Source organism: Cupriavidus phytorum (genome assembly GCF_003254285.1).
Classification (GTDB): Bacteria; Pseudomonadota; Gammaproteobacteria; order Burkholderiales; family Burkholderiaceae; genus Cupriavidus; species Cupriavidus phytorum.
Map to the genome: position 1 here is coordinate 55,212 of NZ_QKZN01000012.1, position 57,671 is coordinate 112,882.

A 57,671-nucleotide genomic window follows, 5' to 3' on the forward strand; every position below is an offset into this window, starting at 1 on the left:
CCGCCTGAACCGCTTCCAGCTCGACCTGGTGCTGCACAACCTGCCCGCCGGCAAGTGGGATGCGGGCGAACGCGGCATCGCCTGCCACCCGGACCGCGTCGGCGAGTTCCAGGACGGCGTGGGCGAGGCCATCAAGTACGCCAAGGTGCTGGGCGTGCGCCAGCTGAACTGCCTGGTCGGCATCCTGCCGCAGAACGTCAGGCGCGAGCAGGCGCAGGAAACGCTGGTGGAAAACCTGCGCTTCGCCGCCGGCGCGCTGGCCGCCGAGCATATCGACCTGCTGATCGAGCCGATCAACACCTTCGACATCCCGGGCTTTTTCCTGTCGCGCACGCAACAGGCGCTGGACCTGATCACCCAGGTCAACGCGCCCAACCTGTACGTGCAGTACGACATCTATCACATGCAGCGGATGGAAGGCGAGATCGCCAACACCATCAAGGCCAACCTGCCGAAGATCAGGCACGTCCAGCTGGCCGACAACCCGGGCCGCAACGAGCCGGGCACGGGCGAGCTGAACTACCAGTACCTGTTCAAGTTCCTGGACGAGATCGGCTACACCGGCTGGATCGGCTGCGAGTACAAGCCGAAGACCACCACCGAAGCCGGCCTGGGCTGGCGCGCCGCGCACGGCGTGCAGTAAGCGCTGCGCGCTGCCGTCGTATCCCGCTACTACCTACGCGAACCAAGACACATTTAATCTCAAGCAAGGAGACATCACATGGCAACCACTCGCAACGTCGGCTTCATCGGCCTGGGCATCATGGGCGCACCGATGGCGGGCCACCTGCGCGCCGCCGGCCACACGCTGTTCGTGCATGACGTCAACCCGGCCCCGCAGGCGCTGGTCGATGCAGGCGTGACCGTCTGCACCAGCGCCGAGGAAGTCGCCAAGCGTGCCGACATCATCATCATCATGGTGCCGGACACGCCGCACGTGGAAGCAGTGCTGTTCAGCGAGAAGGGCGTGGCCGCCGCGTTCAAGGCAGCCGGCAAGGAAGCCAGCTACAGCAAGATCGTGGTCGACATGAGCTCGATCTCGCCGATCGCCACCAAGGACTTCGCCGCGCGCATCAACAAGCTGGGCGCTTCGTACCTGGACGCGCCGGTGTCGGGCGGTGAAGTGGGCGCCAAGGCCGCGTCGCTGACGATCATGGTCGGCGGCCCGCAGGAGGCCTTCGACCAGGTCAAGCCGCTGTTCGAGCTGATGGGCAAGAACATCACGCTGGTGGGCGGCAACGGCGACGGCCAGACCACCAAGGTGGCCAACCAGATCATCGTCGCGCTGAACATCCAGGCCGTGTCCGAAGCGCTGCTGTTCGCCTCCAAGGCCGGTGCCGATCCGGCCAAGGTGCGCGAGGCGCTGATGGGCGGCTTCGCCGCGTCGCGCATCCTGGAAGTGCACGGCGACCGCATGGTCAAGCGCACCTTCGATCCGGGCTTCCGCATCGAGCTGCACCAGAAGGACCTAAACCTGGCGCTGCAGGGTGCCAAGGCGCTGGGCGTGGCACTGCCCAACACCGCCACCGCGCAGGAGCTGTTCAATACCTGCTCGGCCAACGGCCTGGGCAAGCAGGACCACTCGGCCCTGTGCCGCGCGATCGAGATCATGTCTAACCACCAGATCGCCAACGCCAAGTAAGCAGCAACCCCGTCGTCCCCGCCCAGCGGGGACGACACGCTTTGCAGTACCCGCTTTGTACCCAGTGCGTACCTGAAGTACCCAGCGCACCCGTCAGCACCCAGGATTCTTCATGCTCGTCACCGAACCCCAAGCCGCCCTGCTGTCGCCCCAGCGCACCGCAGCCAACGCTGAACCGCGCGCGCTGCTGCGCGACCTGTTCGATACCGCGGTCGCCTCCGTCAGCGCCAGCCACTGCCTGCCGCCGCACCTGCCCGCGCCGCCCAAGGGCCGCACCGTGGTGATCGGCGCCGGCAAGGCCGCCGCGGCGATGGCGCAGGCGGTGGAAGCGAACTGGCAAGGCGAGCTGTCGGGCCTGGTGGTGACGCGCTACGGCCATGGCGCCGACTGCCAGCGCATCGAAGTGGTCGAAGCCGCCCACCCGGTTCCCGACGAAGCCGGCGCGCGCGCCGCGCAGCGCATGGTGGAACTGGTGCAGGGCCTCACCGCCGACGACCTGGTGCTGTGCCTGATCTCCGGCGGCGGCTCCGCGCTGCTGGCCGCGCCGGCGCCGGGCCTGACGCTGGCCGACAAGCAAGCCGTGAACAAGGCGCTGCTCAGGAGCGGTGCCAGCATCGGCGAGATGAACTGCGTGCGCAAGCACCTGTCGGCGCTCAAGGGCGGCCGCCTGGCGCTGCACTGCGCGCCGGCACGCGTAGAAACGCTGCTGATTTCCGACATTCCCGGCGATGACCCGACCCTGATCGCGAGCGGCCCGACGCTGCCGGATGCGACCACCTGCGCCGATGCGCTGGCAGTGATCGCCAAGTACGGCATCGACGTTCCCGCCAACGTGCGCGCGCACCTGGAGAGCGGCGCCGGCGAAACCCCCAAGCCCGGCGACGCCCGCTTCAACGGCCATCGCAGCGTGACGCTGGCCACCGCGCAGCAGGCGCTGGAAGCCGCCGCGGCGCGGGCGCGCGAACTGGGTTTCGAGGCCCATATCCTGTCCGACTGCATCGAGGGCGAAGCGCGCGAAGTCGCCGAAGTGCATGCCGCGATCGCGCGCCAGGTGGCGCAGCGCGGCCAGCCCTTCGGCAAGCCGTGCGTGATCCTGTCCGGCGGCGAGACCACCGTGACCGTGCGCGGCAAGGGCCGCGGCGGGCGCAATGCCGAGTTCCTGCTGGCGCTGGCGGTGGCGCTCGACGGCCTGCCCGGCGTGCACGCGCTCGCCGGCGACACCGATGGCATCGACGGCTCCGAAGACAACGCCGGCGCCCTGCTGTCGCCCGACACGCTGACCCGCGCCGGCGCGCGCGGGCTGCAGGCGCGCGCGCACCTGGAGAACAACGACGGCTACGGTTTCTTCGCCGGCCTGGACGACCTGATCGTCACCGGCCCGACCCGCACCAACGTAAACGATTTCCGCGCGATCCTGATCGTCTGACGATCGCCGCCAACGTAGTACCGACTGACTCGCGGCGCCGACGCGCCGCTACCGAGAATGGAAGAGGAGACATCATGAGACGCCAGCGCAAAGCGAAGATCGTGGCCACGCTCGGCCCCGCCAGCACCGACATCGCGGTGATCCGCGCGCTGTTCGAGGCCGGCGCCGACGTGTTCCGGCTGAACTTCAGCCACGGCACGCACGACGACCACCGCGCGCGCTACGACGCGGTGCGCCAGGTCGAGGCCGAGACCGGCCGGCCCATCGCCGTGCTGGCCGACCTGCAGGGCCCCAAGCTGCGCATCGGCACCTTCGCCGCCGGCAAGGTCGCGGTGCGCACCGGCGATGTGTTCGTGCTCGACAGCGACCCGACCCCGGGCGACGGCACCCGCGTCTACCTGCCGCACCCTGAGCTGTTCCAGGCCGCGCAGCCCGGCCAGTCGCTGCTGATCGACGACGGCAAGGTGCGCCTGGCGATCGAGTCGGTCACCACCGGCACCATCACCACGCGCGTGGCCAACAACGGCTCGCTGTCCGACCGCAAGGGCGTGAACGTGCCCGACGCGGTGATCCCCATCCCGGCGCTGACCGAGAAGGACCGCAAGGACCTGGACTTCGCGCTGTCGCTGGGCGCCGACTGGATCGGCCTGTCGTTCGTGCAGCGCCCGTCCGACATCGTCGAGGCGCGCGAGATCGTCGGCACCCGTGCCGGCATCCTGTCCAAGATCGAGAAGCCGGCCGCGCTGCAGCAGCTGGAAGAGATCGTGCGGGTGTCCGATTCGGTGATGGTGGCGCGCGGCGACCTCGGCGTGGAGCTGCCGCCCGAGCGCGTGCCCGGCGTGCAGAAGCGCATCCTGCGCGTGTGCCGCCAGCTGGGCAAGCCGGTGGTGATCGCCACGCAGATGCTGGAATCGATGATCGACTCGCCGGTGCCGACCCGCGCCGAAGCCTCGGACGTGGCCAGCGCCATCTATGAAGGCGCCGATGCGGTGATGCTGTCGGCCGAGTCGGCCAACGGCCGCTACCCGGTGCAGGCGGTGTCGATGATGAACCGCATCGTTACCGAGGTCGAGCGCGACCCGCTGTACCGCAACCTGCTCGACGCCCAGCACGAGACCCCGCTGAACACGCGCCAGGATGCCATTTGCGCCGCGCTGCGCGAAGTCACGCAGATCATCGGCGCGGCGGCCACGGTGACTTACACCTCGTCCGGCTCGACCGCGCTGCGCGCCGCGCGCGAACGGCCGTGCGCACCGATCGTCAGCATCACGCCGAACCTGGAGATCGCGCGCCGGCTGGCGATCGCGTGGGGCATCCACTCCACCGTGAGCCCGGACGTGCAGAGCGTCGATGAAATGGTCGAAGCCGCCACGCGTGCCGCCGTCGCCGAAGGCTACGCCGCGCCGGGTGACCAGATCACCATCGCCGCCGGCATGCCGTTCGGCCAGGGCGGCACCACCAACCTGCTGCGCGTGGCCGAAGTCAGCGCCAGCGCGTTGACCGCCGCGCCGGCCAAACGCGAGGCCGCACTGGCCTGAGCGCACTGCGCGCGTTCCCGCGCGGAACGACCACGCCATGACGGAACCGGGTGCAAACCCGGTTTCTTCGCTTTGCCGCACACCGCCCGCATTGCCCGTCTCCAGGGCGAGTGGGCGGTGTTTTTTTTGGCGTGGCGCGGCACATCCGCCGGCACGGCGCGCTGCTGGGACGAGCGCCAGCGCGAGCGCCCAGGCGCGGATTGCTATACTGAATTCCACTTTCCCTGCCCTCTTCCCCAAGCCCCCGGAGCCCCCATGCGCCTAGATGACGAAGCCGAAAGCCAGCACGTTGAAGACCGCCGCGGGGGCTTCGGCGGCCTTGGCGGCAAGTCGATCGGCATCGGCACGGTCATCATTGCGCTGGCGGCGTCGTATTTCTTCGGCATCGACCCGATGCTGATCATGCAGGGCGCGTCGGTGCTGCAGGGCTCCGGCCCGCAGCAGCAACAGCAGCAGGTCAACCGGCCGCCGGCGACCGACCAGATGACGGTGTTCACGCGCAAGGTGCTGGGCAATACCGAGCGCACCTGGCAACACATCTTCGAAACCCAGCTCAACCGCCGCTATGCGCCGCCCACGCTGGTGCTGTTCTCCGGCGCCACGCCGACGGCGTGCGGCACCGGCCAGTCGGCGATGGGCCCGTTCTACTGCCCCGGCGACCAGAAGGTCTATATCGACCTGGCCTTCTATGACGAACTGCGCCAGCGCTTCGGCGCCGGCGGCGACTTTGCCCAGGCCTATGTGATCGCGCACGAGATCGGCCACCATGTGCAGAACCTGCTGGGCGTCTCGGACAAGGTCGACAACGCGCGCCGGCGCATGGGCGAGGCCCAGGCCAACCAGCTGTCGGTGCGCATGGAACTGCAGGCCGACTGCCTGGCCGGGGTGTGGGCCGCGACCGCGCAGCGCGCCAACCAGCAGCTGCTGGAACCCGGCGATATCGAGGAAGGCCTGAAGGCCGCCGCCGCCATCGGCGATGACCGGCTGCAGCGCCAGTCGCAGGGCTATGTCGTGCCGGAAGCCTTTACCCACGGCTCCAGCGAGCAGCGCGTGCGCTGGCTGCGCCGCGGCATCGAGTCCGGCGACATCCGCAAGTGCGACGCCTTCGCCGCGCGCGACCTGTAGTTCCCGGCCCCGCCCCCAACCTCAGTGGGGGCCGACAATGTGACGTTTGCGTTGTCCGGGCCGCGCTTCCCTGTCTATAATCGCCGCCAAGGCCGCAGTATGACGGCCGGTCGCCGGCGTCGATCCTCACCGATCTTTCCCGCCGCAGCGCCGGGTCCTTCCCCGCCGGACCCCCGTACCCCGTGTACGCGCCAACTTGCCGCAGTCGTTGCGGCGTCTCCGCACCCAAGCCGTTCCGTTCCAACCGCACCGGAGCCACGGCCGATCTTCACTTGCCGTGCGCCCGTGCCAGCCCTGACCTGACATGGCGTCGTTTTTCCTGAAGCGCCCGGCGTTCGCCTGGGTGCTGGCCATCCTGACCGTGGTGGCGGGCCTGCTGGCCCTGAACCGCATCCCCATCGCCCAGTATCCGGCGGTGGCGCCGCCGACGGTGATCATCTATGCCGATTACCCCGGCGCGTCCGCGCGCACGGTGGAGGACCGCGTCACCGCGGTGCTGGAGCAGCAGATGCACGGCATTCCCGGCCTGCTCTACCTCGATTCCAGCAGCGAGGGCGGCACCGCCACGGTGACGCTCGGCTTCCGCCAGGGCACCGACCCGCAGCTGGCGCAGGTCAATGTGCGCAACCGCGTGGCCCAGGCCGAGCCGCTGCTGCCCGAGGCGGTGCGCCGCGGCGGGGTCTATGTCGACCAGGCCAGCAGCAGCGCCTTCATGTATGTGTCGCTGGTGTCGGACAGCGGCCAGCTCGACGAAACCGCGCTGGGCGACTTCGCCGCCGGCTCGGTGCTGCCGCTGCTGCGCCGCCTGCCGGGCATCGGCAAGGCCGAGCCCTACGGCGCCGAATACGCGCTGCGGATATGGTTCGACCCGGACAAGCTGAACGCCTTCAACCTGACCACGGCCGAGGTCGAGGCCGCCATCCGCGCGCGCAACGGCAACGTCACGCCGGGCCAGCTGGGCGGCGCGCCGGCGGTGCCGGGCCAGTCGTTCCAGGCGATCGTGCGCCCGCCCGCGCCGATGAGCGACGCGCAGGCGTTCGGGCGCATCGTGGTACGCGCCGCCACCGATGGCTCGGCGGTGCTGCTGCGCGACGTGGCGCGGGTGGAACTGGCCGCCAGCGACTACCGCTACGGCTCCACGCTGAACACGCGCAACGCCGCGTCGATCGGCCTGAAGCTGGCCGACGGCGCCAACGTGCTGCAGACCTCGCGCACCGTGCGTGCCGCGCTCGATGCCGCCAGCAAGGGCTTCCCGGGCGACGTGCGCTATGAGATCTCGTATGACGGCGCCACCTTCGTGCAGGCGTCGATCTCGCGCGTGGTGCTGACGCTGATCGAGGCCACGGTGCTGGTGTTCCTGATCCTGTACCTGTTCCTCGGCAACCTGCGCGCCACGCTGATCCCGTGCATCGTGGTGCCGGTGTCGCTGCTGGGCACGGTCGCGTGCCTGTACGCGCTGGGCCTGTCGCTGAACGTGATCACGCTGTTCGGCGTGGTGCTGGCGATCGGCATCCTGGTCGACGACGCCATCGTGGTGGTGGAAAACGTCGAGCGCATCATGCGCACCGATGGCGTCGGTGCGATGGAGGCCGCGGCCCGCTCGATGCGCGAAGTCTCCGGCGCGCTGGTCGCGGTAACGCTGGTGCTGTGCGCGGTGTTCGTGCCGATGGCGTTCTTCGGCAGCGCGGTGGGCGTGATCTACCGGCATTTCGCCGTGACCCTGGCGGTGTCGATCGCGTTCTCGCTGTTCTTTGCGCTGACGCTGGCGCCGGCAATGTGCGCCAGCCTGCTGCGTCACAGCGCCGCGCCGGCGCGCGGGCCGCTGGCGTGGTTCGATGCGCGCTTCGCCGCCTTCACCGGACGCTACGCCGGCTGGGTCCAGGCGCTGCAGCGCCGCCGGCTGCGCTGGCTGGCGGTGTACCTGGCGCTGACGCTGGCGTGCGGCTATGCGCTGTGGAAAATGCCGAGCGGCTTCCTGCCGGAAGAGGACACCGGCGAAATCGTGGTCGACGTGGAACTGCCCGCCGGCAGCACGCAGGCCGACACGCGGCGTTTGGTTGCCAGCCTCGAGCAATGGATGCGCGACCAGCGCTACCCGGTGCGCTCCAGCTTTGCCGTGCTGGGCTGGTCCAGCGGCGGCAGCGGCGAGCAGCGCGCCAGCCTGTTCATCGGGCTGACCGACTGGAAGACGCGCGGGCGCGGGCACAGCGCGCAGGCGGTGCTGGAGCGACTTTCGGCCGGCCTGGAAAGCTGGCCAGGCCGCGGCGCGGCGCAATTGTTCGCCTACAACAGCTCGGCGCTGCCGGAACTGGGCAGCATCGGCGGCCTGGACATGCGCCTGGTGGCGCGCCAGCCGGTCGGCCGCGAGGCGCTGTTCGCCGCGCGCGACAAGCTGATCGAGCGCGCCAGGCAGGACCCGGTGCTGGGCGAGGTGCGCGCCACCACCGGCCAGCCCGTGCCGGCGCTGGACCTGAAGATCGACTACCGCAAGGCCGAGGCCTTCGGCGTCGATGCCGAAGCCGTGCACCACACGCTGTCGGCAACGCTGGGCTCGCGCTATATCGACGAAGTCGCGCGCGAAGGCCGGGTGCGGCGCGTGATCCTGCAGGCCGATGCCCCGTTCCGCATGCAGCCGGACCAGCTGGCGCGCGTGCATGTGCGCAACGTCCACGGCGCGATGGTGTCGCTGGCCGCCTTCGCGTCGCTGGAATGGGGGCAAGGCGAGGTCACGCTGGAGCGCTTCGACGGCTTCAGCTCGGTGCGCATCAATGCCGAAGTGGCGCCGGGCTACACCACCGGCGCGGCGATGACGCGGCTGGCGGAACTGGTGCGCGGGCTGGGTCCCGAATTCGACGTGCGCTGGACCGGCCGCGCCTACGAGCAGGAGCAGACCGGCACGCAGGCGCCGTGGCTGTTCGCGCTGTCGCTGCTGTTTATCTTCCTGTGCCTGGTGGCGCTGTATGAAAGCTGGACCCTGCCGCTGGCGGTGATTGCGATCGTGCCGACCGGCCTGATGGGCGCGGCCGCCGCGATCTGGCTGCGCGGCATGCCCAACGACGTCTACTTCAAGGTGGGCGTGGTGGTGATCATGGGCCTGGCGGCAAAGAACGCCATCCTGATCGTCGAATACGCCGAGCAGTTGCGGCGCGGCGCCGCCGGCGCCATGGATGTGGTCGAAGCCGCCACGCGCGCGGCGCGCCAGCGGCTGCGCCCGGTGGTGATGACCTCGCTGGCGTTCGTGCTGGGGGTGGTGCCGCTGGCCATGAGCACCGGCCCGGGCGCGGGCGCGCAGCAGGCGGTCGGCACCGGCGTGCTGGGCGGCATGCTGGGCGCGACCGTGCTGGGCACGCTGGCGGTGCCGCTGCTGTACGCGGCCATCGCGCGACGCTTGCCGCGCGCGCAGCCAGCGCCGGAACAGGCGGCAGCGGCAGCTACGGAATAGAAAAACGCCTGCCAGGCGAAGAGAGAAGGAGGAGGAGGTCGGCCGGGCAGGCGGGAGAGAAAACTTGCGGCCACCGCAGTGGCCGCGCGGGGTCTTGGGGCAGACCCGGGGGATCAGACGCGATAGCCGTACAGCGAACCGTCGCCGGAGCGCGAGTTGTCGAGCGCGCGTTCGGCCACGTCACCGGTGAAGGTGTGCGTGCCTTCGCTGAAGGTATCGAACTTGCCGCGCTTCGAGATCTCGCCGCTGAAGCTGTGCGTCCCTTCGCTGAAGGTGTCGAACTTGCCGTCGCGGCGCGAGCCTTCCGAGTACGGGTCGAAGCGGCCGGTGCGGGCGCCGTCGGTGTAGGTGTCGAACTTGCCTTGCTTGGCGCCGTCCGTATACACATCGTACTTGCCGACCCGCAGCGCGTCGGCATACACATCGAACTTGCCAACCTTGCTGGCAGCGGGGGCAGCCATCGCCGTAGCGGACGCGGCCACTGCCGCGAACACGAGCGCGCCGCCAAGGATACGTCTGGCGATCATTTGGGACTCCTTCAACTGATTTCGTCGTTCTTTCTTGTCGGTCCGGGATGAGACTCCGGCAGCTCTGCAATCTATGTTGCGATGCGAGCACGGACTGAAGATTAGTCACAGCCCGCGCAAGCAGAAATACTGCTGCGACGAATGGTGCGTTGCGAGTCGTGAAACGACTCGCTTGCCGATGAATGGTGTCCGCGGATCGCCGGCGACACGCCCCCACGGGCCATTGCGCGTGGCGGCGGCCGCACCCGCGAGGGCGGGCTCAGAGCGTATATTGGCCGGCGGCTTCAGGCTGGAATGCGATCTCGGCGATGCTTACCTGCTGCTCCCGGCCATCGGGCAGGCGGTAGCTGACGGTCTCGCCGGCGCGCGCGCCCAGCAGTGCCTGGCCCACCGGCGACAGCACCGACAGCCGCCCGGCGTCGAAGTCGGCCGCGTCGGGATACACCAGGGTCCAGTTGCGCGGCGACTGCTCGCCCGGCAGCGTGCACACCACGCGCGTGTTCATGGTGACCACGTCGGTCGGGATCTCTTCGGGCGCGACGATGGTGGCGCGCGCCAGCAGGCTGTCGAGCATGTCCTCGAGCTGGGCCGAGCCGGCGCGGCTGGCGATGCGCTCGAGGCGGGTGACGTCGAGTTCGGTCAGGTACAGGGTGGCGGTCTGGGTCTTGGTGGCCGTCATGGCGGGTCCTCCGGCAGTCTTGGGTGGGCGCGGCCGGCCTGCATGGCGGGCGGCGGCGGTCAGGTCTTGCGGGTTGGCGTGCGCGCAGCGGCGCGCGCATCAACGAATCGGCGAAAGCGTTGCGGCGCTCGCCGGCAACAACGGAAACGCTGGCTCGGGCCCGGTTCGGCCCGGGCCCCGCTATGGGAGACGAATCAGGCTGGGAACCGGGCGGAATCAGGCGGTGCGCTGATCCGGCGGGGAGACATCGCGCGCTTGGCGCGCTGGGGCAGGCTGGGGGACAGGGCGACCGCGGACGCGTGCGCGCCGCCGGTCCGCAGCGGGCGGACAGGCGCATCGGGCATCGGCGTCAGGCGATCGGTCATGGGCATTGCGAAAAGGATAAGCGGCAGCGGATGGCTTGTTGCATTGGCGAGCCCGGAAGTGGTGGCTCACCTGCCTTGCTGCGCCGGCTCATGCACCGTGCTGGTGCGAAACCGGAGCAACCATCGTAGCACAGCGTTGCAGCCAGGGTCGTCACCCGTTGGTGGCATGGCACTCACAGCCCGCCCCCGCCGCCGCCTGCTGCAGGTTCTGCAGGATGCCGCAAGCGCTGGCGGGCTGGTGATGGCGGCAGGTCTCGCGCAGCGCGCGCAGCTGACCCTCGAGCGCCTCCAGCGCCACGCGCTGGGCGTGGATCTGGGCGATCTGGCGATCCAGCAGCGTGTTGATGTCGTCGCAGTCCTGCGACGGGTTGCGTTCGAACTCGCGCAGCCGCCTGACGTCCGACAGGCTCATGCCGAGCGAACGGCAATGGCGCACGAAATTCAGCTGCACCACATGGCCCTCGTCATAGCGGCGGTAGCCATTGGCCTCGCGCCGGGGCGCGTCGAGCAGCCCTTCGCGCTCGTAATAACGGATGGTCTCGACATCGCAGCCGCTGGACCGGGACAGTTCGCCGATACGCATGTGCCTCTTCCTTGCCATACCCTGTAACGACTACAGGGTTGACGATAGTGTAGGCCAGCCTGCTGCATCCTGCAGAGGGTGGCGAAGCGTCCGCAACCATCCGTGTCGTCCGTGTGATAGCGCCGCCACGGCGGCGCCAGCGCCTTGCGGCATCCTGTAGAATTCCTTCCACTTCCACCGATAAGCCGTTCCCTGTTCGTGCGCGCCCTGCGGCTGCTCCTGCTGGTCATGATGCTGGCGTTCCTGCCCCTGCCCCTGCCGGGCTGGGCGGCCGCATTCGCGCACGCGGTGGTGTCCACCGCCGAAGCCGCGGCCGTACCTGCCGCTGCGCCCGGCGCTGAGAATGCCGCCGAAGCGGAGCCAGCCGCCGTCACAGGCGACCCGGCCGGCGATCCCCTGCCGCTTCCCGAAGCCGCCGAGCCGCAATGGCAGCCCGGCGCCGACCTGGCCGAGCAACTGCTGCCCGCCACCCCGTTGCGGCTGGCCCCATGGGCCGGCCGTGCCGGGCCGCCGCGCTATGCCGGCGCCCTGCTGCCCGAACCCGACCTGCCGCGGCTGCCACGACCGCCGCGCGCCTGATCTAACTGGCGCGGCTTGGCCGTGCCCGCTCGAACCCGCGTGCCGCACACGAATGCGGCGCGCGCCTGCGGTCCCACCGCACCCTTGCGCCGCATGGCGCGACCTACCACTGCTCCACACACACATGAAACGCGTACTGCTTTTCCTGGCGACCAACCTCGCCGTCATGCTTGTCCTCAGCATCACCGCCAGCGTGCTCGGGGTGAACCGCTTCCTGACCGCCAACGGGCTCAACCTGGGCACGCTGCTGGCATTTGCCGCGCTGATGGGCTTCGGCGGCGCCTTTATCTCGCTGCTGATGTCCAAGACCATCGCCAAGTGGTCGACCGGCGCGCAGGTCATCACCCACCCCAGCACCAGCACCGAGCTGTGGCTGGTGCAGACCGTCGAAAAGCTGGCGCAGCGCGCCGGCCTGCCGATGCCGGAAGTCGCCATCTACGAGGGCGAGCCCAATGCCTTCGCCACCGGCGCCACCAAGAACAGCTCGCTGGTGGCGGTGTCCACCGGCCTGCTGCAATCGATGTCGCATGAGGAGGTCGAGGCCGTGCTCGCGCACGAGGTGGCACACGTCGCCAACGGCGACATGGTCACGCTGACGCTGATCCAGGGCGTGGTCAACACCTTCGTGATCTTCCTGGCGCGCGTGGTCGGCTACTTCGTCGATTCGATGCTGCGCAAGAACGACGAGGAATCGAGCGGACCCGGCATCGGCTACATGGTCACGGTGATCGTGTGCGAGATCGTGTTCGGCATCCTGGCCAGCATCATCGTCGCCTGGTTCTCGCGCCGGCGCGAGTTCCGCGCCGATGCCGGCGCCGCCGGCCTGATGGGCACGCCCACGCCGATGGTCGCGGCCCTGCGCCGCCTGGGCGGGCTGGATCCGGACGGTCTGCCGCAGAACATGCAGGCGATGGGGATCGCCGGCGGCAAGTCGTGGATGGCGCTGTTCTCAAGCCACCCGCCGATCGAGCAGCGCATCGCCGCGCTGCAGGCGGCGCGCTGACGCAACGGCTCAGTCGAACACCCGGCCGCGCAGCGCCTTGACCTGGCTGCGCTGGCTCTTGCCCTCCAGCCGGCGCTGGCGCGATGCCAGCGTCGGCCGCGTCGCCCGGCGCACGCGCGGCGGCGTGGCCACGCTGCGCACCAGCTCGTGCAGGCGCCGCACCGCCTCGTCGCGGTTCTGGTCCAGGCTACGGAACTGCTGCGCCTTGATCACCACCACGCCGTCGCGCGTGATGCGGTGGTCATGCAATGCCAGAAGGCGTTCCTTATGGTCGGGCGGCAGCGAAGATGCCCGTACGTCGTAACGCAGGTGCACGGCGTTGGATACCTTGTTGATGTTCTGCCCGCCCGCGCCTTGCGCGCGGATCGCGGTAATCAGGTATTCGTGGTGGGGAATGACCAGCTCGTCGACCATGGCTGCATCATAGCAAGCCGGCCCCGCGCCGGACCGCGCTAGCGCCACGAATAAGCCAGGCCGATGCCATAGGTAATCTGGTTGCGCGTGCCGCGCTGCGTGACGATGGGGCTGTCGGCCGCGTCACCGGCCAGGCGCTGCGCGTAGACCATTGCGCCGCCATACCAGTGCTTGTCGAACTGGTAAATCATCGCCAGCCAGCCCGTAAACTGCTCCAGGCCGCCGCCGGGGCTGTAAGCGGGCAGGCCGCTCGCTGCCGAGTCCTCCGGAGTCACGCCGAAGTAGGTACGGTTGAAGCTGCCGCTGACCCAGGTCGCGCCCAGGCCCATGCCCGCGTAGATGCGCGGGTGCAGCGGCATCCAGAAGGTGCCGGTGGCGGTGACGCGGCTGCCGCCGTAGACGATGCCGGCATTGGTCATCACGTTGATGCCGCCGCGCAGCCGCCATGGGACACGTCCGGGGTTCAGGTATTCATAGCCGATGTACCCGCCGGCCTCCACCGTGGTGTCGATCTCGTGCACCTGCGCCACGACCGGATCATCGACGTTGTTGCGGCCGAGGCGCAGCCCGACCGCGGGCCCCCACTGGAAACCCGTCAGTGCGCCGAAATTGAACTGCGCATACGGCCCGTACCATTCCAGCAGCCGCCCGCCCGGCGTGACATAGCGCAGGCCGGGCACCGCGCCGACCATGCGGTCCTTGCCGCCGGCAAACTCGGTGGTGGAGCCGATGCCCAGCCCGGCCATGTTGGGCAAGGCACCAGGCAAGCTCATCGGCGTGGCAACGGCTGTGGCACTTGCACCGGCCACTGCCAGCGTAGCCAGCCAGCGAATGCGGTTGGTCGGAATAGCCATGGCTGTCTGAAGATCGGCGCCATCGGCGCGCCCCGGTTCGGTGGAGTGTGTGAATCTAGCAGCACGGGCGCGCGCCACTGCCCGATCGCGTGCTGAAAGTTTTCGTTGCGCGAGTTAAAGCATGCCCCGACGGGAGGCGGACACTGCATGGCACAGCTGAGGAAAATTGGCGCGCCCGGCTGGGATCGAACCAGCAACCCCTGCCTTCGGAGGGCAGTACTCTATCCATTGAGCTACGGGCGCACAGGACGGTTTTGCAACCGGTTTTGCGGGTACAGCGGTTGCGGCGGGCGAATGCCGCCGCAGGAAAGTCGCATAGGATACCGCTTTTGCCCGGCGCCGTCCATGCGCGGCCGATACGGGCATCCGGGAACGTCTCGCAACCGCCGCTTTTTGGCACTGGCAGGGGGGCTTTGGCGCTATAATCGCCAGCTATTTGCGTCAAATCGTGCCCGTCGCGCCATCGGCGCAACGAGTCGACCGGGGTCAAATCCGGGCGGCTGGTTGTCGGCGACAATCGGGCCCCGGTCCGGGAGACAGTCCGAGGTACGCAAATGGCAACAGACCCAAGTCAGGCAAGGGCCGCAGGGCAGCGCGGGCGGTCCGGATGGGGCCGGATAGTGGTCAGCGAAGGGCCACACCAGGGCCAGAAAAAGCAAGCCGAGCGTAAGCGGCCAGAAGGTTTCCTGCAAAACTGAGAGTTCTGTATGAGCGACGTCCACAACGAACACCCCGAGCACGAGTCTCCCATCAAAACCCCGAAGCAGTTGATCGCAGTCGTGATCGCGGCGTTCCTGGTGCCGATCATCGTGATCATCCTGCTGGTCAACTTCGTCGGACACGGCTCGACCGAAAGCGCCGGCGCGAGTACCGCCGCCGAAGCCGTCAACGATCGCATCAAGCCGGTCGCCTCGCTCGAAATCAAGGATCCCAACGCGCCGCGCGTGTTCAAGACCGGCGAACAGGTCTACAAGGAAATCTGCGCCGCCTGCCACGCCACCGGCGCGGCGGGTGCGCCCAAGCACGGTGCTGCCGGCGACTGGACCGCGCGTATCGGCCAGGGCTTCGACGGCCTGATGAAGTCGGTACTCAACGGCAAGGGCGCGATGCCGCCGCGTGCCGGCAGCACGCCTGACGACTACACCGATTACGAACTGGCCCGCGCCGTGGTCTACCTGGCCGACGCCGGCGGCGCCAAGTTCCCCGAGCCGCCGGCCCCGGCCGCTGCGGCACCTGCAACGGCCGCAGCCCCTGAAGCCGCCGCCCCGGCTGCCGCGGCAGCGCCGGCTCCCGCCGCCCCGGCAGCTGCGGCAGCCGCTGCCGCACCCGCTCCGGCGGCCGCTGCTGCCGCGCCGGCCGCTGCCTCGGCCGAAGTGGGCAAGAAGGTCTACGAGCAGGTCTGCGCCGCCTGCCACGCCGCCGGTGTTGCCGGTGCGCCGAAGTTCGGCGACAAGGCCGCCTGGGCCCCGCGCCTGAAGGAAGGCATGGATGCGGTCCACAACTTCGCGCTCAAGGGCAAGGGCGTGATGCCGCCCAAGGGCGGCTATGCCGGCCCGGACGCCGACGTGATCGCCGCGTCGGACTACATGGCCAACGCCGCCAAGTAAGCCGGTCTGACACCCACAAAAAACCCGCGCATTTCGCGCGGGTTTTTTTTCGCCCAGCGGCCAGGATCGATATTTCGGGTTACACCACACGCGAGTAGCGCGGCACGATGCGGACCGGCTGGGCGCCGTCGTTGGCGGCGCGTGTGCCGCTGTCGAAGGGCCGGGCTGCGTCGTCGCGCAGGTAGCGGTCGAACACCATCGCCACGCGGCGCACCAGCAGCCGGCCCAGCGGCGTCACCGTGATGCGGCCGGGCTCGCGGCACACCAGTCCGTCGGTGGCCAGGCGCTCCAGTTCGGCCAGTTCCGCGGCAAATGCCTCGTCGAAATCGATGCCATGGCGCGCCTCGATGGCAGGGAGATCGAGCACGCCATTGCACATCAGGTCGCCAATGAGCTCGCGCCGCAGGTGGTCGTCCGCCGTCATCGCCACGCCCCGCGTCAGCGGCAGACGGCCCTGGTCGAGCGCGCCGTAGTAGTCGTCGAGCGTGCGCGCGTTCTGCACGTAGCGCCCCGCGATCGCGCCGATCGCCGAGATGCCGAGGCCGACCTGATCATGGCCGGCGTGCGTCGAATAGCCCTGGAAGTTGCGCTGCAGCCGGCCCTCGCGCTGGGCCACGGCGAGGTCGTCGTCGGGCAGCGCGAAATGGTCCATGCCGATATAGACATAGCCCTCGGCGGTCAGCCGCTCGATGGTCGAGACCAGGATGTCGAGCTTCTCGCCGGCCGGCGGCAAGGCGTTTTCGTCGATGCGGCGCTGCGGCTTGAACACGTGCGGCAGGTGGGCATAGCTGTAGACCGAGAGCCGGTCCGGACGCAGCGCCAGCACCTGGTCGATGGTGCGGCCGAAGCGCGCCGCGGTCTGGTGCGGCAGGCCGTAGATCAGGTCCAGGCTGACCGAGCGGAAGCCCAGCGCGCGCGCGGCATCGACCACGGCGCGGGTCTCCGCGAACGGCTGGATGCGGTGGATGGCCTGCTGCACCTCGGGGTCGAAATCCTGCACGCCCAGGCTGACGCGGTTGAAGCCCAGCTCGGCCAGCAGCGCCATGCGGTCCTGGTCGACGCGGCGCGGATCGATCTCGATCGAGTGCTCGCCGTCGGCCGCCAGCGCGAAATGCGTGTTCAGCAGCGCCATCACGCGACGCATTTCCTCCGGGTTGAGGAAGGTCGGCGTGCCGCCGCCCCAATGCGACTGGATCACCTGCCGGCGCTCGCCCAGCCGCCCGGCGACCAGCGCCATCTCGCGCCCCAGGTAGCTGACGTAGCGCGCACTGCGGCCGTGGTCGCGGGTGATGATTTTGTTGCAGCCGCAGTAGTAGCAGATGTTCTCGCAGAACGGGATATGCAGGTATAGCGACAGCGGTGCCGGCGCGGCGGCGCGGCAAGCGTCGAGCGCATCGTGGTACAGCGACAGGTCGGGGCCGTTGTGGAAGCGGTCGGCGGTCGGATACGAGGTATAGCGCGGGCCGTTGCCGTCGATACGCCCGGCCAGCGCGCGGAAATCAGAGAGTGCGCGACGGTCGAGCGCGTGGGAAGTCATGGCAGACGGGTTCATGGGGGCGCGGGGGAATGGGTGTGCGACACGTCATCGTAGGACCGGGCCGGCGCCCGCAGCTTGACCGCCGTCAAGCGCGGGCGTGAGCCCAGCGACACCGCTGCCGCCAGGCTGCCCGCGCACGTCACATTGGCGTCATGGGTGCCGGGTACGCTGCGCGCCACCGCGCCCGCGTGCGATCCGTCACCGTGCCAGCCATGCCCAGTTCCCGCCGACCGTACCCGCCCACGCCGTACCCACCGCTGCGCTGTCACCCGCCGGCACATGCCGGCCGGCGCCGGATGCTTGCCGCGACCGGCATGGCGCTGGCGCTGCCTGCGTTGGCTCAACTGGCCCAGGCGCCGCGTACGGTGGTGGTCGGGCATCTGGTCGACCGCAACGGCGCGCAGTCCGACCTGGCGCGCGACTACCTGGCCGGCGCCAAGGTCCTGTTCGACGCCGTCAACGCCGCCGGCGGGCCGGTGCGGATCCAGCATGTGGTGCGCGATGCGGACCCGGATCCGCGCCGCGCGCTGGCGCAGGCAGTGTCGCTGGCCGATACCGAACATGCGGGGCTGCTGTTCGGCCCCGGCGACCGGCTGCTGCCCGTGCTGGCGTCATCGACCGAACTGGCGCGGCGCGGCATGCAGATCGTCGCACCGCTGTCGGGGCTGGCGCTGGCCGCCGACAATGTCTGGTACACGCGGGCCGACTACCAGGCCGAACTCGACGCCGCCGCGCAACAGTTGCGCGGCTACGGTCTGACGCAGATCGCGCTGGCGGTGGCGCCGGATTTCGCGCTGTCGTCGCTGGCCCGGCTGGAGGCGCAGGCCGGCACCCGCGCGGTGCTGCTGGAAGGCAGCGGCGAAGCCGCGGCGCGGCGCATCGCGGCAACGCGTCCGGGCGCGGTGATCGTCGCCGGCGACACCCTGGCCTATGCCGAGCTGGGCCGCGCGCTGGCGGTGCAGGGGTGGTACGGCTTCCTGGTCGGGCTGTCCGCGGTCAGTGCCAATGCCGCGCGCGAGATCCTGGGTCGCGGCTACGCCGGCGGGATGGTGCTGACCCAGGTCGCGCCGGGCCCGCAGCAGGCAACGTTGCGGGTGGTGAAGGAGCATGTGGCGCGCATGAAGCAGTACCTGGACGAGCCGCCGTCGCCGGCGACACTGGCCGGTTATATCGGCGCCGCCTGGCTGGCGCGCGCGTTGCAAGGGATGCGCGCGGGCGGCGCGGCGGAACTGCGGCGCGCGCTGCAGTGCCGCGTCGACGTGGGCGACTTCACGCTCGACTTCACGCGCGGACAGCGCGGCTCGCAGTACGTCACGCTGGCGGTGTCGGGCGCGCGCTAGGGCTTCGATCGCGCGCGTGCGGCTCAGCCGGCGGCCGCCTTGCCGCCGCTGCTCCCGCTGCCCCCGTTCCCGAGCAGCGCCTTGAGCGCGCCCAGTCGGTCCTTGGGGCTCATCGCCGGGGTCGCGTCGACCGGCGCGGGCGCCTCTTCCAGCTTCATCTCGCCGATAAAGCGCGACGGCTGGCACGAGTAGGTCTCGCGCGCGCGCTTGCGCTTCTTGCACCAGCTGACATGCAGGCTGCGCTGCGCGCGCGTGATGCCCACGTACATCAGGCGCCGTTCTTCCTCGATCTTCTCGTCGCTCATGTCCTCGTCCTCGCGGCAATGGGGCAGGATGCCCTCCTCCACGCCGACCAGGAACACATGCGGATATTCCAGCCCCTTGGACGCATGCAGCGTGGACAGCCGCACCGCGTCGGGGTCTTCCTCGCGGCCCTCGAGCATGCTCATCAGCGCCACGGTCTGGGTCAGTTCCAGCAGGTTCTTGCCATCGCTGCCGAAGCCGTCGGCGGTGTCGAAGCCGGTCGCTTCGTCGCCGTCCGCGCCCTCGGGCTTGGTCCCCTTGCGCTTCAGCCAGTCGAGGAATTCCAGCGTATTGGTCCAGCGCGACTGCGCCTGCCGTTCGTCGAAGCTGTCGTACAGGTAGGCCTCGTAGTGGATGCCTGCCATCAGGTCGTCGAGCACCTCGGTGGCCGGGTCCTTCGCCGCGCGCTCGGCCAGCCGCACCATCGATTCGCAGAACACCCGCAGCGGCTCCAGCTGGCGCGGCTGCAGCTTGCCCTCGATGCCGCCCATCATCGCCGCCTCGAACAGCGACACCTTGGCCTGGCCGGCGAAGGTGCCCAGCACCTCGAGCGTGGTGTTGCCGACGCCGCGCCGCGGTGTGGTGATGGCGCGGATAAAGGCGGGATCGTCGTCGGGATTGGCGATCAGGCGCAGGTAGGCGCAGATGTCCTTGATCTCGGCCTTGTCGAAGAAGCTCTGGCCGCCCGACAGCACGTAGGGGATGCGCTCGCGCCGCAGGATCTGCTCGAACAGCCGCGCCTGGTGGTTGCCGCGGTACAGGATGGCGTAGTCGCGGAATTGCGCGCGGCGCTCGAACTTGTGCGCCGACAGGCGGAACACCACCGACTCGGCCTCGTGCTCCTCGTCGTTCATCGGGTGGATGGCGATGGGGTCGCCCATGCCGTGCTCGCTCCACAGCTTCTTGTCGAACAGCTTGGGATTGTTGGCGATGACGGCGTTGGCGGCTTCCAGGATGCGCACGGTGGAGCGGTAGTTCTGCTCCAGCTTGATCACCTTCAGGTCCGGGAAGTCGGTCTGCAGCCCGCGCAGGTTGTCCAGCGTGGCGCCGCGCCAGCCATAGATGGCCTGGTCGTCGTCGCCCACCGCGGTGAAGGCCGGCGCGCGCAAGTGGGAGCCGCCCGCCAGCAGCTTGAGCAGCTGGTACTGGCAGGCGTTGGTGTCCTGGTATTCGTCGACCAGGAAGTAGCGCAGGCGGTTCTGCCACTTGAGCCGGACCGCTTCGTCGCGCGCGAACAGTTCCGCCGGCAGGCGGATCAGGTCGTCGAAATCCACCGCCTGGTAAGCGTTCAGCGTGGCGACGTAGTTGCGGTAGACCAGCGCGGCCTGGTGCTCGTCGGCATTGGCGGCCTGCGCGATCGCGGCCTCGGGATCGACCATGCCGTTCTTCCACAGCGAGATCGTGCTCTGCACGCCGCGGATCAGCTTCTTGTCGGTGGTGCCGAGCTGCTCCTGGATCAGGCCGAAGCAGTCGTCCGAATCCATGATCGAGAACTGCGGCTTCAGGCCGACGTGCTCGGCTTCCATGCGCAGGATCTGCACGCCCAGCGAGTGGAAGGTGCAGACCGTCAGCTGCTTCAGCGGAATGCGTTTGCCCTCGCGCGTGGTCTTGCCCTCCATCAGCTTGCCGATGCGCTCCTGCATTTCCTTGGCCGCCTTGTTCGTAAACGTGACGGCGGCGATATGGCGCGGCTCGAAGCCCTTGTCCTCGATCAGATGCGCAATCTTCTGCGTGATCACCCGGGTCTTGCCGGAGCCCGCGCCGGCCAGCACCAGGCAAGGCCCGTCCAGGTAGCGGACGGCTTCGGATTGGGCGGGGTTCAGGCCATGGGTCATGCGGGGCAGGCGTTTGGGGGCAGCGGCGGAATCGACGGAGAACGGCGGCAAGCGGCGTAATTTGCCGGCATCCCGGCAAGGGCGTGCGGCAAAGCTGCCGATGTTAACACGCTCGCCGCGACGGGTCAGTCAGCGCAAGCCGCGCGCGCGGGCCCGGCTGTGTCACGGGCGTAACACTTCGTAAAGCGCGGAGCGAATGGCATAGCGCGACACTCTAATCAGTGTGTCCCCCGGTCCGCCGGATCGCTTGGGCATGCACAAATCATCACATCGGAGCCAACAATGAAAACCCTGCAAACTTTGACCAAGGTGACCCTGATCGGCATGACGGTCGCGGCCTTTGCCGGTTGCGCGGACATGACCCCGAAACAACGTAACACTGCCATCGGCGCCGGTGCCGGCGCGGTGGGCGGCGCCGTCCTGACCGACGGCAGCGCGCTGGGTACGCTGGGTGGCGCGGCCGTGGGCGGCGTGATCGGTAACGTCGTCACCGACGACAAGAAGAAGTAAAGCCGTGGCGCGCAGTGGCGGGTACGGGCCCCTTGCCGTGGTTTGACAAAGGCCGGGCCCTCCCGTACATTGCGCGCATCCGACCGGGAGAGCGCGCATCGCCTGCGCCGCCGAAGGGGTATCACCCGAAAACTCTCAGGCACCACGGACCGGTCGGATCGGCATGCAACATGCACACGATGCATGCCGCACTCTGGAGAGCGGCACCCGCCATTCGTGGCGAGCGTGCCCACCGAAGGGGCGCGCGAGGATGGGATCCACCGGATCCGCCTCGTAATCTCTCAGGTATCGAGGACAGAGGGGTCATCCGCCGCAGCGGATCGCTTGTCATATTGGCGTAGCGAAGGTTGCGGCGGATGGCCCTTTTTTGTTTTCGCCAACCGAGACTGCCCCCGAGGATTCCATGACGCTCCAGGCCACGCCCCTCAACGCTATCCACCGCGCCCTGGGCGCCCGCATGGTTGACTTCGGCGGCTGGGACATGCCGGTCAACTATGGCTCCCAGATCGAAGAGCACCATGCGGTGCGCAACGATGCCGGCATGTTCGACGTCTCGCACATGTGCGTGGTCGATCTCGCCGGCGCCAATACCCGCAGCTTCCTGCGCGGCCTGCTGGCCAACAACGTCGACAAGCTGCAGACGCCCGGCAAGGCGCTCTATTCCTGCATGCTCGACGAGAACGGCGGCGTCATCGACGACCTGATCGTCTATTTCTTCGCCGAGGACCGTTTCCGCCTGGTGGTCAACGCCGGCACCGCGGTGGGCGATATCGACTGGATCCGCGCCCGCAACGACGCCACCGGCAGCGGCGTGACCATCACGCCGCGCCGCGAGGACGTTGCGCCCGCCGGCGTGGAGCCGCTGGCGATCGTCGCGGTGCAGGGGCCCAACGCCCGCGCCAAGGTGTGGAGCACCTTCCCGTCGACCCAGCCTTCCGATGCGCTCAAGCCGTTCAACGCCGTGGTGGTGCAGGACCCCGCCCTCGGCGAAGTGATGGTGGCGCGCACCGGCTACACCGGCGAAGACGGCTTCGAGCTGGTGGTGCCGGCCGCCAGTGTCGCCGGCCTGTGGGAAAAACTGAATGCCGCGGGCGTGCGCCCGGCCGGCCTGGGTGCGCGCGACACGCTGCGCCTGGAAGCCGGCATGAACCTGTACGGCCAGGACATGGATATCAAGGTCTCGCCGCTGGATGCAGGCCTGGCGTGGACGGTCGACCTGCAGAGCGAGCGCGACTTCACCGGCAAGGCTGCGCTGGCCGCGGCCGGTTCGCGCCAGCAGTTCCTCGGCCTGATCCTGCGCGACAAAGGTGGTGTGCTGCGTGCTCACCAGAAAGTCATCACCCCCGCCGGTGATGGCGAAATCACCAGCGGCACCTTCAGCCCCTCGCTGTCGCAATCGATCGCCTTCGCGCGCCTGCCCCAGGGCGTGAACGTGGGCGACACCGTGCAGGTGGAGATCCGCGACCGCAAACTCAGCGCGACTGTGGTTAAACTGCCGTTTGTGCGTCATGGCAAGGCACTCGTGAGCTAAGGGAAAGCCCCGCTCACCCAACGGTCGCCCTCGCCTGCCGGCAGCGTTGCCGGGCAGGCATCACCCAAACAAGAAACAGATCTGAATCCGGAGAACCTTCATGAATTTCCCCGCTGACCTCAAGTACACCGAGTCGCATGAGTGGGTGCGCGTCGAAGCCGACGGCACGCTCACCATCGGCATCACCGACCACGCACAGGATGCGCTCGGCGACATCGTCTTCCTGGAGTTGCCCGAAGTGGGCAAGTCGGTCGGTGCCGGCGACGCGCTGGCGGTGGTGGAGTCGGTGAAGGCCGCTTCCGACATCTACGCACCCGTGGCCGGTGAAGTGATCGCCGTCAACGAGGCCGCCACCGCGGCGCCCGAAAGCGTCAACGCCAACGCCTTCGATGCGTGGCTGTTCAAGCTCAAGCCGGCCAATGGCGACGACGTCAACGGCCTGATGTCGGCCGACGCCTACAAGGCCAGCGTCGGCGCCTGATCGCCCGCCGGTCCCGCGCCAGGGACCGGCACACCGCATTCGCGGCGCCGCGGCACGGCTGACCACCTGCCGCCGCGCCCCCCACGAGGTTCTTGCCCATGAACGCCCCGCTGCCCATGAACGCCGCCCACGCAACCCGGCCCACGCTGGCCGAACTGGAGGCGCGCGACGCCTTCGCCGCCCGCCATATCGGCCCCGATACCCCCGAGCAGCAGCACATGCTGAAGACGCTCGGCTATGACAGCCGCGCCGCGCTGATCGACGCCGTCATCCCCGCCGCCATCCGCCGCCGCGACGGCATGCCGATGGGCGAGTTCACCGAGCCGCTGAGCGAAGAAGCCGCGCTGGCAAAGCTGCGCGCGCTGGCCGGCAAGAACAAGGTGCTGAAGAGCTTTATCGGCCAGGGCTACTTCAATACCATCACGCCCGGCGTCATCCTGCGCAATATCTTCGAGAACCCGGCCTGGTACACCGCCTACACGCCCTACCAGCCCGAGATCTCGCAGGGCCGGCTGGAAGCGATGCTGAATTTCCAGCAGATGGTCACCGACCTGACCGGGCTCGACATCGCCAATGCGTCGATGCTCGACGAAGGCACCGCCGCGGCCGAGGCGATGACGCTGCTGCAGCGCGTGAACAAGCACGATTCCAATATCTTCTTCGTCGCCGACGACGTGCTGCCGCAGACGCTGGAAGTGGTGCGCACGCGCGCGCTGCCGCTGGGCATCGAGGTCAAGGTCGGCCCCGCCGCCGACGCTGCCGCGGCGGGCGCGTTCGGCGTGTTGCTGCAGTACCCGGGTGTCAACGGCGACATCAATGACTACCGCGCCATCGCCGACGCGGTGCACGCCGCCGGCGGCCTGGTGGTCGCCGCCGCCGACCTGCTGGCGCTGACGCTGATCGCCGCGCCGGGCGAATGGGGCGCCGACGTGGCGGTGGGCAACTCGCAGCGCTTCGGCGTGCCGCTGGGCTTTGGCGGCCCGCACGCCGGCTACATGGCGGTGAAGGATGCGTTCAAGCGCTCGATGCCTGGCCGCCTGGTCGGCGTGACCATCGACGCGCAGGGCAACCAGGCCTACCGCCTGGCACTGCAGACGCGCGAGCAGCATATCCGCCGCGAGAAGGCCACCTCCAACATCTGTACCGCGCAGGTGCTGCTGGCGGTGATGGCGTCGATGTACGCGGTCTACCATGGCCCGCAGGGCCTGAAGCGCATCGCGCAGCGCGTGCATCGCCTGACCGCGACGCTGGCCGCCGGCCTGCAGGCACTGGGCTTCGCACGTACCAACGCCAGCTTCTTCGACACGCTGACGCTGGAGACCGGCTTCAACACCGATGCGATCCACGCCGCCGCCACCGCGCGCGGCATCAACCTGCGCCATGCCGGCGCCACGCGCGTCGGCATCTCGCTGGACGAGACCGCCACCCGCGCCGACGTGATCGCGCTGTGGGAGATCTTTACCCAAGGCAAGCCGCTGCCCGCCGAGGTCGACTTCGACCAGCTCGAGGCCGCCGCGCAGGATGCCTTCCCGCCCGCGCTGGCGCGCACCAGCGCCTACCTGACGCACCCGGTGTTCAACACCCACCACGCCGAGCACGAGATGCTGCGCTACCTGCGCATGCTGGCCGACAAGGACCTGGCGCTCGACCGCACCATGATCCCCCTGGGCTCGTGCACGATGAAGCTGAATGCCACCAGCGAGATGATCCCGGTGACCTGGCCCGAGTTCAGCCAGATCCACCCGTTCGCGCCGCTGGACCAGACCGTCGGCTACCGCGAGATGATCGACCAGCTCGAGGCCATGCTGTGCGCCGCCACCGGCTACGCCGCGGTCAGCCTGCAGCCCAACGCCGGCTCGCAGGGCGAGTACGCCGGCCTGCTGATCATCCACGCCTACCACGCCAGCCGCGGCGAGAGCCATCGCGACATCTGCCTGATCCCGTCGTCGGCGCACGGCACCAACCCGGCGTCGGCGCAGATGGCCGGCATGAAGGTGGTGGTGGTGGCCTGCGACGAGAACGGCAACGTCGACCTGGAAGACCTGGCGAAGAAGGCCGAGCAGCACAGCAACAACCTGGCTGCGATCATGATCACCTACCCGTCCACGCACGGCGTGTTCGAGCAAGGTGTGCAGCAGATCTGCGAGATCGTGCACAAGCACGGCGGCCAGGTCTATGTCGACGGCGCCAACATGAACGCGATGGTCGGCACCGCCGCGCCGGGCCAGTTCGGCGGCGACGTGTCGCACCTGAACCTGCACAAGACCTTCTGCATCCCGCACGGCGGCGGCGGCCCGGGCGTGGGCCCCGTTGCGGTCGGCGCGCACCTGGCGGACTTCCTGCCCAACCAGGACAGCGTCGGCTATCGCCGCGACGAGCGCGGCATCGGTGGCGTGTCGGCGGCACCGTTCGGCTCGGCCAGCATCCTGCCGATCTCGTGGATGTATATCGCGATGATGGGCTCGGCCGGCCTGACCGCGGCGACCGAGAACGCGATCCTGGCCGCCAACTATGTCGCCAAGCGCCTGGCGCCGTACTACCCGGTGCTCTACACCGGGCAGCACGACCTGGTCGCGCACGAGTGCATCCTGGACCTGCGCCCGCTGCAGAAGGAAACCGGCATCAGCAATGAGGACGTGGCGAAGCGCCTGATGGACTACGGCTTCCACGCGCCGACCATGAGCTTCCCGGTGCCGGGCACGCTGATGATCGAGCCGACCGAGTCTGAAGCGCTGCATGAGCTGGACCGCTTCGTCGACGCCATGATCGCGATCCGCCAGGAAATCGGCCGCGTTGCCGACGGCACTTTCGACCGCGACGACAACCCGCTCAAGCACGCCCCGCACACCGCCGCGGTGGTGACCGCCAACGAGTGGACCCACCAGTACACGCGCGAGGAAGCCGCGTATCCGGTCGCCTCGCTGCGCACGCAGAAGTACTGGCCGCCGGTCGGCCGCGCTGACAACGTGTACGGTGACCGCAACCTGTTCTGCGCCTGCGTGCCGGTCAGCGACTACGTGGTGGACTGAGCCGGCACCCCGGCCAGAAGCTAAGCTGTACTCAGGGCGCCGCGCAACGCGGCGCCCGCCGGCCTGGTCCGGCGTCAATCTGGAGGCCGTCCGTGGCAGTCAGCGTATTCGATCTGTTCAAGGTGGGCATCGGCCCGTCGAGCTCGCACACCGTAGGCCCGATGCGCGCAGCGCTGATGTTCGCGCAGGGGCTGGAGCGCGACGGGCTGCTGCCGCAAGTCGCCAGCGTGCGGGTGGAGCTGTACGGCTCGCTCGGCGCCACCGGCAAGGGCCACGGCACCGACAAGGGCGTGATCCTGGGCCTGATGGGCGAGGCCCCCGACACCATCGATCCGGATTCCATCGACACGCGTTTGGCTGCCTTGCGCAAGACGCGCGAGCTGTCGCTGCTCGGCCGCCACCTGGTGCCCTTCGTCGAGAAGGAGCACATCGTCTTCTACCGGCGCGAAGCCATGGCCGAGCATCCCAACGGCATGAAGTTCCACGCCTTCGATGGCGCCGGCGCCACGCTGCGCGAGGCGCGCTACCTGTCGGTCGGCGGCGGCTTCGTGGTCACCGCGGGCGCGCCCAATACGCAGGTGCTCAACGCCGCGCAGCAGTTGCCGCATCCGTTCCGCAGCGGCAAGGAGCTGCTCGAAATGGCCAGCGCCAGCGGCAAGAGCATTGCCCGGCTGATGCTGGAAAACGAGCTGACCTGGCGCAGCGAGGCCGACGTGGTCAACGGCCTGCTGCATATCTGGGACGTGATGCAGGCCTGCGTGGCGCGCGGCTGCCGCACCGACGGCGAACTGCCGGGCCCGTTCAAGGTGAAGCGGCGCGCGCCCGAGCTGTACCGCAGCCTGACCGAGCGCGCCGAGCGCACGCTGTCCGATCCGCTCTCGGTGATGGACTGGGTCAACCTGTACGCCATCGCCGTCAATGAGGAGAACGCCGCCGGCGGGCGCGTGGTCACGGCGCCGACCAACGGTGCGGCCGGCATCATCCCGGCGGTGCTGCACTACTACGATCGCTTCGTGCCTGGCGCCAACCGCGAGGGCGTGGTCGATTTCCTGTTGACCGCGGGTGCGATCGGGCTGCTGTACAAGCTCAACGCGTCGATCTCCGGCGCCGAGGTCGGCTGCCAGGGCGAAGTCGGCGTGGCCTGCTCGATGGCGGCCGGCGCACTCGCCGCGGTCACCGGCGGCAGCCCGGCGCAGGTGGAGAACGCCGCCGAGATCGGCATGGAGCACAACCTCGGCCTGACCTGCGACCCGGTCGGCGGGCTGGTGCAGATCCCGTGCATCGAGCGCAACGCGATGGCGTCGGTCAAGGCAGTCAACGCGGCGCGCATGGCGCTGCGCGGCGACGGCACGCACTACGTGTCGCTCGATTCGGTGATCAAGACCATGCGCGAAACCGGCGCCGACATGAAGACCAAGTACAAGGAAACGGCGCGCGGCGGCCTGGCGGTGAATATCGTGGAGTGCTAGCGCCGGCGCGGCGTATCATGGCGGCGTTCCCCGGCCAAACAACAAGAGGACGGCCATGCAGACCTTCCACCAGCTGTTCGACGAGACCTCGTCCACCTTCACCTACCTGCTGATCGACGCCGCCACCGGGGACGCGCTGCTGATCGATCCGGTCGACCACCAGCTCGAGCGCGACCTGAGGCTGCTGCACGAAACCGGCGCGCGCCTGGCCTGGGTGATCGAGACCCATGCCCATGCCGACCACATCACCTCGGCCGGCCACCTCGCCATGCAGACCGGCGCGCATACCGCGGCGCCGTCCGGCTGCGACATCAAGCCCGCACAGAAACAACTGATCGATGGCGATACCGTCGCCTTCGGCAAGCAACTGCTGCGTGCCATCCATACCCCCGGGCACACCGCCGGCAGCATGAGCTACCTGTGGGAAGAAGCCACCGCCGACGGCATCGTGCGCCGCGTCTTCACCGGCGATGCGCTGCTGATCGACGGCTGCGGCCGCACCGATTTCCAGTCCGGCGACGCCGGCACGCTGTACGACAGCCTGACTCGCAAGCTGTTCGCGCTGCCCGACGACACGCTGGTCTATCCGGCCCATGACTACAAGGGCCGCACCGTGTCCACCATCGGCCATGAGCGCGCGCACAACAGCCGCGTCGCCGGCCGCACGCGCGAGCAGTTCGTCGAGATGATGCGCAACCTGAATCTGCCGCGCCCCAGGCTGATCGATGTCGCCGTGCCGGCCAACCAGCGCCTGGGCCTGCGCGATGGCGAGAGCGTGCCGCACGGCGCCTGAATTCCTTACCAACCCCTGGAGTCCCTGCATGTCCACCTACACCGCTGAAGTCCTGTGGCAACGCGACGGACAGGATTTTGCCGGCAATCGCTACAGCCGCCGGCATCTGCTGCGCTTCGACGGCGGCGCCGAAGTGCCGGGCTCGTCATCACCCCATGTGGTGCCGCTGCCGATGTCCGACGCCAGCGCGGTCGATCCGGAAGAGATGTTCATCGCCTCGCTGTCGAGCTGCCACATGCTGTGGTTCCTGTCGCTCGCGGCCAAGCAGCGCCTGGTGGTCGACCGCTACCTGGACGCGGCCACCGGTGTGATGGAGAAGAACGCCGACGGGCACATGGCGATGACCGTGGTGACGCTGCGCCCGCAGGTCACGTTCGGCGGCGAGCACGAACCAACGCGCGACCAGCTCGACGCCCTGCACCACGCCGCGCACGAGGCCTGCTTTATCGCCAACTCGGTCCGGACCGAGGTGCGCTGCGAGCCGGTGTACGCCGGCGCCTGACCTCACCAGCCACACGGCCATGCCTGCCAGCGTGCTGCCCGCCGCAACGGCACCCGCGGCGCCGCCACGGACGGCGCGGCCACGCTTGTGGCGCTGGCTGGCCGCGGCGCTGGCGGGGCTTGCCGCGATCGCCATGCTGCAGGACCACTTTCTCTATTTCCCCGAACGCGCTTCGGTCGACGACATGGTCTCGCCCGGGCTGCGCGCGTGGCCGGGTCCGGACGACTTCCGCGGACTGGTGGCCGAGCCGCGCGGGCCGGTGCGCGCCACCGCCATGGTGTTCCACGGCAACGCCGGACATGCCGGGCATCGCGACTACTACGCCAGCGCGCTGGCGCCGCTGGGCGTGCGCGTGATCCTGGCGGAGTACCCGGGATACGGGCCGCGCCCAGGCACGCTGGGCGAGCGCAGCTTCGTCGCCGACGCGGAACAGTCGATCGCGCTGGCGCGGCGCCAGTTCGACGGGCCGCTGCTGCTGATCGGCGAATCGCTGGGAGCTGGCGTAGTGGCGGCCGCGGCGGCGCGCCAGCGCGACAGCATTGCCGGCGTACTGCTGATCACGCCGTGGGACAAGCTGGCGCACCTGGCCTCGCATCACTATCCCTGGCTGCCGGCCGGCTGGGTGCTGCGCGACCGCTACGACAGCGTGGCCAACCTCGCGGGCTTTGGCCGGCCGGTGATGGTGGCGGTGGCGCAACGCGACACCATCGTGCCGGCGCGCTTCGGCGAGGCGCTCTATGCGTCGCTGGGCGAACCGCGACGGATGGCGGTGATCGACGGCGCCGGTCACAACGACTGGACCGGGCATGTCGACCTGGCCTGGTGGCAGGCGGCCATCGCGTTCCTGCTGGCGCCGCCAGCCACCACAAACAAATAACATCACGCCGCCAAAACACTGATTTGACTTAGCCCTGCGGGCTGCAAATACTGGCCTTCACAGAACACGGAACGGCTTGCCGCTCGCGCACACGGCGGCGCGTCCAGTATTGCGTAGCCAACAACTGCGGGGGAACACGATCATGAAGCAACGCCAGCATCGCAAGCCGTATCTCGCCCTCGGCGCGCTGGCCGCGGCCCTCGCGCTGGTGCCGCTCCAGGCCACTGCGCAGAACAAGCCCATCGCCTATCCTGCCAAGGGCCAGAGCCAGCAGCAGCAGGCCAGCGACGACGGCGCGTGCTACAGCTGGGCCAAGCAGCAGACCGGCGTTGATCCGGCCCAGGCCGCCAACGCGCCGCCGCCGGCCCAGGCGCAAAGCGGCCAGCGCGTACGGGGTGCGGCAGGCGGCGCTGCCGCCGGGGCCGTGGCGGGCGCGATTGCGGGCGACGCCGGCAAGGGCGCGGCAATCGGCGCTGCAACGGGTACGGTCGCCGGCGGCATGGCGCACCGCCAGTCACGCCGCCAGGCGAATGCGGCCAACCAGCAGGCGGCGGCCAATACCAGCCAGGCGATGGGCTCGTACTACCAGGCCTGGGGCGCCTGCATGCAGGGGCGCGGCTACAGCGTCCAGTAAGGCAACGGCGCGTTCAACGCGCGCTCAGATTGCCCGATCAGGCCTGCTCAGGCAGCCACGCAGCCCTCTCAGGCAGCCCACTGGTCACACGCCTTGCGCACCGTCTCGCGCTGGCTGCGCGCCTCCGCGTCGACCTGGCGCAGCCAATGCGCGTCGCCGTCGCGGCGCTCGGCCAGGGCGCGGATATTGGCCAGCGCCTGGAGCGAGCCGAGCGCCTCGGCATGCGGCACCAGCGCGTCGCACATCGACAGAATATGGTCCGCGATCGGCATGCGGGTCAGTTCGTTGGGGTGCACGTATTCGCCCTCCAGCCCGAAGCGGCAGGCCTGGAAGCGGTTGAAGGTGTACACCAGGTAGTCGTCTTCCTGCGGCATGAACGGGCGCGACAGCAGCAGGTAGCGCGCCAGCATCTGGATATACGCGGCGATATCGCAGGCGCGCTGCACCGTCAGCGGCGTGTCCATCACGCGGACCTCGATGGTGCCGAACTCCGGCTTGGGGCGGATATCCCAGTAGAAGTCCTTCATGCTTTCGATCACGCCGGTGTTGCGCATCTTCTCGAAGTACGCGGTGAAGGCATCCCACGTCAGCAGGAACGGCGCGCGCCCGCTCATCGGGAAGGCCGCGACCGAGTTCAGCCGCGCCGAGGCAAAGCCGGTATCGACGCCCTGCACATAGGGCGAGGACGCCGCCAGCGCGACGAAGTGCGGCACATAGCGGCCGATGGCGTGCAGCAGGAACAGCGATTCGTCGGCGCTGGGGCAACCGATATGCACGTGCTGGCCGAACACGGTGAACTGCTTGGCCAGGTAGCCGTACAGCTCGGAGATGTACTGGTAGCGCGGCGAATCGGAGATGGTACGGTCGGACCATTGCTGGAACGGATGCGTGCCGCCGCCGGCAATGCCGAGGTTCAGCGAACGCGAGGCCGCCACCATCAGGTCGCGCATGACCGTCAGCTCCTGCAGCGCCTGCTGGTAGCTGTGGCAGATGCCGGTGCTGATCTCGATCATCGACGGGCTGATCTCGGGCTTGATGTCGCCCGCATGCTCGGCGCCCTTGAGCGCGCGCAGCAGGTCGGGTGCGAACGGCGCCAGGTCATAGTCATGCCGGTTGACCAGCTGCAGCTCCAGCTCGACGCCGAAGGTCAGCGCCTCGGATTGCTTGAACGGTTCGAGCGACATCAGCGCCCTCCTCCATTGGCCCGGATATCGACGCGGACTTCGCCCGCGTAGCGCAGCGCCCAGGCCGCAATCACCGGACCGAAAAGTTGTTCGATGGCCAGCGCGCACAGGATGATGGCCGCCAGCGGTTGCCCGGTGCCCGGATACAGGCGCGCGACGTCATGCATCAGCAGGTAGGCCAGCCCCGACATCGGCGCCAGCGCCAGCCCGAGCGCCATGCACTGGCGCAGGCTCAGGCCCGAGAACGAACCCAGCGACACCACCCCGGCCAGCTTGGCAACGTGGCGCAGCACCACCAGCGCGATGGCGTAAACGCCGCCCACGGCCCAGTCCTGCGCCGTCAGCGGCAGGCCCAGCGACACCACCATGACGATGATCAGCAGGCTGCCGGCGCTGCCGAAATGCGGCGGCCAGACGTGCGGCTGGTCGTCCTGGTGCTTGAACACCACCCCGGCCAGCATCAGCGTCAGCGGCATCGACAATTTTAGTACCCGGGTCAGCGCCAGCGTGAACAGCACCAGGCCCACCAGCACCAGGAAGCTGTAGTGATCGTCGGCCGACATGCGGCCGTAAATGGCATGGCCGAGCTTGCCCACCACCCAGGCCAGCAGACACGAGCCCAGCAGCAGGTACAGCGGATGCAGCAGCGCCGCGCCCAGGTTGCCGTATTCCGAATGCAGCCAGCCGGTGGCGACCTGCACGATGGCGGCGGCATAGATGCTGTTGAGCGCGGCCATGGCCAGCAGCCGCTCGGTGACCTGGCCGTCGGCGCGCAGCTCGTTCTTGAGCTGCAGCACGATGGTGGGCGAGGTGCTGACCGCGATGCCGCCGGCGAGGATGGCCACGCCGGGCGAGGCGCCGATCCACTGCAGCACCGCCGCCACCAGGCCCCAGGTCAGCAGGCTTTCGAAGGCGCTGGTCAGCAGCAGCCAGCGGTTGGCGCGCAGCCAGGTCAGAGAGAGGCGGTGCCCGAGTTCGAACAGGGCCAGCGCCAGCGCCATATCGATCAGGATACGGGTCTGGTTGATCATGTTCTCGTCGACGATGCCGCGGCCCAGCATGCCGGCGCACAGCCCCGCCGCGGCGTAGCCGACGATGCGCGGGCAGCGCAGCCAGCGCCGGCTCAGCTCGCCCGCCAGGCCGGCGCCGACCAGGGCCAGTCCGACCCAGAACAGGCCGCCGGGCGCGAGCGGGAGGCTAGGAAAAAGTTGGCTCAGTCCATTCATGGCGACATGGTAATGTAAGCACTTCACAATCCATGTCAGTGATTGTCCGACACCGCACCAAACGCGCGCCTTATTTCGGTCATCTTCACGTAAAAAACGCCATCTGCGGACGGCGTTTTTTACATACCTTACATTTTCAGCCGCTTCGCTGGCCGCGAGAGACGTTTCAGACGCCCCACATCTTCCACACCGGGCGGGTGGCCTTCAACGCCGCCTCGACCTGGCCGTACAGCGTGCGCGTGGCGCCCTGCGCGGCCCCGCGGGTACGGGCCCGGTCGAAGTAGCCGAGCGCGGCTTCGCGCTGGCCCTGCCCGAGTGCGGACTGGACCGCGCGCAGGTACACCTCGGCGTCCCAGTCGTCACGCGCGGCGAAAGCCGCGACGAAGTCGGCCAGCGCGGCATCGTGGCGGCGGGCGGCATTGTGCACCAGGCCGCGCTGCACGCGCGCGCCGGCCTGGTCCTGCGGATCGCCCTCGGTCAGCGCCACCGCCTGCTCGAACAACGGCAGCGCGCGCTCGGGTTCGCCCAGGTCGCGCCAGACCTGGCCGAAACGGTTGTACAGCCACGCATCTTCCACCAGCAGCGCGCGCCGCTGCTGGGACTCGATCTCGGCCAGCGCATCGGTGCGGTCATGCTCGTCCATGCCGGCCATGCGCGCCTGCAGCAGCGCGGCATAGTAGGCACGCGCATGCGCCATCGGGTGCGCGGCCTCGCTGCGGGCTTCCACCGGCAGCGCGTCCAGGCGCGCATCCATGTGCGCCATCGCGGCGCGCGCGGCTTCGGTCGGCTCGGTGCCGCCCAGCGCCTTCCAGGCGGCGATCATGCGGCTGAAGGCCCAGGTCACGTCGGCCGGATTGTGCTCGAGCGGGTAGCGGTTGAGCACCTCGCCCGCCAGTTCCGCCACCTTCTGGTGCTGGCCCGCGTCGGTGTGGCAATCGAGCAGGTCGATCCAGTGCTCGATGAACTCGCTCGCGGCCATGCCCTGGCGGTGCAGGGCGATGCGCTCGTCGGCATGCGCGGCGTCGGCCGGCAGGCTGCGCGCCAGCAGCCGGCACAGCAACGAATAGATATGGGGGTCGGCATTGCCGCCATGGCCGGCGGCATCGCCCTGACCGGTGGCAAAGTACTGGTCGAAGCGCGCTACGCCGGCGCGCCCGGCCTGCACCAGCAGCGGACGCAGCGCGGCCTCGGCAGCCGGCACGTCGTCGATGAACTCGCCCAGCGCCATCGCGGCGCGGTAGTAGCCGGCGCCGTCGTCGGACTGGTCGGTCAGCGTAAAGCGCAGCCACGGCTCGCGCTCGGCCGGCGCGGTGCCGCCGGTGCCACCGGTACTGATCTCGCGCTGCGCCAGCTGGTAGCGCCAGGCCAGCTCGCGTACCTGGCTCTGCGGGTCGGGCACCTGGCGCAGGTAGACACCGAGGTCGTCGAGCGCGCCTTGCAGGTCGCCGACGCCATGGCGCAGCGGCGCCCGCAACCGGCGCGCCTCGGGGTGGTCGGGGTGCTCGGCCAGCACGCGCGCGGCCTGGTCGGCGGCGACGGCATCGCCGGCCGCGGCATCGAGCTCCAGCAGATGCGGGTTGTCCAGCGCGACCCGGCCCAGGCAGACGCGCATCAGCGGCTCCGCCGGCACGCCGGCAGCCTCGGTGCGGGCAATGTAGTCCGACACCAGCGGCGCGATGTCGTCGGCCCCCAGGTCGGGGTTGCGCACCATCAGGTCGTACCAGTAGCGCGCGGCGCCGGCCATGTCGCCCAGCCGCAGCGCCGCCAGGCCGGCGTGGAAATGCGCGGCCCATTCGCCGGTCAGCAGGCCGCTGCGCTGCGCCGCCTCATGCAGCCACGGACGGGCCTCGGCATCGCGGCCCAGGCTCATCAGCATGGCGCCGTAGCGGTGCGCGATCACCCCGCGCGAGACCCAGCGGTGCGGCGGCTGCAGCGGCAGCGTGTCGAGCCGCGCCAGCGCCTCGTCCAGCACCGCCAGCGCGGCGCCGGCATCGCCGTTGTCAAAGTGCAGCCGCGCCCGCAGCGTGACGAAATCCACCACCTCGGGGCGCGCCAGCGACAGCTGGTCGGCAATCTGCAGCGCTTCGGCGAAGCGCCCCTGGTTGGCAAGCCCGATGGCGTGGTCGTAGCTGGCTTCCTGCTCGGACACGTACTGCTCCTATGGATGAAAAAAGTGCGAGTGCGGGATTATGCGCCAATGGCGGGGATAGGGATGTTGTCTCGCCCGGCACCGGCCCCCTGAAAAGAAAAACGCCGCCCGCAGGCAGCGTTCTTCCGTGCGCCAAGCGCGGCCTGCGGCTTACTTCCCGCCCACCGTCTCCAGCACCGTCCACTTGCCGCCAACGACTTTGTAGACGGTGATGCCGCCGTCCTTCAGGTCGCCGCGCGCGTCGTACGCCAGGGTCTTGGTGGTCACGCCCTGCATGTTGGTCGCGGCCAGCACCGGCAGGTAGCGCGCCGGGTCGGTCGAGCCGGCCTTGACCATGGCCGTCATCATCGCGGTGGCGCCGTCATAGGCGTACGGCGAGTAGGTCTGGACCTTCGAGCCGAAGCGCTTCTCGTACTTCTTCTCGTACGCGGCGCCGCCGGGCATCTGGTCCAGCGGCAGGCCGGCCAGCGACACCACGGTGCCTTCGGCGGCCGGGCCGGCGAGCTTGAGGAAGTTGTCGGTCTTGGACATTTCGCCCGACACCAGCGGGGCCTTGATGCCCAGTTCCTTGACCTGCTTGGCCATCGGCGCGGACTGGGTCTCGGCGCCGCCGTAGAAGATGATGTCCGGGTTGCTGCGCTTGATGTTGGTCAGCACGGCCTTGAAGTCCACCGCCTTGTCGTTGGTGAACTCGCGGCGCACGATCTTGCCGCCGGCGGCCTTGGCGGCCTTTTCGAACTCGTCGGCCAGGCCCTGGCCGTAGGCGGTGCGGTCATCGACGATGGCGATGTTCTTCGCGCCCAGCTTCTTCACCACGAAGGCGCCGATCACCGAACCCTGCTGGGTGTCGGAGGTCATCATGCGGAAGGTGGTCTTGAAGCCCTGCTTGGTGTATTCCGGCGCGGTCGCCATGGCGATCTGCGGAATGCCGGCGCGGTTGTAGACCATCGACGCCGGGATGGTGGTGCCCGAGTTGAAGTGGCCCAGCATGCCCTGGATGCCGTTATCGACCAGCTTCTGCGCGACCACCGAGCCGGTCTTGGGATCGGCCTGGTCGTCTTCGGAAACCAGCACGAACTTGACTTCCTTGCCGCCGATCTTGGGCTTGGTGGCGTTCATGTCCTCGATCGCGAGGACGATGCCGTTCTGCATGTCCTTGCCGTACTGGGCCTGGCCGCCGGTCATCGGGCCGGCGTAGCCCAGCTTGATTTCCTGCGCCTGCGCGAACGCGGCGGAGGCGGCGGTCAGGCCGGCCAGGGTCAGGGCAACGGTCATTGCCGTCTTGTGGAAGGTCGAGCTCATCAGATCTCCTTGGGTCCCAAATGGTGCCGATGTGGTGCCGATGTGGTGTCGTTACCGGCAGTTGTATTGCGGCGCGGCCTGGCAGTGCCGCGCCGTGCTTTCTCCGCGCGGCGGGGCGGGATCGCCGCCATCGCCGCGCGCTTCGACATGACGCCGTCCGAGGGTTGCCTCAGCCGATCGTCATCAAACTGGCATTGCCGCCCGCGGCCGCGGTGTTGACCGAGAGCGAGCGCTCGATCAGCAGGCGGTCGAGCGCAATGTTCCGTTCACCCTGCGCCAGGCCCTGCACGCCGATGATCGGACCAGGACGCGCCGCGACCTGCTCGCACACCGTGCGCAGCTGGTCCGAATCGCCGTGGTGCAGCACCGCATCGATTGCCGTGTCCGCCGCGGTCCAGTCGGCCACCATGCGGACGCGCGATTGTACGCCCTTAGGCAGACGCGCAAACAGCCCCCGGCCGACAGGGTTGTCCAGCCATACCGCCTCGGCGCCGACGGTCAGCACTGCGGCCAGCTGCAGCGCCAGGTCGGCCTCCTGCGCGGCCAGGCACAGCACCCGCTCGCGCGCCAGCAGGGTGTAGGTGTTGCGCTCGCCAGTGGGCCCGGCGAGTGTCACTGCGAGCCCCGAGGCCGAGGCCTCGGCGAAGCGCTCGCACGCGGCCGCCACCTCGGGCAGTTCGCGGCGCGCCCACTCGCGGAAGGCCTCGGTGGCGCGCACGGCTTCGTCGTCCGGCCCCACGGTCTGGGCGCCGCCGGCGCCGGCATTGACGTCGGCCGCGCGCACGCTGCGTGCCACCGCGTCCTGCGGGCAGACCGACAGCAGCCGGTGCAGGTAGAGCGGGCCGCCGGCCTTGGGACCGGTGCCCGACAGCGCCTCGCCGCCGAACGGCTGCACCCCCACCACCGCGCCGACGATATTGCGGTTCACATACAGGTTGCCTACCTGCGCCCGGCTGACGATGAACGAGATGGTCTCGTCGATGCGGGTATGGATGCCCAGCGTCAGGCCATAGCCGGTGCCGTTGATCTGGCTGACCATGGTATCCAGCGCCGCGCGCGGGAACCGCACCACGTGCAGCACCGGGCCGAAGACCTCGCGCTTGAGTTCCTCGATGCTGTCCAGCTCGATCAGCGTCGGCGGCACGAAGGTGCCATGGCGGCAGCTGGCGCCCTGCGCCGCGTTGGGATCGGCCTGGTGGACGCGGCGGCCCTTGGCGCGCATCGCATCGATATGACGCACGATGCCGGCGCGCGCTTCTTCGTCGATCACCGGGCCGACGTCGGTCGACAGGCGGTCCGGGTTGCCCATGTTCAGTTCCTGCATCGCGCCCTTGAGCATTTCCAGCACGCGCTCGGCCACGTCCTCCTGCAGGCACAGCACGCGCAGCGCCGAGCAGCGCTGGCCGGCCGAGTCGAAGGCGGAGTTGACCACGTCGCCGACCACCTGCTCGGCCAGCGCCGACGAGTCGACGATCATCGCGTTCTGGCCGCCGGTTTCGGCAATCAGCGGAATCGGGCGGCCGGCGGCGTCCAGGCGCCCGGCGACATTGCGTTGCAGGATGCGCGCGACCTCGGTCGAGCCGGTGAACATCACCCCCTTGACGCGGGCGTCGCCCACCAGCGCGGCGCCGACGGTCTCGCCGCGGCCCGGCAGCAGCTGCACCGCGCCGGCCGGCACGCCGGCCTCGCGCAGCAGCTTCACCGCGGCGGCGGCGATCAGCGGAGTCTGCTCGGCGGGCTTGGCCAGCACCGGGTTGCCCGCCGCCAGCGCGGCGGCCACCTGGCCGGTGAAGATCGCCAGCGGGAAGTTCCACGGGCTGATGCAGACCACCGGACCGAGCGGGCGATGGGTCTCGTTGTCGAAGCCGCGGCGCACCTCGGCGGCGTAATAGCGCAGGAAGTCCACCGCCTCGCGCACTTCGGCGATGGCATTGGAGAAGGTCTTGCCGGCCTCGCGCATGATGATGCCCATCAGCGACTGCATCTGGGCTTCCATCAGGTCGGCGGCGCGTTCCAGCGCGGCCGCGCGCACGTCCGGCGGCGTCGCCTGCCAGATCGGCGCGGCATTGATCGCGGCCTGCAGCGCGGCGTCGACGTCGGCCTTGCCGGCTTCGGTGACATGGCCGACCACGTCGCGGTGATCGGCCGGATTCAGTACCGGCGTGGTGATGGCATCGGCGGCGCGCGCCACCTCGGCGCCCAGCATCGGCTCGGCCACCAGGCGCTCGCCGGTGCCGGCCAGCAGCGCCGACGACAGCGACGCCAGCCGATGCTCGTTGGCCAGGTCGATGCCGGCCGAGTTGGGCCGGCTCTTGCCATACAGCGTGCGCGGCGACGGAATGCGCGGGTGCGGCAGGCCGAGCACGCCTTCGTCGCGATGCATGGCCTCGACCACGGCCACCGGATCGGCAACCAGTTCATCCAGCGAGATGGTGTCGTCGGCAATGCGGTTGACGAACGAGGTGTTGGCGCCGTTCTCCAGCAGCCGGCGCACCAGGTAGGCCAGCAGCGTTTCATGGGTGCCGACCGGCGCGTAGATGCGGCACGGCCGGTTGTATTTGCCGTCGGCAGTGGGGCCTACCACCTGGTCGTACAGCGGCTCGCCCATGCCGTGCAGGCACTGGAACTCATACTGGCCCGGGTAGTAGCTGTGGCCGGCAATCTGGTAGATGGCCGACAGCGTGTGCGCGTTGTGCGTGGCGAACTGCGGGTAGATCGCGTCCGGCACCGACAGCAGCTTGCGCGCGCAGGCGATGTACGACACATCGGTGTAGACCTTGCGCGTATAGACCGGATAGCCTTCCAGCCCTTCCACCTGGGCGCGCTTGATCTCGCTGTCCCAGTAGGCGCCCTTGACCAGGCGGATCATCAGGCGGTGGCGGCTGCGGCGGGCCAGGTCGATCAGGTAGTCGATCACGAACGGGCAGCGCTTCTGGTAACCCTGCACCACAAAGCCGATGCCGTTCCAGCCGGCCAGCTCGGGTTCGAAGCACAGGCGCTCGAGCAGGTCCAGCGAGATCTCGAGGCGGTCGGCCTCTTCGGCGTCGATATTGATGCCGATGTCGTACTGGCGCGCCAGCAGCGTCAGCGACTTCAGGCGCTCGTACAGTTCGCCCACCACGCGCTCGTGCTGCGCCCGGCTGTAGCGCGGGTGCAGCGCCGACAGCTTGATCGAAATGCCCGGGCCTTCATAGATGCCGCGGCCGCGCGAGGCCTGACCGATGGCGTGGATGGCCTGCTCGTACGAGGCCAGGTAGCGCGCGGCATCGGCCTCGGTCATGGCCGCTTCGCCCAGCATGTCGTAGGAGTAGCGGAAGCCCTCGGCCTCGTAGCGGCGCGCGTTGGCCAGCGCCTCGGAAATGGTCTCGCCGGTCACGAACTGCTCGCCCATCAGGCGCATCGCCATGTCCACGCCCTTGCGGATCAGCGGCTCGCCGCCCTTGCCGATGATGCGCGTGAGCGCCTTGGTCAGGCCCGATTCGGTATGGGTGGCGACCAGCTTGCCGGTCAGCAGCAGGCCCCAGGTGGCGGCGTTGACGAACAGCGACGGGCTCTGGCCCAGGTGCGACTGCCAGTTGGCGCCGCTGATCTTGTCGCGGATCAGCGCGTCGCGCGTGGCCTTGTCGGGAATGCGCAGCAGCGCCTCGGCCAGGCACATCAGCGCCACGCCCTCCTGCGACGACAGCGAGAATTCCTGGATCAGCCCCTGCACCAGGCCTTCGCGCCCGGTGCCGACCTTCTGCTCGCGCAAGCGCGTCGCCAGGGCCTTGGCCATCTTGATGGCGGCCTCGGCCTGCTGCTGCGGCAGGCGCGCCTGCTCCAGCAGCACCGGCACGCAATCGGTCTCCGGGCGGCGATAGGCCGAGGTGATGGCGGCGCGCAGCACCGACTGCGGCTGGATGCTTTGTGCAAATTCCAGGAACGGCTGCGGCGCGCCGTCGCCATGGAGCGCATCCGCGCCGTCGCTGGCCTCGCCCTCGGCACCGGCCGCGCCGGCTTCGTACGGCAGGTGGCCGCGCTCGATCTGCTCGAGGTAGCAGAAGATGGCCTGCTTGATCAGCCAGTGCGGGGTGCGGTCGATGGATTGGGCAACGCGCTTGAGGCGGTCGCGCGAGGCGTCATCGAGCTTGACGCCAAGGGTGGTAGTGGCCATTGCGGGCAATTCTCCGAAAGACTGGAGCCGCCGCCGGTGCTACCTCGTCCGAGCCGACAGGCAAGGGCGCGCGACCGGCCGCAGCCTGTGAGCTGGCGCGATCTTACTCCCGAAAATCACCAAGGTGCAACCTGATGCAACCCTATCGAAAACCCTACCTCACAGGTTGCACTTTTGCTCCACATCGCCGGCCCGCTAGATCCGCAACGGGTCGATTTCCAGCTGCCAGCGCACCCCCTTCACCTCCGTGCCAACCTCTGCGAAAGTCTGTACCCACTCGGCCACAAACCGTTGCAGGACAGGGCGCGCGCTGGCTTCGACCAGCATCTGGGCACGCTCACGGTTGAACACCCGCACCATCGACATCGGCACCGGATCATGCAGTTGCACCTCTGGCGCCAGGGTGCAGCGTTCGGCATGCCGGCGCGCGGCTTCCAGGAACTGCAGCGCTCGCTCGAGTTGCCCGTGTTCCGCCGTGACCAGCACCTGGAAGCAGAACGGGGGCAACCCGGCCTGGCGCCGCTCGCGCAACTGGCTGGCCGCGAATCCATCATAGTCATGGCGCGTCAGGGCCTGCAATGCCGGGGTATCGGGATAGCGAGTCTGGATCAGCACCTCGCCCGGCAACCCAGCGCGCCCCGCCCTCCCCGCCACCTGCATCAGCGACGCAAACAGATGCTCGGCGGCGCGGAAGTCGTGGCTGAACATGGCCGCGTCCGGATGGACGATGCCGACCAGGGTCACGCGCTGGAAGTCATGGCCCTTGGCCACCATCTGGGTGCCCACCAGGATGTCGACGTCGCCGGCGTGGACTTCGTCGAACATGGCCTGGGCACTGCCCTTGCGACGCGTGGAATCGGCGTCGATGCGGGCGATGCGGGCCTGTGGGAAGCGCGCCGCCAGCGCTTCCTCGATGCGCTGGGTGCCGCGCCCCAGCGGCGCGATATCGACATTGCCGCAGTCCGGGCAGTGGTGGGGCACCGGCGCCTCGAGGCCGCAGTGGTGGCAACGCAGGCGCCGCTCGGGCCGGTGCAGCACCAGGTACGCCGAGCAGCGCGGGCAGCCCGACAGCCAGCCGCAGCTGTCGCAGGCGATCACCGGCGCATAGCCGCGCCGGTTCAGGAACAGCAGGCTCTGCTCGCCGCGCGCCAGGCGCGCGTCGATGGCCTCCAGCAGCGGCACCGACAGGCCCTCGAACAGGGCGCGCTGACGCTGGCGCTCATGGTTCAGGTCGACCAGCCGCACCGCCGGCAGCGTCGCATCGGCCTGGGCGCGCTCGCGCAGCACCAGCTTGCGATAGGTGCCCTGCCCGGCCCGCCACCAGGTTTCCATCGACGGCGTGGCCGAACCCAGCACCACCGCGATGCCGCGCTGCTTGGCGCGCCACACGGCCAGGTCGCGCGCGGAGTAGCGCAGCCCTTCCTGCTGCTTGTAGGAGGTGTCGTGCTCCTCGTCGACCACGATCAGCGACAGCGTCGGCAGCGACGCCATCACCGCCATGCGCGTGCCCAGCACGATGCGGGCCTCGCCCCGGTGCGCCGCCAGCCATTGCAGGCTGCGCTCCTGGTCGGCCAGGCCGCTGTGCAGCACCGCCAGCGGCAACTGCGGGAAACGCGCGGCAATGCGGCTTTGCAGCTGCGGGGTCAGGTTGATTTCCGGCACCAGCATCAGCACCTGGGCCCGCGGGTCGCGCGCCAGCACCGCCTGCATCGCATGCAGGTAGACCTCGGTCTTGCCGCTGCCGGTCACGCCGTGCAGCAGGAACGGGGCAAAGCCTTCGGCGTCGGCAATGGCCTGCACCGCCGCGCGCTGCTCGTCATGCAGCGGCGGCGCGGCCGACGGCGGCTGGGTGGGTTCGGTCGGCAACAAGGTGCGCGCGGTGCGGCTGGCCTCGACCCAGCCGGCGGCCTGCCATTCGGCCAGCCGCGACGGTGCCGCGGCACAGAGGGCACGCGCATCCGCCAGGGACAGCGGCTCGCCCGTGGCGGCGCGCTCGGCCAGCGCCTGGGCCAGGGCCCGCACGCTGCGGGCGCGGGGCGGCACGGCCGCCAGCAAGGCATCGGCTTGGTCGGGCAGCACGCGGTATTGATCGGTGCGGGCACGCTGCGCCAGGCTGGACCAGCTTTCGGCCTCGCGCAGGGCGGGCGGCAAGGCCGGCAGCATCACTTCGCCGAGCCGACGCTGGTAATAGCGCGCCGCAAAGGCTGCCAACTCGATCCAATCCGGCTGCAGCGGCGGCAGCCAGTCCAGCCGCTGCGCCACGGGGCGCAACTTGTCCACAGGCACGTCCGAGGCTTGCGCGAATTCAACCGCGACGCCGACCATGCTGCGGCGGCCGAACGGCACCACCACCAGGTCCCCGGGCGCGATATCGGCGATGGCGAGGTAGTCGAAGCAGTCGTCGGCGGGCGTGTCGAGGGCAACCCGGATCACCGGCGGCGACGACAACGCCACCCCTGCGGTGGCCGGGGCGGTGGACTCGGGCAGGAGCGTGCCGCTATCGGGCAGCATGCACGCCTTGAAGGTGCATCGCCATGGGGCAAGGCCGGATCCACTGACAGTCGGCCTGGCCATGGCGGAGGGTTGGTGTGCGGCGCAGCATCAACTTAAAGTAAAACTTCAAATGTGGCCCTAAGTCGATGATAGATGACTGGTTTTCCACTAATTCCACCGCCCCTGTGGATAACTTTGTTGAAAAGTCGCTTTGCCTGGCCCGGAAGCCCCGAGAAACAAGGGATCCACTGGCATCGACCCCCTCTTTGCAAATCTTCCAAAGCCTTAAAAATCAAGGGCTTGCAAACATCCCCCAGATAGGTTAGGGAATAACCCTGTCCTGCACTGCGGCAAACCTATCGGTGTGCATAAGTCAAGTGCCGCCAGTCAACCCAGCGCACCTTTTTGGTGGCTCGTGGCGAAAAAGTTAACTTGACACGGTACGCCCGCGCGGCTCGCGCAGCACTGGGTACGGCCCCGGGCGGGACGTTGCAGCGCGGGGCCGCGCCACATCGCCCTGCCGGCCTGCATACCGCGACCGTCACTTCCCTGCTGTGCGCAGCTGGCGGCTGTGCCGGTGCACCTCGTCGACCAGCACGGAAACACTCTCCGGGGGCGTGAACTGCGAAATTCCGTGGCCGAGGTTGAAGACATGGCCGTCGCTGCCACCGCCTGCGGCATAGCTGTCCAGCACGCCACGCACCTGTTCGCGGATCGCAGCCTCGGGCGCAAACAGCACGGTCGGGTCGATATTGCCCTGCAGTGCCACGCGGCCGGCGGTGCGCCGGCGCGCTTCGGCAAGGTTGACGGTCCAGTCCAGCCCGATGGCATCGGCGCCGGTGTCGGCCAGCGCTTCCAGCCACAGGCCGCCGCCCTTGGTGAAGACGATCGCCGGCACTTGCTGTCCGGCGTGCTCGCGCTTCAGGCCGGCCAGCACGCGGCGCATGTACGCCAGCGAGAACGCCTGGTACATGCCGTCGGCGAGCGCCCCGCCCCAGGTGTCGAAAATCATCACCGCCTGCGCGCCCGCCTCGATCTGCGCGTTCAGGTACTGCGTGACCGCCTGCGCATTGATGTCCAGGATGCGGTGCATCAGGTCGGGCCGGCCGTACATCATCGCCTTGACCGTGCGGAAATCATCCGAGCCGCCGCCCTCGACCATGTAGCAGGCCAGGGTCCAGGGGCTGCCCGAGAACCCGATCAGCGGCACGCGCTGGCGGCCGTCCTGCACCAGCGCGCGGCGGATCTCGCGCACGGCGTCAAACACGTATTGCAGCGATGCCATGTCGGGCACGGCCAGCTTCTGCACGTCGGCCTCGGTGCGCAGCGGATGCGCGAAGCGCGGGCCCTCGCCCTGCGCGAACGACAGGCCCAGGCCCATCGCATCCGGCACCGTCAGGATGTCGGAGAACAGGATGGCCGCGTCGAGCGGATAGCGGTCCAGCGGCTGCAGTGTCACTTCGGTGGCGTAGGCCGGGTTCTTGGCCAGCCCGAGGAAGCTGCCGGCGCGCGCGCGCGTGGCGTTGTACTCGGGCAGGTAGCGGCCCGCCTGGCGCATCAGCCACAGCGGCGTATATTCAGTCGGCTGGCGGCGCAGCGCGCGCAGGAAGGTATCGTTCTGCAGTGCGGTCATGGTCATCCTCGTAAGACCGCCATTCTAAGGGATGGCCGCACGCGGATGCCGCTCAGACGTCGTCGATCATCCCCGCGAACGCCGACGCGGCGCGACGCATCCATTCCCGCGCGCGCTCGGCCTCGGGCTGCAGCCGGGCGAAGCCGTGGGTCATGCCGCTGGCCTCGATGGTGATGACGGGGGCGTCGTGACGCACCAGGAAGTCGGCATAGGCCAGGCCGTCGTCGCGCAGCACATCATGCGCCGCCACCATCAGCACGGTCGCCGGCGGCCGCACCGGCGCCGCGGCCATCAGGTGCACGCGCGGATCGCCGTGGGCGGCGCCCTGCGCCAGCGCCTCGGCACCGATGAACTGGGTCCAGAACCACGCCATCTCGTCACGCGTCAGGCCCGGGCCATCGGCGAAGGCGCGATAGCTTTCGGTGCCGAGCACCGGCGCAGCGACCGGATAGATCAGCAGCTGGGCATCGACCCGCACCGCGTCGCCGGCATTGAGCCGCTGCGCGGCCTGCGCCGCGAGATGGCCGCCGGCGCTATCGCCGGCCACTGCCAGGAAAGCGGGCGCCAGACCCAGCGACTGGCGCTGGCCGGCCAGCCACGCCACAGCTTCGGCAGCATCGTCGCAAGGCGCCGGGAAGGCGTGCTCGGGGGCCAGCCGGTAGTCGACGCTGGCCACGGCGCACCCGGTATCCGCCGCGAGCAAGGCCGCGACGGTGTGGTGCGTCTGCGCCGAACCAACCACCCAGCCGCCGCCGTGGAAGTACACCAGCAGCCGCGGCGTGGCCACGCCGGCCGGACGGAACAATCGTGCACCCAGGGTGCGGCCGGCCAGCGCCATTTCGAGTTGCTGCACCACCACGCCCTCCGGATCCGGCCGCAACGAAGCGGCGGCAATCTCGGCGAAACGGGCGCGCTGCGCCGGGACGTCGGCCGGTACCGGCTCGGTGGCATAGCGTTCGGCGAGGCGGCGGTAATAGGCGAGCAGTTGCGGATCGATGGCCATGGTCGGCGGCGGAGGGGTTAAGCGGAAGGGATAGACGAAACGGCGGAAATCAGGCCCCGCCGAGCTGGCGCGTGAGCTCGATCTTGCTGCAACAGTCCTGCACCGCCAGCAGCCCGGCATCGGTGGCGCGACGCACCGCCTCGTCGTTGATGATGCCAAGCTGGAGCCAGACCCCACGCGCGCCGATGGCGACGGCCTCGTCGACCACACCGGGTGTGTCCTCGGCGCGGCGGAAAATATCGACCCATTCGATCGGGGCGCCGGCCGCCGTGGCGGCGTCGGCGGCCTCGCGCAGCGTCGCGTGGCAGGTCTGGCCCAGAATGCGTTCGCCGGCATGGCGCGGATTGACCGGCACGATGTGGAAGCCGTGGCCTTGCAGGAATTCGGCGACCTCTTGGCTGGGCCGCTCCGCACGGTCGGACAGGCCGACCACGGCTACGGTCTTCATCGCCAGCATGGCTTGTATGGCTTGCTGCTTCTCAGGCGGCATTGCGTCTCCGGGCTGTAAGTGACCGTGGGGCTGCATGGAAGCGGCAGGCAACTCCACCGGCCAGGCCAATCGTAACCGCAATTGTCACGCAAGATTTGGTGCGGAAACGAACACTGCAAGCGCGGATATAAAGATAATCCCGCAACACGTGGCGCCTCAAAACGTGACGCCCAGGCGCGAAAATATGCCGATCACGCCGGATTTTGAGCGCTCCGGCTTTCAACTTCTTTCAAACCGATACATTTTGTTACTGCCATGCCCGGGAGTTTCCCCCACAATGCATTGACACACCCGCTGGGCGGGCGTGGCGCCCCGGTGAAAATGGCAGTGCAGACTAAAGGGGCGTGCTGAAGAAAGCCTTTTTGTAGCGTTTCCGGCAGTAACCCGATTTTCCGATCCAGCGTAAAGCTGGCTGGACCGGAGCACCAGGAAGACCGTTGCAGCGCGTGGCCTTTGCGGCCTGTGAGCGGATATTTGGAATATCCGATGCGCCTTGCTTGTCGACCTGGACCGAACCCGTTCCTTCGAATTGACCCCTCGAAGGGATTTTCCCGTCCGCGCGGAGCCTCCCCGGCCCGCGCGCTTTTTTTTGTCCAGGCGCGGCAAAAGCATATCGCCGCGCCCACAAAAAAGGCAGCCTCGCGGCTGCCTTTTTTTAAATGTCGCATCGAAAAAACAACAATGCGACAGTCCTGCCCAATGCTTACTTCTTCCGACGCAGACGGGCAATCGCTGCCAGTTGCGCGGCGGCCACGGCCAGTTCGCTCTGGGCGCGGGCCAGGTCGAGGTCGCTGCTCTGGTTCTGCATCAGCTCCTCGGCGGCGCGCTTGGCTTCCTGGGCCTTGGCTTCGTCCAGGTCGCCACCGCGGATCGCGGTGTCGGCCAGCACGGTGACGTGCTTGGGCTGCACTTCGAGAATGCCGCCGGCAACGAACACGAACTCTTCGCTGCCGTCTTCCTTCTCGATGCGCACCGCACCCGGCTGGATGCGCGTGATCAGCGGCGTGTGGCCCGGCAAAATGCCCAGCTCACCCGACTCGCCCGGCAGCGCCACGAACTTCGCCTGGCCGGAGAAGATCGACGCTTCCGCGCTGACGACGTCTACAAGAATGGTTGCCATATCTGATCCTTTCTCCAATCGCTTCGCTCAAGCGGCAGGCCCGGTCCGAACCGGGCCTGCCTTCGCTCCCGCTCGCACGGGAACGACAAGCAAGGCTTACTGGAGCTTCTTGGCCTTCTCGAAGGCCTCGTCGATCGAGCCGACCATGTAGAACGCCTGCTCGGGCAGGTGATCGCACTCGCCGTCGACCAGCATCTTGAAGCCGCGGATGGTTTCCTTCAGCGGCACGTACTTGCCCGGCGAACCCGTGAACACTTCGGCCACGTGGAACGGCTGCGACAGGAAACGCTGGATCTTACGGGCGCGCGAGACGGCCAGCTTGTCTTCCGGCGACAGTTCGTCCATGCCCAGAATCGCGATGATGTCGCGCAGTTCCTTGTAGCGCTGCAGGGTCTGCTGCACGCGGCGGGCGACTTCGTAGTGCTCGGTGCCGACCACTTGCGGGTCCAGCTGGCGCGAGGTCGAGTCGAGCGGATCGACGGCGGGGTAGATACCCAGCGCGGCGATGTCACGCGACAGCACCACGGTCGAGTCCAGGTGCAGGAAGGTCGTGGCAGGCGACGGGTCGGTCAAGTCATCGGCAGGCACGTACACGGCCTGGATCGACGTGATCGAGCCGGTCTTGGTCGACGTGATGCGCTCCTGCAGCTTGCCCATTTCTTCAGCCAGCGTCGGCTGGTAGCCCACGGCGGAAGGCATACGGCCCAGCAGTGCCGACACTTCGGTACCGGCCAGGGTGTAGCGGTAGATGTTGTCGACGAAGAACAGGATGTCACGGCCTTCGTCGCGGAAGCGCTCGGCCATGGTCAGGCCGGTCAGCGCCACGCGCAGACGGTTGCCCGGCGGCTCGTTCATCTGGCCGAACACCATGGCCACCTTGTCGAGCACGTTCGAGTCCTTCATTTCGTGGTAGAAGTCGTTCCCTTCACGGGTACGCTCGCCCACGCCGGCAAACACCGACAGACCGCTGTGCTGCTTGGCGATGTTGTTGATGAGCTCCATCATGTTGACGGTCTTGCCCACGCCGGCGCCACCGAACAGGCCCACCTTGCCGCCCTTGGCGAACGGGCAGACCAGGTCGATCACCTTGATGCCGGTTTCGAGCAGGTCAACGGAAGGCGACAGTTCATCGAACTTCGGTGCCTTCTGGTGGATCGCACGCAGTTCGTCCGAGGCGATCGGGCCGGCTTCGTCGATCGGGCGACCCAGCACGTCCATGATGCGGCCCAGGGTGCCGTGGCCAACCGGCACCGAAATCGGGGCGCCGGTGCTCTTCACTGCCATGCCGCGGCGCAGGCCGTCCGACGAGCCCAGGGCAATGGTACGCACCACGCCGTCGCCCAGCTGTTGCTGGACTTCGAAGGTCAGGCCCTTCTCGGCGAACGAGGCGTCGCCGGATTCTTCCAGCACGAGCGCGTCGTACACCTTCGGCATTGCGTCGCGGGGGAACTCGATGTCCACCACGGCGCCAATACACTGCACAATATTTCCGATACTCATTTCGTATCTCCGATAGCTTGAATTCGTGACGCCTTAGACCGCAGCTGCACCGCTGACGATTTCCGACAGTTCCTTGGTAATCGCGGCCTGACGGGTCTTGTTGTAGACCAGTTGCAGTTCGCCGATCACGTTCTTGGCGTTGTCGGACGCAGCCTTCATGGCCACCATGCGCGCCGATTGCTCGGACGCCATGTTCTCGGCCACGGCCTGGTACACCAGCGCCTCGACGTAGCGGACCAGCAGCTCTTCCACGACGGTCTGGGCGTCAGGCTCGTAGATGTAGTCCCACGAGTAGGCGCGCTTCTCTTCTTCGGTCTGCGACAGCTTGTCGGCGGCGAGCGGCAGCAGCTGCTCAACCATCGGTTCCTGCTTCATCGTGTTGATGAACTTGGTGTACGCCACGTACACCGCGTCGACTTCACCATTGGTGAAGGCGTCGAGCTGGACCTTGATCGCGCCGATCAGCTTTTCCAGATGCGGGGTGTCACCGAGGTGCACCACGTGCGAAACCACCTTGGCGCCGATACGGCCCAGGAACTGCATGCCCTTGGTGCCGATGGCGGTGGCTTGCACATCCACGCCACGGCCTTGCAGGGCCTTCAGCTCATTGGTCACCGAGCGCAACACGTTCGTGTTCAGGCCGCCGCACAGCCCCTTGTCGGTCGTGACCACGATCATGCCGACGCGCTTGACGTCGCGCTCCTGCATGAACGGGTGCTTGAACTCGGGGTTGGCCGTAGCCAGGTGCGCCGCAATGTTGCGCACCTTCTCGGCGTAAGGACGGGCGTTGCGCATCCGCTCCTGCGCCTTGCGCATCTTGGACGCGGCGACCATCTCCATCGCCTTGGTGATCTTGCGCGTGTTCTGCACGCTCTTGATCTTGGTTCGAATCTCTTTCGTTCCGGCCATATCTTCCTCTCCATCCGAACCATCGCCGCGCCGGCGTGAGCCAGGCGCGGCGACGATGTCGTGGAATTACGCGGTTAGAACGCGGCGGACTTCTTGAAATCCTCGACAGCGGCACGCAGGGCGGCTTCATCTTCCTTCGAGAGCTGCTTGGTCTCTTCGATGCGGTTGATGAGGTCGGCGTACTTGGTCTTCAGGTGGTCGTGCAGGCCCTTCTCGAACGGCAGGATGTCCTTCACTTCCACGTTGTCGAGGAAGCCGTTGTTGGCGGCGAACAGCGAAGCCGACAGCTGCCACACCTGCAGCGGCTGGTATTGCGGCTGCTTCAGCAGTTCGGTCACGCGGCGGCCGCGCTCCAGCTGCTTGCGGGTGGCATCGTCCAGGTCCGAGGCGAACTGCGCGAACGCAGCCAGTTCACGGTACTGGGCCAGGTCGGTACGGATACCGCCGGACAGGTTCTTCACCACCTTGGTCTGCGCAGCACCACCGACGCGCGACACCGAGATACCGGCGTTGATGGCGGGGCGGATACCGGCGTTGAACAGGTCGGTTTCCAGGAAGATCTGGCCGTCCGTGATCGAGATCACGTTGGTCGGCACGAACGCGGACACGTCGCCGGCCTGCGTTTCGATCACCGGCAGCGCGGTCAGCGAACCGGTCTTGCCCTTGACGGCACCGTTGGTGAACTTCTCGACGTAGTCGGCGTTCACGCGGGCGGCACGCTCGAGCAGGCGCGAGTGCAGGTAGAACACGTCGCCGGGGTAGGCTTCGCGGCCCGGCGGGCGGCGCAGCAGCAGCGACACCTGGCGGTAGGCCCAGGCTTGCTTGGTCAGGTCGTCATAGACGATCAGCGCGTCTTCGCCGCGGTCGCGGAAGTACTCGCCCATGGTGCAGCCGGCGTAGGCGGCCAGGTACTGCATGGCCGCCGAGTCCGAAGCGGCGGCGGCGACGACGACGGTGTATTCCATCGCGCCGTGCTCTTCCAGCTTGCGCACCACGTTGGCGATGGTCGAAGCCTTCTGGCCGATTGCCACGTACACGCAGAAGACGCCCTTGCCCTTCTGGTTGATGATGGCGTCGACCGCGACGGCGGTCTTGCCGGTCTGGCGGTCGCCAATGATCAGCTCACGCTGGCCACGGCCGATCGGCACCATCGCGTCGATCGACTTCAGACCGGTCTGCACCGGCTGGCTCACCGACTGACGCGCGATCACGCCCGGGGCCACCTTCTCGATCACGTCCGATTCCTTGGCGTTGATCGGGCCCTTGCCGTCGATCGGCTGGCCCAGCGTGTTGACCACGCGGCCCAGCAGTTCCTTGCCCACCGGCACTTCCAGAATGCGGCCGGTGCACTTGACCGTGTCGCCTTCGGAAATGTGTTCGTACTCACCCAGCACCACGGCGCCGACCGAGTCGCGCTCGAGGTTCAGCGCGAGGCCGAAGGTGTTGCCGGGGAATTCCAGCATCTCGCCCTGCATCACGCCAGACAGGCCATGCACGCGGCAGATACCATCGGTCACGGAGATCACCGTGCCGGTGTTGCGCACTTCAGCTTCGGCGCCAAGGCCCGAGATGCGGGTCTTGATCAGCTCGCTGATTTCTGAGGGGTTCAGTTGCATCACAATGCTCCTAATTCTTCAATCCGCCGGACGGCCGCTCAGGCGGCGGTCAGCGCGGTTTGCATGGCTGCCAGGCGCGCACGCACGGAGGTGTCGAGCACTTCGTCGCCAACCTTGACGCTGACGCCGCCGATCAGGGACGGGTCCACCGCCACCTGCGCGTACAGCTTGCGGCCGAACTTGCGTTCGAGGGCGGCGACGAGGTCGTTCAGCTGACCATCTTCCAGCGGGAAGGCGCTGGTGATTTCAACGTCGGACGACCCTTCGCGGGCGTTCTTGAGCGCATGGAACTGTTCGGCGATGTCGGGCATCACCGTCAGGCGGTTGTTGTCCACCAGCAGTTGCACGAAGCGGCGCGCTTCGTCGCTGACCGGGGACTTCAGCACCGACAGGAACAGTTCGGCCAGCTTGGCGCCAGGAACGTTCGGATCGTCGGCGACCGCCTTCATGTCGGGATTGGCGGCAACCTGCCCCATTTCCGACACCAGCTCGGACCATGCACCCAGGTTGCCTGCGCTCGATTCGCTGGCGACGCGGAACAGCGCCTCAGCGTAGGGACGGGCAATGGTTGCGGTTTCAGCCATGATTAGAGCTCAGCCTTGAGTTGATTGAGCAGGTCGTTGTGGACCTGCGCGTTCACTTCACGCTTGAGGATCTGCTCGGCACCCTTGACGGCCAGCACGGCGACCTGGTCGCGCAGTTCTTCGCGCGCGCGGGTAACCTGCTGTTCGGCTTCGGCCTTGGCCTGGGCGATGATGCGTGCGGCTTCTGCCTGGGCGTTCTGCTTGATCTCGTCAGCCGTCAGCTGGGCGCGCTTCTCGGCGTCAGCGACACGTTGAGCGCCTTCGGTGCGGGCTTCGGCCATGGCCTGGTCCACACGCTTGTTGGCGAGTTCGAGCTCGGCCTTGCCCTTCTCGGCAGCGGCGAGGCCATCGGCGATCTTCTTTGCGCGTTCGTCGAGCGCCTTCACCAGCGGCGGCCAAATGAATTTGGCAACAACCCACCACAGGATGAAGAACACGACCATCTGCGCAAAAAACGTTGCGTTCAGATTCATGGTGTGTTCCTTTCGGTAATCAAACTACAGATAAATGCACAAAAGGCGGCCAGGCTGGTGGCCCGCGCCGCCCGTCAGCATCATGCAGACCGAAAAGAATTACTGGATGACAGCCAGCAGCGGGTTGGCAAACGCGAACAGCATTGCAACACCCACGCCGATCAGGAATGCCGCGTCGATCAGGCCGGCCAGCAGGAACATCTTGGTTTGCAGCGGGTTCATCAGCTCGGGCTGACGTGCGCAGGCTTCGATGTACTTGCCACCCATCAGGGCGATGCCCAGGCAGGCGCCGATGGCGCCCAGGCCGATGATGATGCCGATACCGATGGCGGTCAGACCCTGGATGTTGGCGAGAAATGCTTGCATGATGACTCCTTTAATTTAGAGAGACTTAGAACCAAAAAACCAAAAAACCAAAAACCTGAAACTTGCAGTGATCAGTGGTGATCGTGAGCCTGGCCGATGTACACCAGCGTCAGCATCATGAAAATGAAGGCCTGGAGCAGGACGATCAGGATGTGGAAGATCGCCCAGACCGCGCCGGCCACGACATGGCCGACAAAGCCCAGAGCCGACAGGTCCGCGCCGAACGTCCAGATCGAACCCAGCAGCGCGATCAGCAGGAACACCAGTTCGCCGGCGTACATGTTGCCGAACAACCGCATGCCCAGCGACACGGCCTTGGCCAGGAATTCGATGATGTTCAGGACCAGGTTGAACGGGGCCAGGTACCACTTGGCGCCGAACGGGGCCGAGAACAGCTCGTGCATGAAGCCGCCCGCGCCCTTGATCTTGAAGCTGTAGTAGATCATCAGCACCAGCACGGCGCACGACATGCCCAGCGTGCCGTTCAGGTCAGCCGTGGCCACTGCGCGGTGGTGGGGGATATGGATGTGGAAGATCTCGAGGACCTTGTTCAGGCCGGTGACCCAGTCGACCGGGATCAGGTCGATCGCGTTCATCATGGTGATCCAGCAGAACACCATCAGTGCCAGCGGGGCGATCCACGAACGGTCGCCATGAATGATGCCCTTGGCCTGGTCGTCGACCATCTCGACGATCATCTCGACGAAGGCCTGGAAGCGGCCCGGCACGCCCGCGGTGACGCGGCGCGCGGCGGCATACAGGAACAGCACGGCGATGGCGCCGCACAGCACCGACCAGAACACCGTGTCATAGTTGATCACGGAGAAATCGACCACCGACGCCTGCTTGCCGCCGACCGAGTTCAAGTTCTGCAAGTGTTCGGCGATATAGCCGGAGGGTGTCAGCACGTGTTCCGCGCTTTGGGTAGCTTCTGCCATTGTCGAATCGAACGGTATATTGCGAAATCTTCGGGCCGCGCGCCGCTGTTCTGTGCAGCGCCCGGTACGCGTCTTGCATTGCCTTCGGCGGATTCGCCGGTCACCGCGATGCAAGCGGGTTTCCAACCTTGGCCGTGCCCGGTGTCAGCGCCATGAAACCCGCCGCAGCCGTCACGGAAACTCTTGATATTCCGTCTTGGTGCCACCACTTGCAAAGGAAGCACCGTTTTCAAGCAGCGGTCCTAGCGCAAGGCCAGGGCCACCACCCAGTATGTCTTCAGCGCCAGCAGGAACGTGACCAGCATCGGCACCCAGCGCAGATCGCGGTACAGCACCACGACCAGCACCAGCAGCGCCACCGTGGCAAAGACCTTGATCGCCTCGCCCAACACCAGTCCGCCTACCGAAGCGCGATCGCGCGCCAGCCACAGGCGGAAGGCGAAGAACCCGCTCGGCACGAAGCACACCATGCCGCCGAACAGCGCCGACCATCCATATGGCCCCGGCTCCTTCGCAAACAGCGCCCAGCACAGTGCCGACAGCAGGGAAACCGCCACCTGCGCCAGGACAACCTTGCCCGGGGTCATGCGCGAAGGACGCAGCGCGCGCTCGCCAAACAGCGTCACCGCCTCGGCATGCGACAGCGGATCGACAGCCTCTTCCTCACGGTCCGCGCCTTCTTTCCAGTCGTCCCAGTCATCTTCCTGACGGGACCCGGCGCCTCGTTGCTGACGGTCTCGCACCACCACCTGCCTGCCTTATCCGGGCCGGAACTTTTCGGCCCGACCAGAATTCAAACCGCACGATTTTAAGGGGAACTACTGATTCGCGTCAATCTGCTTACATTTACCTTGCAGTGCGTTGCGCACAACGGTTGCCATCACGATTGCATGATGGCTGCGCGAAAATTGCGCGGCAATGACGTTTGACGTAATTGGATTGCGCAGTGAACCCTGCGCATGATGGGGGATTACCGGTCGGGCACAAGGTATACCGCGGATCGTCCCGACCAGTGCTGCGTGCGCGCAACAGTCGCCGCAGCAATGGCCGTTAATCGCGCAGTAAATCAGGCAGCCTGCTGCCCTTCGCGCGATTCGCGCAGGCGCGTCAGCACCCCTTCGAGCGCATCGTTGTTGCTGAAGTGGATCGTCAGCTGGCCCTTGCCGCGCGGCGACAGCTTGATCTGCACCGCCAGCCCGAGCGCATCCGACAACTCCTCTTCCAGCCGCGCCACGTCGCGCACGTTATTGGTGCCCTTCTGCTTGAGCGACTTCAGGTCGAACGGCTTGAGCGTCGAGGCCACCAGCTTCTCGGTCTCGCGCACCGACAGCCGCTTGTTGACGATCTGGTTGGCCAGCGTGATCTGGTTGGCACCGTCCACTGCCAGCAGCGCGCGCGCGTGGCCCATGTCGAGGTCACCGGCCATCAGCATGGTCTGCACCGGCGCGGCCAGGTTCAGCAGGCGCAGCAGGTTCGACACCGCGCTGCGCGAGCGGCCCACCGACTCGGCCGCCTGCTCGTGCGTGAAACTGAACTCGCGGATCAGCCGCATGATGCCCTGCGCTTCTTCCAGCGGATTCAGGTCTTCGCGCTGGATGTTCTCGATCAGCGCCATCGCGGCCGCGGCTTCGTCGGCCACGTCCTTGACCAGCACCGGCACCTTGTCCAGCCCGGCCAGTTTAGAGGCGCGGAAGCGCCGCTCGCCGGCAATGATCTCGTAGCGGTCGGGCTCGGCCACGCGCCGCACTAGGATCGGCTGCATCAACCCCTGGGCCCGGATGCTCGCGGCCAGCTCCTGCAGCGCACCCTCGTCCATGCGCGTGCGCGGCTGGTACTTGCCCGGCTGCAACTGGTTCAGGTTCAGCACGGTGGGCGCACCCTCCTGCTTGACCGACTCGACGATTTCGGCGGGCCCGCCCAACAGCGCTTCGAGGCCGCGGCCCAGGCCCTTCTTCTTTGCAGTGCTCATGCTCTTGCCCTCTCCTTCAGCCCAGCTGCCTGACCCGCGCGATCATCTCGGCGCCGAAATCCAGGTACGCCTTGGCGCCCTTCGATGACGGATCGAACGCCACGCCCGGCATGCCATAGGACGGTGCCTCGGCAAGCCGCACATTGCGCGGAATCAGGGTCTTGAAGACCTTCTCACCGAAGTGCGATTCCAGTTGCGCCGACACCTGCTGCTGCAGCGTCACGCGCGGATCGAACATCACGCGCAGCAAGCCGATCACCTGCAGGTCGCGGTTCAGGTTGGCGTGCACCTGCTTGATGGTGTTGACCAGGTCCGACAGCCCTTCCAGCGCAAAGTACTCGCACTGCATCGGCACGATCACCCCGTGCGCCGCGCACAGGCCGTTCAGCGTCAGCAGCGACAGCGACGGCGGGCAATCGATCAGCACGAAGTCATAGTCGCCGTCGACCTCCGCGATCGCCTGGCGCAGCCGGCGCTCGCGCTGGTCCAGCTCGACCAGTTCCACTTCTGCACCGGCCAGTTCGCGGTTGGCCGGCAGCACGTCGTACTTGCCGGTTTCGGAGCGCTGGCGCGCCTGGGCGATGCCGGCCAGGCCGACCAGCACCTGGTACACGCTGGTTTCCAGCGCCTGCTTGTCGATGCCGGAGCCCATCGAGGCATTGCCCTGCGGGTCCAGGTCGACCAGCAGCACGCGCTGGCCCTGCGCCGCCAGGCCAGCGGCAAGGTTCACCGTGGTGGTGGTCTTGCCTACCCCGCCCTTCTGGTTTGCGATCACGAATACCTTGGCCATAAGCTCCTGCGGCTCCTGCTTCAAATCATCCGGCCAGCACGCGGCTGGCAGTTCGCGGCGCGCCTGCGCGGCGCCGCGGCGTAGGTCATGCGGGGGCGCCCGCGCGGCGCGACAGGACCACCAGGTGGCGCTCCGCGTCCAGCCCGGGAACGGTCAGCCGCGGCACGGCGTCGACCTGCCATTGCGCCATCAGCCCGGCGGCTTCCATGCGGTCCAGCTCGGCCTGCGGATACACCCCCTTCATCGCGATCAGCTTGCCGCGCGGCGCCAGCAGCTGGCCCGACAGGCTGACGAAATCCGTCAGCTCGGCAAACGCGCGCGAGGTGATCACGGCAAAGCCGTCGGCATCATCCAGCTTCTCCACCGGGCCCCAATGCGCGGCGGCGTTGGACAAGCCCAGCTGGGCGCGGCACTGGGTCAGGAAAGCGGTCTTCTTCTGCACGATGTCGACCATCAGCACCGATACCTCCGGACAGGCGATGGCCAGCGGCAGGCCCGGCATGCCGCCACCCGAGCCCACATCGAGCACCCTGCCCCGCGCCGGTGCATCCACTTCGACGGCGCGGGCGGCTTCGGCCAGCGCCGGGACGGCGGCGAGCGAATCCAGCAGGTGATGCGTAAGCATCTCGTCGGGATGACGGATGGCGGTCAGGTTGTAGACGCCATTCCATTTGCGCAGCAGCGCCAAGTAGGCGAACAGCGTGTCGATCCGGTCCGGCGCCAGGGCCAGCCCGATCTCGGCCAGCCCCGCTTCAAGGCGACGACGCTGCGTGGCGTCGTCGGTCATGGTGGGTCGCAGTGCAGGCACTCTCAGGCAGCCTCTTCACCGTTGCCGGACGAGGTGCCGGCGTCTGCCCGGCCGCGGCCCAGTCCTTTCTTCTTCAGGTGTACCAGCAGCAGCGAGACCGCCGCCGGCGTCACACCCGAGATGCGCGATGCCTGGCCCAGGGTTTCCGGGCGATGCTGGTTCAGCTTCTGGCTGACCTCAAAACCCAGCCCGCGCACTTCGGTGTAATCCAGCCCTTCCGGCAGGCGCGTCGATTCATTGGCTTCCAGCTTGTCGACTTCGGCCGCCTGGCGGGCGATATAGCCGTGGTACTTGATGCCGATTTCGATCTGCTCGCGAATCTGCTCCGCCAGCATCGGCT

Annotated in this window: 48 protein-coding genes, 1 tRNA gene and 2 riboswitches (2 of these 51 cut by a window edge); of the genes, 19 read left to right on the plus strand and 30 right to left on the minus strand. The window is 68.1% G+C overall.

Features of this window, described 5'->3' with window-relative positions; all coding sequences use genetic code 11:
* From hyi to C7416_RS24020, 6 genes are all read left to right on the plus strand, one after another.
* Positions 1-643, plus strand: the 3' portion of a protein-coding gene (gene hyi / locus C7416_RS23995) for a hydroxypyruvate isomerase (RefSeq protein WP_111521257.1). Its footprint begins 140 nt before the window's first position; 643 of the gene's 783 nt are visible here — the last part of the coding sequence; its start codon lies off the left edge, out of view; the stop codon is at positions 641-643.
* A gap of 78 nt (positions 644-721) precedes the next feature.
* A complete protein-coding gene (locus C7416_RS24000; RefSeq protein ID WP_018006167.1) occupies positions 722-1,642 on the plus strand; it encodes a 2-hydroxy-3-oxopropionate reductase in 921 nt (306 codons plus the stop codon).
* 112 nt (positions 1,643-1,754) lie between these two features.
* Positions 1,755-3,068 carry a glycerate kinase type-2 family protein gene (locus tag C7416_RS24005; RefSeq protein ID WP_111521258.1) on the plus strand — a complete coding sequence of 438 codons (1,314 nt, stop codon included), beginning with the start codon at positions 1,755-1,757 and terminating at the stop codon, positions 3,066-3,068.
* Between the two features lie 74 nt (positions 3,069-3,142).
* Positions 3,143-4,606 (plus strand): pyruvate kinase, encoded by a 1,464-nt coding sequence (gene pyk, locus C7416_RS24010; protein WP_111521259.1) that lies wholly within the window; start codon positions 3,143-3,145, stop codon positions 4,604-4,606.
* Positions 4,607-4,861: 255 nt separating this feature from the next.
* Positions 4,862-5,731, plus strand: coding sequence for a KPN_02809 family neutral zinc metallopeptidase (ypfJ, locus tag C7416_RS24015; RefSeq protein ID WP_111521260.1), 870 nt, complete (start codon positions 4,862-4,864; stop codon positions 5,729-5,731).
* Between the two features lie 304 nt (positions 5,732-6,035).
* Positions 6,036-9,173 (plus strand): multidrug efflux RND transporter permease subunit, encoded by a 3,138-nt coding sequence (locus C7416_RS24020; RefSeq protein WP_111521261.1) that lies wholly within the window; start codon positions 6,036-6,038, stop codon positions 9,171-9,173.
* Between the two features lie 113 nt (positions 9,174-9,286).
* On the opposite strand, the gene C7416_RS24025 is transcribed toward C7416_RS24020, so the two are convergent.
* From C7416_RS24025 to C7416_RS24035, 3 genes are all read right to left on the minus strand, one after another.
* On the minus strand, positions 9,287-9,700 hold the full coding sequence (locus C7416_RS24025) for a hypothetical protein (protein ID WP_111521262.1): 414 nt from the start codon (positions 9,698-9,700) through the stop codon (positions 9,287-9,289).
* Between the two features lie 259 nt (positions 9,701-9,959).
* Positions 9,960-10,379, minus strand: a complete 420-nt coding sequence (gene rnk / locus C7416_RS24030) for a nucleoside diphosphate kinase regulator (RefSeq protein ID WP_111521263.1) — start codon at positions 10,377-10,379, stop codon at positions 9,960-9,962.
* 516 nt (positions 10,380-10,895) lie between these two features.
* Positions 10,896-11,327, minus strand: a complete 432-nt coding sequence (locus C7416_RS24035) for a Cd(II)/Pb(II)-responsive transcriptional regulator (protein WP_062795796.1) — start codon at positions 11,325-11,327, stop codon at positions 10,896-10,898.
* A gap of 198 nt (positions 11,328-11,525) precedes the next feature.
* Between C7416_RS24035 and C7416_RS24040 the strand changes: the two genes are divergently transcribed.
* Complete coding sequence (locus tag C7416_RS24040; protein WP_111521264.1) at positions 11,526-11,906, plus strand: hypothetical protein; 381 nt, start codon at positions 11,526-11,528, stop codon at positions 11,904-11,906.
* Positions 11,907-12,030: 124 nt separating this feature from the next.
* Complete coding sequence (gene htpX, locus C7416_RS24045) at positions 12,031-12,909, plus strand: protease HtpX (RefSeq protein WP_111521265.1); 879 nt, start codon at positions 12,031-12,033, stop codon at positions 12,907-12,909.
* Positions 12,910-12,918: 9 nt separating this feature from the next.
* Here htpX and arfB read toward each other — a convergent pair whose 3' ends face one another.
* The 3 genes from arfB to C7416_RS24060 all read right to left on the minus strand — a co-directional run bounded on the left by arfB (position 12,919) and on the right by C7416_RS24060 (position 14,420).
* Complete coding sequence (arfB, locus tag C7416_RS24050) at positions 12,919-13,323, minus strand: alternative ribosome rescue aminoacyl-tRNA hydrolase ArfB (RefSeq protein ID WP_111521266.1); 405 nt, start codon at positions 13,321-13,323, stop codon at positions 12,919-12,921.
* Between the two features lie 38 nt (positions 13,324-13,361).
* Positions 13,362-14,177 (minus strand): MipA/OmpV family protein, encoded by an 816-nt coding sequence (locus tag C7416_RS24055; protein ID WP_111521267.1) that lies wholly within the window; start codon positions 14,175-14,177, stop codon positions 13,362-13,364.
* A 167-nt stretch (positions 14,178-14,344) separates the two neighbouring features.
* Positions 14,345-14,420 (minus strand) — tRNA-Arg (locus C7416_RS24060).
* A 464-nt stretch (positions 14,421-14,884) separates the two neighbouring features.
* Between C7416_RS24060 and C7416_RS24065 the strand changes: the two genes are divergently transcribed.
* On the plus strand, positions 14,885-15,784 hold the full coding sequence (locus tag C7416_RS24065; RefSeq protein ID WP_111521268.1) for a c-type cytochrome: 900 nt from the start codon (positions 14,885-14,887) through the stop codon (positions 15,782-15,784).
* Between the two features lie 79 nt (positions 15,785-15,863).
* Here the strand turns inward: C7416_RS24065 and hemN are convergent, their stop codons facing one another.
* A complete protein-coding gene (gene hemN / locus C7416_RS24070; RefSeq protein ID WP_373424910.1) occupies positions 15,864-17,321 on the minus strand; it encodes an oxygen-independent coproporphyrinogen III oxidase in 1,458 nt (485 codons plus the stop codon).
* A 296-nt stretch (positions 17,322-17,617) separates the two neighbouring features.
* Here hemN and C7416_RS24075 point away from each other — a divergent pair, with 296 nt between their 5' ends.
* Positions 17,618-18,661, plus strand: a complete 1,044-nt coding sequence (locus C7416_RS24075) for an ABC transporter substrate-binding protein (protein ID WP_373424911.1) — start codon at positions 17,618-17,620, stop codon at positions 18,659-18,661.
* 23 nt (positions 18,662-18,684) lie between these two features.
* Here the strand turns inward: C7416_RS24075 and C7416_RS24080 are convergent, their stop codons facing one another.
* Positions 18,685-20,799: a UvrD-helicase domain-containing protein gene (locus tag C7416_RS24080; RefSeq protein WP_111521271.1), complete on the minus strand. Its 2,115-nt coding sequence runs from the start codon at positions 20,797-20,799 to the stop codon at positions 18,685-18,687.
* A 282-nt stretch (positions 20,800-21,081) separates the two neighbouring features.
* Between C7416_RS24080 and C7416_RS24085 the strand changes: the two genes are divergently transcribed.
* The 9 genes from C7416_RS24085 to C7416_RS24125 all read left to right on the plus strand — a co-directional run bounded on the left by C7416_RS24085 (position 21,082) and on the right by C7416_RS24125 (position 30,625).
* A complete protein-coding gene (locus tag C7416_RS24085) occupies positions 21,082-21,309 on the plus strand; it encodes a glycine zipper 2TM domain-containing protein (protein WP_012354259.1) in 228 nt (75 codons plus the stop codon).
* Positions 21,310-21,383: 74 nt separating this feature from the next.
* Positions 21,384-21,471: riboswitch (glycine riboswitch) on the plus strand.
* Positions 21,472-21,492: 21 nt separating this feature from the next.
* A riboswitch (glycine riboswitch) is annotated at positions 21,493-21,617 on the plus strand.
* A gap of 95 nt (positions 21,618-21,712) precedes the next feature.
* Positions 21,713-22,840, plus strand: a complete 1,128-nt coding sequence (gene gcvT / locus C7416_RS24090) for a glycine cleavage system aminomethyltransferase GcvT (protein WP_111521272.1) — start codon at positions 21,713-21,715, stop codon at positions 22,838-22,840.
* A 100-nt stretch (positions 22,841-22,940) separates the two neighbouring features.
* The gene (gene gcvH, locus C7416_RS24095; RefSeq protein WP_018006183.1) at positions 22,941-23,321 is read left to right on the plus strand and encodes a glycine cleavage system protein GcvH; all 381 of its coding nucleotides are present in this window, start codon (positions 22,941-22,943) and stop codon (positions 23,319-23,321) included.
* A 98-nt stretch (positions 23,322-23,419) separates the two neighbouring features.
* A complete protein-coding gene (gcvP, locus tag C7416_RS24100; RefSeq protein ID WP_111521273.1) occupies positions 23,420-26,350 on the plus strand; it encodes an aminomethyl-transferring glycine dehydrogenase in 2,931 nt (976 codons plus the stop codon).
* Between the two features lie 92 nt (positions 26,351-26,442).
* Complete coding sequence (locus C7416_RS24105) at positions 26,443-27,819, plus strand: L-serine ammonia-lyase (protein ID WP_111521274.1); 1,377 nt, start codon at positions 26,443-26,445, stop codon at positions 27,817-27,819.
* A gap of 55 nt (positions 27,820-27,874) precedes the next feature.
* Complete coding sequence (locus C7416_RS24110; RefSeq protein ID WP_111521275.1) at positions 27,875-28,612, plus strand: MBL fold metallo-hydrolase; 738 nt, start codon at positions 27,875-27,877, stop codon at positions 28,610-28,612.
* A gap of 28 nt (positions 28,613-28,640) precedes the next feature.
* Positions 28,641-29,114, plus strand: coding sequence for an OsmC family protein (locus C7416_RS24115; RefSeq protein ID WP_111521276.1), 474 nt, complete (start codon positions 28,641-28,643; stop codon positions 29,112-29,114).
* Between the two features lie 19 nt (positions 29,115-29,133).
* A complete protein-coding gene (locus tag C7416_RS24120) occupies positions 29,134-29,991 on the plus strand; it encodes an alpha/beta hydrolase (RefSeq protein ID WP_111521277.1) in 858 nt (285 codons plus the stop codon).
* A 142-nt stretch (positions 29,992-30,133) separates the two neighbouring features.
* The gene (locus tag C7416_RS24125; protein ID WP_111521278.1) at positions 30,134-30,625 is read left to right on the plus strand and encodes a YMGG-like glycine zipper-containing protein; all 492 of its coding nucleotides are present in this window, start codon (positions 30,134-30,136) and stop codon (positions 30,623-30,625) included.
* Positions 30,626-30,693: 68 nt separating this feature from the next.
* Here C7416_RS24125 and C7416_RS24130 read toward each other — a convergent pair whose 3' ends face one another.
* The 22 genes from C7416_RS24130 to mnmG form a co-directional block, all read right to left on the minus strand.
* Positions 30,694-31,809 carry a YbdK family carboxylate-amine ligase gene (locus tag C7416_RS24130; RefSeq protein ID WP_111521279.1) on the minus strand — a complete coding sequence of 372 codons (1,116 nt, stop codon included), beginning with the start codon at positions 31,807-31,809 and terminating at the stop codon, positions 30,694-30,696.
* On the minus strand, positions 31,809-33,035 hold the full coding sequence (locus tag C7416_RS24135) for a cation:proton antiporter (RefSeq protein WP_111521280.1): 1,227 nt from the start codon (positions 33,033-33,035) through the stop codon (positions 31,809-31,811). The genes C7416_RS24130 and C7416_RS24135 overlap by 1 nt, the downstream gene beginning before the upstream one ends.
* 166 nt (positions 33,036-33,201) lie before the next feature.
* A complete protein-coding gene (locus tag C7416_RS24140; RefSeq protein ID WP_111521281.1) occupies positions 33,202-35,184 on the minus strand; it encodes a tetratricopeptide repeat protein in 1,983 nt (660 codons plus the stop codon).
* A gap of 150 nt (positions 35,185-35,334) precedes the next feature.
* Positions 35,335-36,486, minus strand: coding sequence for a branched-chain amino acid ABC transporter substrate-binding protein (locus C7416_RS24145; RefSeq protein ID WP_111521282.1), 1,152 nt, complete (start codon positions 36,484-36,486; stop codon positions 35,335-35,337).
* Positions 36,487-36,655: 169 nt separating this feature from the next.
* Entirely contained in the window at positions 36,656-40,639 is a 3,984-nt protein-coding gene (gene putA / locus C7416_RS24150) for a trifunctional transcriptional regulator/proline dehydrogenase/L-glutamate gamma-semialdehyde dehydrogenase (protein ID WP_111521283.1), read from the minus strand.
* A gap of 195 nt (positions 40,640-40,834) precedes the next feature.
* Positions 40,835-43,150 carry a primosomal protein N' gene (locus tag C7416_RS24155; RefSeq protein ID WP_111521284.1) on the minus strand — a complete coding sequence of 772 codons (2,316 nt, stop codon included), beginning with the start codon at positions 43,148-43,150 and terminating at the stop codon, positions 40,835-40,837.
* A 523-nt stretch (positions 43,151-43,673) separates the two neighbouring features.
* Positions 43,674-44,765, minus strand: coding sequence for a uroporphyrinogen decarboxylase (hemE, locus tag C7416_RS24160; protein WP_111521306.1), 1,092 nt, complete (start codon positions 44,763-44,765; stop codon positions 43,674-43,676).
* A gap of 52 nt (positions 44,766-44,817) precedes the next feature.
* Positions 44,818-45,768: an alpha/beta hydrolase gene (locus C7416_RS24165; RefSeq protein WP_111521285.1), complete on the minus strand. Its 951-nt coding sequence runs from the start codon at positions 45,766-45,768 to the stop codon at positions 44,818-44,820.
* Between the two features lie 49 nt (positions 45,769-45,817).
* A complete protein-coding gene (locus C7416_RS24170) occupies positions 45,818-46,258 on the minus strand; it encodes a CoA-binding protein (RefSeq protein WP_111521286.1) in 441 nt (146 codons plus the stop codon).
* Positions 46,259-46,961: 703 nt separating this feature from the next.
* Entirely contained in the window at positions 46,962-47,378 is a 417-nt protein-coding gene (locus C7416_RS24175) for a F0F1 ATP synthase subunit epsilon (RefSeq protein WP_010811262.1), read from the minus strand.
* Between the two features lie 96 nt (positions 47,379-47,474).
* Positions 47,475-48,878, minus strand: coding sequence for a F0F1 ATP synthase subunit beta (gene atpD, locus C7416_RS24180; protein WP_018006198.1), 1,404 nt, complete (start codon positions 48,876-48,878; stop codon positions 47,475-47,477).
* A gap of 33 nt (positions 48,879-48,911) precedes the next feature.
* The gene (gene atpG, locus C7416_RS24185) at positions 48,912-49,787 is read right to left on the minus strand and encodes a F0F1 ATP synthase subunit gamma (RefSeq protein WP_111521287.1); all 876 of its coding nucleotides are present in this window, start codon (positions 49,785-49,787) and stop codon (positions 48,912-48,914) included.
* 74 nt (positions 49,788-49,861) lie between these two features.
* The gene (atpA, locus tag C7416_RS24190; protein WP_111521288.1) at positions 49,862-51,403 is read right to left on the minus strand and encodes a F0F1 ATP synthase subunit alpha; all 1,542 of its coding nucleotides are present in this window, start codon (positions 51,401-51,403) and stop codon (positions 49,862-49,864) included.
* Between the two features lie 38 nt (positions 51,404-51,441).
* Positions 51,442-51,987, minus strand: a complete 546-nt coding sequence (locus C7416_RS24195) for a F0F1 ATP synthase subunit delta (protein ID WP_111521289.1) — start codon at positions 51,985-51,987, stop codon at positions 51,442-51,444.
* 2 nt (positions 51,988-51,989) lie between these two features.
* Positions 51,990-52,460 carry a F0F1 ATP synthase subunit B gene (locus tag C7416_RS24200; protein ID WP_062795846.1) on the minus strand — a complete coding sequence of 157 codons (471 nt, stop codon included), beginning with the start codon at positions 52,458-52,460 and terminating at the stop codon, positions 51,990-51,992.
* Between the two features lie 99 nt (positions 52,461-52,559).
* The gene (atpE, locus tag C7416_RS24205) at positions 52,560-52,826 is read right to left on the minus strand and encodes a F0F1 ATP synthase subunit C (protein ID WP_011299478.1); all 267 of its coding nucleotides are present in this window, start codon (positions 52,824-52,826) and stop codon (positions 52,560-52,562) included.
* Positions 52,827-52,897: 71 nt separating this feature from the next.
* Positions 52,898-53,764, minus strand: a complete 867-nt coding sequence (atpB, locus tag C7416_RS24210) for a F0F1 ATP synthase subunit A (RefSeq protein ID WP_035848827.1) — start codon at positions 53,762-53,764, stop codon at positions 52,898-52,900.
* A gap of 242 nt (positions 53,765-54,006) precedes the next feature.
* Positions 54,007-54,513, minus strand: coding sequence for an ATP synthase subunit I (locus C7416_RS24215; protein WP_012354284.1), 507 nt, complete (start codon positions 54,511-54,513; stop codon positions 54,007-54,009).
* A 317-nt stretch (positions 54,514-54,830) separates the two neighbouring features.
* On the minus strand, positions 54,831-55,733 hold the full coding sequence (locus tag C7416_RS24220; RefSeq protein WP_018006203.1) for a ParB/RepB/Spo0J family partition protein: 903 nt from the start codon (positions 55,731-55,733) through the stop codon (positions 54,831-54,833).
* A gap of 16 nt (positions 55,734-55,749) precedes the next feature.
* On the minus strand, positions 55,750-56,523 hold the full coding sequence (locus C7416_RS24225; RefSeq protein ID WP_062795850.1) for a ParA family protein: 774 nt from the start codon (positions 56,521-56,523) through the stop codon (positions 55,750-55,752).
* A gap of 85 nt (positions 56,524-56,608) precedes the next feature.
* Entirely contained in the window at positions 56,609-57,310 is a 702-nt protein-coding gene (rsmG, locus tag C7416_RS24230; RefSeq protein WP_111521290.1) for a 16S rRNA (guanine(527)-N(7))-methyltransferase RsmG, read from the minus strand.
* A gap of 23 nt (positions 57,311-57,333) precedes the next feature.
* Positions 57,334-57,671, minus strand: partial view of a tRNA uridine-5-carboxymethylaminomethyl(34) synthesis enzyme MnmG gene (gene mnmG, locus C7416_RS24235; RefSeq protein WP_111521291.1) — the 3' portion only. 1,621 nt of this gene lie beyond the right edge of the window; the window shows 338 of its 1,959 coding nt (coding positions 1,622-1,959); the start codon falls outside the window, past its right edge; its stop codon occupies positions 57,334-57,336.

Excerpts from the sequence above, each read along its gene's own strand:
- C7416_RS24000 (WP_018006167.1), top strand. The coding sequence starts at position 722 with ATGGCAACCACTCGCAACGTCGGCTTCATCGGCCTGGGCATCATGGGC.
- C7416_RS24005 (WP_111521258.1), top strand. The coding sequence starts at position 1,755 with ATGCTCGTCACCGAACCCCAAGCCGCCCTGCTGTCGCCCCAGCGCACC.
- pyk (WP_111521259.1), top strand. The coding sequence starts at position 3,143 with ATGAGACGCCAGCGCAAAGCGAAGATCGTGGCCACGCTCGGCCCCGCC.
- ypfJ (WP_111521260.1), top strand. The coding sequence starts at position 4,862 with ATGCGCCTAGATGACGAAGCCGAAAGCCAGCACGTTGAAGACCGCCGC.
- C7416_RS24020 (WP_111521261.1), top strand. The coding sequence starts at position 6,036 with ATGGCGTCGTTTTTCCTGAAGCGCCCGGCGTTCGCCTGGGTGCTGGCC.
- C7416_RS24025 (WP_111521262.1), bottom strand. The coding sequence starts at position 9,700 with ATGATCGCCAGACGTATCCTTGGCGGCGCGCTCGTGTTCGCGGCAGTG.
- rnk (WP_111521263.1), bottom strand. The coding sequence starts at position 10,379 with ATGACGGCCACCAAGACCCAGACCGCCACCCTGTACCTGACCGAACTC.
- C7416_RS24035 (WP_062795796.1), bottom strand. The coding sequence starts at position 11,327 with ATGCGTATCGGCGAACTGTCCCGGTCCAGCGGCTGCGATGTCGAGACC.
- htpX (WP_111521265.1), top strand. The coding sequence starts at position 12,031 with ATGAAACGCGTACTGCTTTTCCTGGCGACCAACCTCGCCGTCATGCTT.
- arfB (WP_111521266.1), bottom strand. The coding sequence starts at position 13,323 with ATGGTCGACGAGCTGGTCATTCCCCACCACGAATACCTGATTACCGCG.
- C7416_RS24055 (WP_111521267.1), bottom strand. The coding sequence starts at position 14,177 with ATGGCTATTCCGACCAACCGCATTCGCTGGCTGGCTACGCTGGCAGTG.
- C7416_RS24065 (WP_111521268.1), top strand. The coding sequence starts at position 14,885 with ATGAGCGACGTCCACAACGAACACCCCGAGCACGAGTCTCCCATCAAA.
- hemN (WP_373424910.1), bottom strand. The coding sequence starts at position 17,321 with ATGACTTCCCACGCGCTCGACCGTCGCGCACTCTCTGATTTCCGCGCG.
- C7416_RS24075 (WP_373424911.1), top strand. The coding sequence starts at position 17,618 with ATGCTTGCCGCGACCGGCATGGCGCTGGCGCTGCCTGCGTTGGCTCAA.
- C7416_RS24080 (WP_111521271.1), bottom strand. The coding sequence starts at position 20,799 with ATGACCCATGGCCTGAACCCCGCCCAATCCGAAGCCGTCCGCTACCTG.
- C7416_RS24085 (WP_012354259.1), top strand. The coding sequence starts at position 21,082 with ATGAAAACCCTGCAAACTTTGACCAAGGTGACCCTGATCGGCATGACG.
- gcvT (WP_111521272.1), top strand. The coding sequence starts at position 21,713 with ATGACGCTCCAGGCCACGCCCCTCAACGCTATCCACCGCGCCCTGGGC.
- gcvH (WP_018006183.1), top strand. The coding sequence starts at position 22,941 with ATGAATTTCCCCGCTGACCTCAAGTACACCGAGTCGCATGAGTGGGTG.
- gcvP (WP_111521273.1), top strand. The coding sequence starts at position 23,420 with ATGAACGCCCCGCTGCCCATGAACGCCGCCCACGCAACCCGGCCCACG.
- C7416_RS24110 (WP_111521275.1), top strand. The coding sequence starts at position 27,875 with ATGCAGACCTTCCACCAGCTGTTCGACGAGACCTCGTCCACCTTCACC.
- C7416_RS24115 (WP_111521276.1), top strand. The coding sequence starts at position 28,641 with ATGTCCACCTACACCGCTGAAGTCCTGTGGCAACGCGACGGACAGGAT.
- C7416_RS24120 (WP_111521277.1), top strand. The coding sequence starts at position 29,134 with ATGCCTGCCAGCGTGCTGCCCGCCGCAACGGCACCCGCGGCGCCGCCA.
- C7416_RS24125 (WP_111521278.1), top strand. The coding sequence starts at position 30,134 with ATGAAGCAACGCCAGCATCGCAAGCCGTATCTCGCCCTCGGCGCGCTG.
- C7416_RS24130 (WP_111521279.1), bottom strand. The coding sequence starts at position 31,809 with ATGTCGCTCGAACCGTTCAAGCAATCCGAGGCGCTGACCTTCGGCGTC.
- C7416_RS24135 (WP_111521280.1), bottom strand. The coding sequence starts at position 33,035 with ATGAATGGACTGAGCCAACTTTTTCCTAGCCTCCCGCTCGCGCCCGGC.
- C7416_RS24145 (WP_111521282.1), bottom strand. The coding sequence starts at position 36,486 with ATGAGCTCGACCTTCCACAAGACGGCAATGACCGTTGCCCTGACCCTG.
- putA (WP_111521283.1), bottom strand. The coding sequence starts at position 40,639 with ATGGCCACTACCACCCTTGGCGTCAAGCTCGATGACGCCTCGCGCGAC.
- C7416_RS24155 (WP_111521284.1), bottom strand. The coding sequence starts at position 43,150 with ATGCTGCCCGATAGCGGCACGCTCCTGCCCGAGTCCACCGCCCCGGCC.
- hemE (WP_111521306.1), bottom strand. The coding sequence starts at position 44,765 with ATGACCGCACTGCAGAACGATACCTTCCTGCGCGCGCTGCGCCGCCAG.
- C7416_RS24165 (WP_111521285.1), bottom strand. The coding sequence starts at position 45,768 with ATGGCCATCGATCCGCAACTGCTCGCCTATTACCGCCGCCTCGCCGAA.
- C7416_RS24170 (WP_111521286.1), bottom strand. The coding sequence starts at position 46,258 with ATGCCGCCTGAGAAGCAGCAAGCCATACAAGCCATGCTGGCGATGAAG.
- C7416_RS24175 (WP_010811262.1), bottom strand. The coding sequence starts at position 47,378 with ATGGCAACCATTCTTGTAGACGTCGTCAGCGCGGAAGCGTCGATCTTC.
- atpD (WP_018006198.1), bottom strand. The coding sequence starts at position 48,878 with ATGAGTATCGGAAATATTGTGCAGTGTATTGGCGCCGTGGTGGACATC.
- atpG (WP_111521287.1), bottom strand. The coding sequence starts at position 49,787 with ATGGCCGGAACGAAAGAGATTCGAACCAAGATCAAGAGCGTGCAGAAC.
- atpA (WP_111521288.1), bottom strand. The coding sequence starts at position 51,403 with ATGCAACTGAACCCCTCAGAAATCAGCGAGCTGATCAAGACCCGCATC.
- C7416_RS24195 (WP_111521289.1), bottom strand. The coding sequence starts at position 51,987 with ATGGCTGAAACCGCAACCATTGCCCGTCCCTACGCTGAGGCGCTGTTC.
- C7416_RS24200 (WP_062795846.1), bottom strand. The coding sequence starts at position 52,460 with ATGAATCTGAACGCAACGTTTTTTGCGCAGATGGTCGTGTTCTTCATC.
- atpE (WP_011299478.1), bottom strand. The coding sequence starts at position 52,826 with ATGCAAGCATTTCTCGCCAACATCCAGGGTCTGACCGCCATCGGTATC.
- atpB (WP_035848827.1), bottom strand. The coding sequence starts at position 53,764 with ATGGCAGAAGCTACCCAAAGCGCGGAACACGTGCTGACACCCTCCGGC.
- C7416_RS24220 (WP_018006203.1), bottom strand. The coding sequence starts at position 55,733 with ATGAGCACTGCAAAGAAGAAGGGCCTGGGCCGCGGCCTCGAAGCGCTG.
- C7416_RS24225 (WP_062795850.1), bottom strand. The coding sequence starts at position 56,523 with ATGGCCAAGGTATTCGTGATCGCAAACCAGAAGGGCGGGGTAGGCAAG.
- rsmG (WP_111521290.1), bottom strand. The coding sequence starts at position 57,310 with ATGACCGACGACGCCACGCAGCGTCGTCGCCTTGAAGCGGGGCTGGCC.